The organism is Verrucomicrobiota bacterium (genome assembly GCA_016200005.1).
Taxonomy (GTDB): domain Bacteria; phylum Verrucomicrobiota; class Verrucomicrobiia; order Limisphaerales; family PALSA-1396; genus PALSA-1396.
In genome coordinates this window covers 1-57,671 of the sequence record JACQFP010000047.1, presented here as the reverse complement: position 1 = coordinate 57,671, position 57,671 = coordinate 1, and the positions used below count along the sequence as shown (strand labels likewise).

The 57,671-nt window shown below is 59.0% G+C and carries 38 protein-coding genes (1 of these 38 running past the window's edge); 26 read left to right on the top strand and 12 right to left on the bottom strand.

Going from position 1 to position 57,671, the window contains the following annotated elements; genetic code table 11:
• The 3 genes from HY298_16765 to HY298_16755 form a co-directional block, all read right to left on the bottom strand.
• Positions 1-481, bottom strand: partial view of a family 10 glycosylhydrolase gene (locus tag HY298_16765; GenBank protein ID MBI3851910.1) — the start only. Its footprint begins 2,135 nt before the window's first position; only the first 481 of its 2,616 coding nucleotides appear in the window; the start codon lies at positions 479-481; its stop codon lies beyond the left edge, outside the window.
• Positions 482-670: 189 nt separating this feature from the next.
• Positions 671-2,242 carry a hypothetical protein gene (locus HY298_16760; protein ID MBI3851909.1) on the bottom strand — a complete coding sequence of 524 codons (1,572 nt, stop codon included), beginning with the start codon at positions 2,240-2,242 and terminating at the stop codon, positions 671-673.
• Positions 2,243-2,590, bottom strand: a complete 348-nt coding sequence (locus HY298_16755) for a hypothetical protein (GenBank protein MBI3851908.1) — start codon at positions 2,588-2,590, stop codon at positions 2,243-2,245.
• A 371-nt stretch (positions 2,591-2,961) separates the two neighbouring features.
• Here HY298_16755 and HY298_16750 point away from each other — a divergent pair, with 371 nt between their 5' ends.
• From HY298_16750 to HY298_16735, 4 genes are all read left to right on the top strand, one after another.
• Positions 2,962-4,986 carry a DUF262 domain-containing protein gene (locus HY298_16750; GenBank protein MBI3851907.1) on the top strand — a complete coding sequence of 675 codons (2,025 nt, stop codon included), beginning with the start codon at positions 2,962-2,964 and terminating at the stop codon, positions 4,984-4,986.
• 432 nt (positions 4,987-5,418) lie between these two features.
• Positions 5,419-8,022 carry a hypothetical protein gene (locus tag HY298_16745; GenBank protein MBI3851906.1) on the top strand — a complete coding sequence of 868 codons (2,604 nt, stop codon included), beginning with the start codon at positions 5,419-5,421 and terminating at the stop codon, positions 8,020-8,022.
• A gap of 81 nt (positions 8,023-8,103) precedes the next feature.
• The gene (locus HY298_16740) at positions 8,104-8,472 is read left to right on the top strand and encodes a hypothetical protein (protein MBI3851905.1); all 369 of its coding nucleotides are present in this window, start codon (positions 8,104-8,106) and stop codon (positions 8,470-8,472) included.
• 16 nt (positions 8,473-8,488) lie between these two features.
• Positions 8,489-10,453 carry a DUF4838 domain-containing protein gene (locus HY298_16735; GenBank protein MBI3851904.1) on the top strand — a complete coding sequence of 655 codons (1,965 nt, stop codon included), beginning with the start codon at positions 8,489-8,491 and terminating at the stop codon, positions 10,451-10,453.
• Between the two features lie 183 nt (positions 10,454-10,636).
• Here the strand turns inward: HY298_16735 and HY298_16730 are convergent, their stop codons facing one another.
• From HY298_16730 to HY298_16700, 7 genes are all read right to left on the bottom strand, one after another.
• The gene (locus HY298_16730) at positions 10,637-13,240 is read right to left on the bottom strand and encodes a beta-galactosidase (GenBank protein ID MBI3851903.1); all 2,604 of its coding nucleotides are present in this window, start codon (positions 13,238-13,240) and stop codon (positions 10,637-10,639) included.
• Positions 13,194-14,903: a hypothetical protein gene (locus HY298_16725; GenBank protein MBI3851902.1), complete on the bottom strand. Its 1,710-nt coding sequence runs from the start codon at positions 14,901-14,903 to the stop codon at positions 13,194-13,196. The genes HY298_16730 and HY298_16725 overlap by 47 nt, the downstream gene beginning before the upstream one ends.
• Before the next feature lie 26 nt (positions 14,904-14,929).
• Complete coding sequence (locus HY298_16720) at positions 14,930-16,570, bottom strand: DUF2961 domain-containing protein (protein MBI3851901.1); 1,641 nt, start codon at positions 16,568-16,570, stop codon at positions 14,930-14,932.
• A gap of 47 nt (positions 16,571-16,617) precedes the next feature.
• The gene (locus HY298_16715; protein MBI3851900.1) at positions 16,618-17,487 is read right to left on the bottom strand and encodes a hypothetical protein; all 870 of its coding nucleotides are present in this window, start codon (positions 17,485-17,487) and stop codon (positions 16,618-16,620) included.
• 277 nt (positions 17,488-17,764) lie between these two features.
• Positions 17,765-19,918, bottom strand: coding sequence for a right-handed parallel beta-helix repeat-containing protein (locus HY298_16710; protein MBI3851899.1), 2,154 nt, complete (start codon positions 19,916-19,918; stop codon positions 17,765-17,767).
• Positions 19,919-20,133: 215 nt separating this feature from the next.
• Positions 20,134-23,304 (bottom strand): glycoside hydrolase family 92 protein, encoded by a 3,171-nt coding sequence (locus HY298_16705; protein ID MBI3851898.1) that lies wholly within the window; start codon positions 23,302-23,304, stop codon positions 20,134-20,136.
• A gap of 332 nt (positions 23,305-23,636) precedes the next feature.
• A complete protein-coding gene (locus tag HY298_16700) occupies positions 23,637-24,890 on the bottom strand; it encodes a glycoside hydrolase family 99-like domain-containing protein (protein ID MBI3851897.1) in 1,254 nt (417 codons plus the stop codon).
• A gap of 261 nt (positions 24,891-25,151) precedes the next feature.
• Here HY298_16700 and HY298_16695 point away from each other — a divergent pair, with 261 nt between their 5' ends.
• Positions 25,152-25,847: a DUF1080 domain-containing protein gene (locus HY298_16695; protein MBI3851896.1), complete on the top strand. Its 696-nt coding sequence runs from the start codon at positions 25,152-25,154 to the stop codon at positions 25,845-25,847.
• A 105-nt stretch (positions 25,848-25,952) separates the two neighbouring features.
• On the opposite strand, the gene HY298_16690 is transcribed toward HY298_16695, so the two are convergent.
• The gene (locus HY298_16690) at positions 25,953-26,741 is read right to left on the bottom strand and encodes a class II aldolase/adducin family protein (protein ID MBI3851895.1); all 789 of its coding nucleotides are present in this window, start codon (positions 26,739-26,741) and stop codon (positions 25,953-25,955) included.
• Between the two features lie 339 nt (positions 26,742-27,080).
• Here HY298_16690 and HY298_16685 point away from each other — a divergent pair, with 339 nt between their 5' ends.
• The 14 genes from HY298_16685 (at position 27,081) to HY298_16620 (ending at position 46,712) form a co-directional block, all read left to right on the top strand.
• Positions 27,081-28,136 carry a hypothetical protein gene (locus HY298_16685; GenBank protein ID MBI3851894.1) on the top strand — a complete coding sequence of 352 codons (1,056 nt, stop codon included), beginning with the start codon at positions 27,081-27,083 and terminating at the stop codon, positions 28,134-28,136.
• A gap of 52 nt (positions 28,137-28,188) precedes the next feature.
• Positions 28,189-29,592, top strand: a complete 1,404-nt coding sequence (locus HY298_16680) for a PQQ-like beta-propeller repeat protein (GenBank protein MBI3851893.1) — start codon at positions 28,189-28,191, stop codon at positions 29,590-29,592.
• A 220-nt stretch (positions 29,593-29,812) separates the two neighbouring features.
• On the top strand, positions 29,813-30,055 hold the full coding sequence (locus HY298_16675; protein MBI3851892.1) for a hypothetical protein: 243 nt from the start codon (positions 29,813-29,815) through the stop codon (positions 30,053-30,055).
• Positions 30,052-31,065: a hypothetical protein gene (locus tag HY298_16670; GenBank protein ID MBI3851891.1), complete on the top strand. Its 1,014-nt coding sequence runs from the start codon at positions 30,052-30,054 to the stop codon at positions 31,063-31,065. The genes HY298_16675 and HY298_16670 overlap by 4 nt, the downstream gene beginning before the upstream one ends.
• Positions 31,062-31,631, top strand: coding sequence for a ferredoxin (locus tag HY298_16665; GenBank protein MBI3851890.1), 570 nt, complete (start codon positions 31,062-31,064; stop codon positions 31,629-31,631). The genes HY298_16670 and HY298_16665 overlap by 4 nt, the downstream gene beginning before the upstream one ends.
• A gap of 2 nt (positions 31,632-31,633) precedes the next feature.
• Positions 31,634-33,103: a 4Fe-4S binding protein gene (locus tag HY298_16660; GenBank protein ID MBI3851889.1), complete on the top strand. Its 1,470-nt coding sequence runs from the start codon at positions 31,634-31,636 to the stop codon at positions 33,101-33,103.
• A gap of 12 nt (positions 33,104-33,115) precedes the next feature.
• Entirely contained in the window at positions 33,116-34,942 is a 1,827-nt protein-coding gene (locus HY298_16655; protein ID MBI3851888.1) for a PQQ-like beta-propeller repeat protein, read from the top strand.
• Positions 34,943-34,998: 56 nt separating this feature from the next.
• The gene (locus HY298_16650; GenBank protein MBI3851887.1) at positions 34,999-37,632 is read left to right on the top strand and encodes an NAD(P)H-dependent oxidoreductase subunit E; all 2,634 of its coding nucleotides are present in this window, start codon (positions 34,999-35,001) and stop codon (positions 37,630-37,632) included.
• Positions 37,633-37,777: 145 nt separating this feature from the next.
• The gene (locus HY298_16645; GenBank protein MBI3851886.1) at positions 37,778-38,569 is read left to right on the top strand and encodes a (2Fe-2S)-binding protein; all 792 of its coding nucleotides are present in this window, start codon (positions 37,778-37,780) and stop codon (positions 38,567-38,569) included.
• On the top strand, positions 38,533-39,276 hold the full coding sequence (locus HY298_16640) for a hypothetical protein (GenBank protein ID MBI3851885.1): 744 nt from the start codon (positions 38,533-38,535) through the stop codon (positions 39,274-39,276). The genes HY298_16645 and HY298_16640 overlap by 37 nt, the downstream gene beginning before the upstream one ends.
• 145 nt (positions 39,277-39,421) lie before the next feature.
• Positions 39,422-41,491, top strand: a complete 2,070-nt coding sequence (locus HY298_16635) for a hypothetical protein (protein ID MBI3851884.1) — start codon at positions 39,422-39,424, stop codon at positions 41,489-41,491.
• Positions 41,492-41,590: 99 nt separating this feature from the next.
• Positions 41,591-44,548, top strand: a complete 2,958-nt coding sequence (locus HY298_16630) for a glycoside hydrolase family 2 (GenBank protein MBI3851883.1) — start codon at positions 41,591-41,593, stop codon at positions 44,546-44,548.
• 174 nt (positions 44,549-44,722) lie between these two features.
• A complete protein-coding gene (locus HY298_16625; GenBank protein ID MBI3851882.1) occupies positions 44,723-45,199 on the top strand; it encodes a DUF2314 domain-containing protein in 477 nt (158 codons plus the stop codon).
• A 535-nt stretch (positions 45,200-45,734) separates the two neighbouring features.
• Positions 45,735-46,712, top strand: a complete 978-nt coding sequence (locus tag HY298_16620; protein ID MBI3851881.1) for an HNH endonuclease — start codon at positions 45,735-45,737, stop codon at positions 46,710-46,712.
• Position 46,713: 1 nt separating this feature from the next.
• Here HY298_16620 and HY298_16615 read toward each other — a convergent pair whose 3' ends face one another.
• A complete protein-coding gene (locus tag HY298_16615) occupies positions 46,714-49,407 on the bottom strand; it encodes a hypothetical protein (GenBank protein ID MBI3851880.1) in 2,694 nt (897 codons plus the stop codon).
• Positions 49,408-49,619: 212 nt separating this feature from the next.
• On the opposite strand from HY298_16615, the gene HY298_16610 reads away from it, so the two are divergent.
• The 7 genes from HY298_16610 to HY298_16580 form a co-directional block, all read left to right on the top strand.
• A complete protein-coding gene (locus HY298_16610) occupies positions 49,620-49,790 on the top strand; it encodes a hypothetical protein (protein MBI3851879.1) in 171 nt (56 codons plus the stop codon).
• A gap of 25 nt (positions 49,791-49,815) precedes the next feature.
• A complete protein-coding gene (locus HY298_16605) occupies positions 49,816-50,673 on the top strand; it encodes an amidohydrolase family protein (GenBank protein MBI3851878.1) in 858 nt (285 codons plus the stop codon).
• Between the two features lie 51 nt (positions 50,674-50,724).
• Positions 50,725-52,296, top strand: coding sequence for an alkaline phosphatase family protein (locus HY298_16600; GenBank protein MBI3851877.1), 1,572 nt, complete (start codon positions 50,725-50,727; stop codon positions 52,294-52,296).
• Between the two features lie 201 nt (positions 52,297-52,497).
• Positions 52,498-53,376, top strand: a complete 879-nt coding sequence (locus HY298_16595) for a hypothetical protein (GenBank protein ID MBI3851876.1) — start codon at positions 52,498-52,500, stop codon at positions 53,374-53,376.
• 140 nt (positions 53,377-53,516) lie between these two features.
• Positions 53,517-54,242 (top strand): GntR family transcriptional regulator, encoded by a 726-nt coding sequence (locus tag HY298_16590; GenBank protein ID MBI3851875.1) that lies wholly within the window; start codon positions 53,517-53,519, stop codon positions 54,240-54,242.
• 221 nt (positions 54,243-54,463) lie between these two features.
• Positions 54,464-57,376 carry a hypothetical protein gene (locus HY298_16585; GenBank protein MBI3851874.1) on the top strand — a complete coding sequence of 971 codons (2,913 nt, stop codon included), beginning with the start codon at positions 54,464-54,466 and terminating at the stop codon, positions 57,374-57,376.
• A 66-nt stretch (positions 57,377-57,442) separates the two neighbouring features.
• The coding region (locus HY298_16580; protein MBI3851873.1) for a prepilin-type N-terminal cleavage/methylation domain-containing protein at positions 57,443-57,671 on the top strand (229 nt) is incomplete at its 3' end.

Genomic DNA, 57,671 nt, shown 5'->3' with positions numbered 1-57,671 from the left:
CCTCGCCCCAGGTCAGAAACGAGATGCTGCAATCCTTCCAGCGCGGCCAAAAGACCTGGCGCAGTTCCAACATCCGCCCGCTGATCGGCTGCGCCCAGCCGGTGAAGACGCCGGTCGAAAGATCGTAGCACGTGCCATCCATGATGCACATGTAGCGGCGCTTGTCGTCGGGATAGCGAATCACGGCGACGTGCGGTCGGCCGATGTGTTCGATGGCAAACCGATAGCCGAAACGCGCGGAGTTCTTGTCGCCCGCCTCGCGATAACGTCCGGCGGAAGTCTCGACGACTCGCGTCAGGCCGTTGGCGAAGAACTTTTCCGGCGGGAAATCTTTCGTGCAGTCAATGCTCGCGATCAGCCGGCGGCGGCGTTCGCCCACGGCGTTTGCCGGACGCGGCGACCTGGACGTGGCGGCAACGCCCGTCGTGAGCGCGGCGCTGGTGGCCGCCATTTGAATCAAGAACGTTCGTCGTGTCGGCATAAAGAGGATGGTTGGAGAGAAGCCGGACGGCTTCAAGTACCGACTGGAACCTGTGTTTCTGCTTCAACGCAAAGCCGCCAAGGCGCAGGGAAAACTGGAGAGCTTCTTTGCGTCTCCGCGAGTTGTCGCCAAACCTTGTCGCGGATGGGCAAAAGTGATTTTGTGATTGTTGAAATGCGAGAGCGCATTTCAATCCTCGAAGAGCATCATTTCTCCAATGACGCTCTTGCCTTGGCCGAGTTTTGACCAAAGGTGTGTGCGCGTGTTGTAAATCCACCCGCGCTTTTCCAATTGGCCGATGAATTCATTACGGTCAAGGTTCAGGCAGCCGAGCGCCCGCCGCTCCCAGAGTTCCATCACCAGTTGATTGAACAAAGCTTCGTTGGTAAAACTGCTCGTGCCGTGATTCAGGCAGGCATCAAAGGCTTCGGAAAGCACCGCACTTGGATTTTCAATCTCGGGAGATTTTGTTTTGTGCCCAGACTTGGAAACCTTGGCCGGTTTGTAGAACGTCAAAATGAGTTCACCAGCCAGCACGCTCGCAGAATTTTTCTTTTTGTGCATGGACCAGATGACATCGCCGGTCTGCGTGATGGCGGCCTTGAGTTCGCCGCCGCACTCGCTGGCAGTTTCTAGAATCGTGGCGAAATAGCTGATGTCCCAATGTTGAAAGACGATGGAGAGCCAGCGGTCGGGTTTCAGCAGGTGGAACGCGGTTTCAATGCTGCGGGCGAGGCTTTGCTTGTAATGGTCTTCCGAATGTTTCTGTTCGCCACCGACGATGGTTTCCTGTTCGCGGGTTTCGTCGGTTACGGGAAAGCCGAGCCAGTGATTCCAGAGAATCGAAAGGTCGAGGTAACTGATGAAAGCTCCGTAGGGCGGGTCGGTGAAAATGTAATCCACGGAGCCAGGTCGGATAGCTTTGTCCAAAGTTGCGGCATCATGGGAAAGCACGCGAAAACTTTTATCGCTGTTCAGCTTGAGCTTGCCGTCGGATTGTTTCCGGTGGTAATCGCGCAGGTGTAGGACTTCTTTCTTGGCTGCAAGAATATTAGTAAACCGCCCTTGGAAAGTTTCCCAAATGGGAAGCTCCACAGATTGCGAGGCGAGTTTGTAGCGGTAGATGCTGAAGATGCTTGAACCGCCCCGGCTGGCCGCCCGGCCCTTGGCGGAAAGAAAAGTTTTGTTAAGTTTGGCAACGGAAGCCGACCATGCCAGCAACAATAAATCACGCACTGCACCTTCGGAGTGCTTTTCAATCTCCCGTTTAATCAAGGCCAGTCCAGCCAGTTGGCGTGGCGTGAACATTTCGTAAAAGAATTCAGCGTCGGAGTTTTTTGGCAGGGGGATGTTTTCCGGTAGCGGTAGTTCCTTCAAAAACTTCTGGGCAGCCGTCTCATCCTTCGCAATTTCCGCCAAATCATTGGCACAGGCTTTTTCAATCTTTTCAAAAGCCTGCTTGAGCGGGGCGGTCGAAGGCAAAGAAGTGTCGGCGATATTGCGGGCGATAAAATTGGCAAACGGATTCAGGTCGTTTTGAATGGCGTTGCGGCCCAGCAAAAACGCCTCAATGGCCGTCACACCCGTACCGCCGAACGGATCCAGCACGGTGTCGCCTGCTTGCGAATAGCGTTCGACATATTCGCGCACCACATTGGCGGGACGACGGGTAAAGTAGGGATGCACGCCGTAATGCCGGGCGTCTTCCTGCCGGGCGGCGGGAATGGCTTCAAGAATTGGCTGGATGCCGGCGCGGGTCATTTAATTGCGAAGATAGTTTGCGAGCGTCGAAAGTTCGATGCTGTCCACATGATCCGGTGGATTGCAAAAATCATGTTCGATGGCAAACCGGTAGCCGAAGCGCGCGGAGGTCTTGCCGTCCGCTTCGCGATAGCGTCCGGCGGAAGTCTCGACGACGCGCGTCACGCCGTTGGCGAAGTACTTTTCCGGCGGGAGATCTTGCGTGCAGTCAATGCTCGCTAGCAGCCGGCGGCGGCTTTCGCCCACGGCGTTGGCGGGACGCGGCGACTTGGACGTGGCGGCAACTCCCGTCGTGAGCGCGGCGCTTGTGGCCGCCACTTGGATCAAGAACGTTCGTCGTGTCGGCATGAAGCGGATGGTTGGAGAGAAGCCGAATGGCTTCAAGTACCGAGTGGAGACTGTGTTTCTGCTTCAAGGCAAAGGCGCAGGGAAAATTGGAAAGCGCTTTGCCTCTCCGCGCCGCTTGTCTCGCCGAAGTCGGACGGAGGCGGATGGCGACCTGGCGTTATCATTTGTCGCGGGCGGGGCGTGAAGCGAGCAGCGCCGTCGGTGCGAAATCTTTGTAGCTCGCGCAGCCAGTTTTCCAAAGCTCCGTCAGGAGCGACATATTGGCCGATGTCGCTCCTACCGAGCTTGTGATTTTGTTGTGGCCGGATGCAATGGTCGTGCTGCGTCATTTACGATTGCCATTGGAGACTCGCCTTGCGAAACTGCTTTGAATGAAAGCTGACAGCCTCAAAGTCTCCAGAGTTTTCAGTGGTGGCGGAGACATCCACTACGTTCTTCCTCACTTTCAGCGCGAGTACGTATGGGGCAAAGAAGAGTGGCAGACTTTGCTCGACGACTGTTTCGCAATTTACGACGAATACCAAGACGCCAACCCGCCGGAGCACTTCATGGGATCGCTGGTCGTAATTGAGGACGGGCTACGAAATGGGACGATCCCCGCACTCAAACTTGTAGATGGCCAGCAACGGCTGATCACGATCTCCCTGATGCTTTCGTCGTTGCAGCGGATAGTGCAGGGGGCGAATCCAGGACTCGCCAACAAAATCTCGAAAATGCTGTTGAATCCAGACGAGACAGGAGACCTGAGATACAAAGTACTCCCAACGACGAAATGCGAAGACCGGCAGTGCTTTGTCGCCGTCTTGGAAATGAAAGAGGATGAGATAGTAAACGCGCGGTCAAATATTCCAAAGGCTTTCATCTATCTTCACACCAAAATCAAATTGGAAGTCGAGGGTGAAAATATCGAACCGGAGCGATTTTTCAGCGTTCTTGTTAACTGTCTCCAAGTGGTGTTCATCAATCTCTTGAACGACGAAAAACCGTACAAAATATTTGAGAGCCTCAACGCGAAGGGCAAGGCGCTCACACAGCCTGACCTGATTCGGAATTACATCGCGATGAAGGTTTCCTCAACTGACCAAGAGGAGCTGTTCACGAAACACTGGACTCCGATCGAGTCGCTTCTCGACGAAAAAAGAAGCGTGGGACGTCTGGGCGAAATGACTTCGTTTCTGCGGAATTACCTCGCAATGCACACACGCGTGCTCTGCGATGTCCGCCACGTGTATGCGCGCTTCCGAGATCGAATGGAAACCACACATTCAAGTCGGACGGCTTTTTCCGCCGAAATGGAGAATCTGAGAAAATTCGCCCGGCATTACGATGGCATCTTAAGACCAAAGCCAGACTCAGGAATCGCTGAACAGCTTGTGCGACTGAACAAGATGGATAGTTCCTCGGCTTATCCGCTGCTGCTGGCCCTCCTAGATGCACACGAATCCAAAGAACTCAAGGAGCACGAACTCGCAGCGGCGCTCGAAGCGCTCGAGAATTACATGGTTCGGCGGTTCTTGACCGGAGAGCCCAGCAACTACCTCAATAAGATGTTCCCAACACTTTGGAAGGAAGTTGACCGTGTTCGCTTTGTTGATTCATTTCGGGAAATATTGGTCAACAGGAATTATCCTGATGATGACCGCATTCGCAGCGTCGCGATGACAGAGGAGCTGTACGGGAGCCCGGTTACCAACAGAAAAACTGCTCTGGTTTTGGGTTTAATTAACCGCCACCTTTCCTCGGGGTCTGGCGGGTTTACTCAACTTGACGGCTCGCCAACCATCGAACACATCCTGCCGCGCTCGCCCGATGACTGGTGGCAAAAGGAACTCGGACAAGAACTTGATTCAATGCAGCGGGGCCTTCTGCACACGCTCGGGAATTTGACTCTCGTTACGCAAGAGTGGAACTCGTCACTTTCAAATGGCGCATTTCCGACAAAGAAGGAAAAACTCGCTTCACACGCTCTCAGATTGAACGCGGATTATTTTTCCGCGGAAATACCCAAGTGGAACGAATCCGCAATCAAGGACAGGGCAAAGTATTTGACGGACAGAATTCTTGAAATCTGGCCTGCCCTTGGACAACCACCCGCATACCAACCAGGTGTGCGGCCAACGGCTCTAACCCTCTGCGGCACGTCCTTCGAAGTCAAAACCTGGGGTGAAGTTGCATATGAAACAGTGAAGTTTGTTTCTGAGAAAACGACCCAGTTTCCATCCATCAGCCGGCGCTTTCAGGCCCACCTTTCTTCAAAGGAATTCCCCCGCCGTTCAAGGCAGCTGCCAAACGGCTGGTGGGTGAACACGAACCTCTCCGCCGACAATATTCGCAACTTCTGCCGAAATGTCATGGTCGCGGCTGGCTTCAGTGAATCGGATTGGAAAGCCAAGTAAATTCTTCGTTTTCAGACTCAGAAAAGGGCGCGGACGGAAGCTTTCGCCTCCACCGCCGTTGTGAGTTCGCTTCACCAGCCTCGGCACTGTTTGCCAGTTTTGCCTGCTGCTTTAGCGGCATGACGCACGCTGGCCACGGTGGGTTTCAGGCGAAGTTGAGAGTTGAGGGTTGAGAGTTGAGAGAAAATCAGGCGTTGTCCGGCGCGGGGGATGACGCGCGGTATTTCCAGATCAGCGTGCCGGTGCAGCCGGACACGTTAGAGTCCAAGCTTTAGCTTGTCCGCGCGGAAGGGGACACGCTAAAGCGTGGACTCCAACTGAGCTCGCGGGCGGCACTGGCCGCGCTCCGCGTTCGGCCTTGACCTGGTTTGGGCGCGGGAAGAGCCTGCTTTTCGTGTCCGGAAACTAAACGCTTACGCTTTGGCAGACCAAATGATTGCCCAATACCACTCAGCCGACTCGTCGTCGGAAGTTGCCCAAGACAAAACCATTGGGTTTGCCGATGCGATGAACCGGCGGCATCCAAGCGGGGCAGGGAGCCGCTTGGGCAAAGATAACCGCCTGGCGAGGATTCTGGCCCACGGGCTGGCCCTGGTTTCACTCCTGGCAGCTTGGGTGGCCTCGGCAAACCCGGCGGCAGCAAGTTCGGCGGATCGAAATGGAAACGCGCGACAAATTGAATTCATTGACACTGCCGATCAGATCGGAATCGAGAGCGCGGAAATGCGGATCGTCTTCGATCGGCACAGCGGTTGCCTGTCTTCGTTGCGAAATCAGACGACCCAGGATGATTACCTGAAGGAACACGCAAATCGCGGGAACCCTTTCCGGTTGTATTCAGATTTCATCCGGCCTTTCGAGTTGGAAGATGACCCCGCCGACATTGCCGCCACCATCAGCGACCCGCGGTTCTGTCGCGTGGTGTCGGCGTCGCGCGTGGAACGCGGCATGGGTCGGGGAATCCGGCTGGTTTCGCGCGATGCCGCCAACCGTTGGGAGACCCGACTCGAGGTCGTGGCCACAAATGCCAGCAGCGCTGCATGGACGTTGGAAGTGGTCAATGTCGGGTCCGCGCCGGCGAAGGTCATGGTGGACTTTCCGTTTCTGAACCGGGTTTGGCCGGGAAAAAATCGGCGGAAGAATCTGGCCACGGTGCAGGATCAGGCGGGATACATTGGCCTGGCCCAAGATTACAAAGGCGGCGTTTATGGCAACTCGCATGAATGGTCCATGCAATGGCATGCCGTGTTTGATCCGGATTCGGGCGGCGCCCTCGGGCTGATCATCCAGGACCCGGACGTCCTCAATAAACGTTTCTGGGCCGGTTCGGCGTTGTTGCGGGTGACATCATTTCCAGCGCAAGAATTGCAGCCGGGACAGAGCCTGGTGCTGCCGCCGGCGTGGATCAAAATCTACCGGGGTGACTGGCGGCCCGTGGCGCGGGAATACCGGAGTTGGTTCGCTCAGGCTTTCGCCCCGCCGCCGCTCCCAGAATGGTTTCGCCATTCCGACGGTTGGACCGGCAAGTGGTTCGGCAAACGCGGCGGCGCCCTCATGCCGGGCGCGGTGCCCATGGACAGTTTTCGCGATTTGTGGGAGGCCTACTTGCGGGACCAGGTTGACAATCAGGAGTTCGCCTTTCATGACCGCGGCTGCCAGTTTCCGGTGTCCACCAACTCGCAGGGCGTGCTCAGTTATATTCACACCACTGGTGACAACGTGCTCCGCGAGGACTTGGGCGGAGCACCGGCCCTGCGTGAAGGCGTCGCCCGCGTGCATCAGCAGGGATTTCATTTCACGTTCTATGTCGAGGGATACATTGTCCATGAGACGAGCGATCTGGCCAAGGATGGTCGCGCCCGACGCTGGTCCATCATGAACAAAAATGGATCCCTCACGGGCAACTACACGGACCACGGTTTCTACCATATATGCCCGGCGAGCGTCGAATGGCAGGACCACCTGGCCGCCCGTTGCGGCCAATTGGTTCGCGAGACCGGTGCCGATGGTGTTCGGCTGGACTCGCTGGGTTTCTATTACCTGCCGTGTTACAACCCCGCCCACAAGCATCCGCATCCGTTTGTTTACAATGACGGCATGCGGCAGCTTCTGAGCAAGGTGAGCCGGGCCGTGCGGGAGGCGAACCCGGAGGCAGTGCTCACGACGGAAGCACCCGTGGATTTCTACGCGCCTTACACCCAGGGCGCGCTCCAGAGCTTTTGCCCGAGAGAGATTCCGCTCATGCGCGTGGCTCTACCCAACTACCGTCCGTTCCTGTATGGCCCGTTGGGTCCGGTGTGGGGATCGTTGAGCGGCCTAGCTGGTGGCACGGGCAAGGGGGAACGCCAGTGGCGGTGCGCGCGGTTTCCGGTGGAAGAGACCGTTCTTGAGGGTGAGGTCGAGGAGCACCCGACCGCAACTCCGCAACGCGTCGTCTGCCGGCTATTTCGCGGCTCGGACCACTGGGCCTTGGTGGGCGCGCGCGTTGACTCGGACAAGCCGTGGCTGTTCCCCAGCGGGCTGGATGGTGAGCCGGCCCTCGGCTTGGATGAACATCTGGGACCGGTGCAGGTGCGCATTCCGGGGCTGGCGCCGCTCGTGGAATCCGCCGTTGTGTTCGATGTCGAGACTCTGAAGGCGCAATCCATCGCGGTCAACCACACCCGTCCCTCTCGCGCCCCTTCGCTGGAGGTGGCGACTAACGATCTGCTGCTGACGCTGGACTCGCGATGGTTTGTGGCCGTCCTGCGAAAGAGCGGTTGTCATCCCGTAGTGACCTTCAACGAACCGCCCGCTGTGCGACCCGGGCAGAAACTGCGTTTGGATTTCCAGCTTGTGGCCGCGAGCAATAGTGCCGTGCGCGAGGCGACCGCCACTCTCCGTGCGCCCGGTCTGAATGTGAATCGTGAAGTGCGCATCCCGAGTGAGGTGATCCTGGACATCCCGGCGGATTGCAGGGCCGGCGTTTTTCCGGTGATCCTGGATGGCCCGGGTGTCCTTGGCTGCAAGCGATTCGTGGAGGTCGCGACTCCGTAACCAACCCTTGACACTTCAAAGAGCACATGAAACCGAGTCTCTTCTCTGTCAGTTACGCCGGCTTCTGGGGGCCAGGCAACCTTGAGCCTGCCTGATTTCATTGCGCGCGCCGGCCGGCTGGGCTTCCCCTCGGTCATGCTCGCCGGCAAGCGGCCACATCTCTCGCCGCTGGACGCGACGCCGGCTTTCTTGCAATCGCTGCGGGACGCGCTGGCCGCGGCGCGGGTGCGTTGCGACATCGTGGCCGGCTACACGCACCTCGCGCCGGGTGGCGCTGCCGAGGTGCCCGTCATGGAATTTCAAATCGCCTACGTCGAGTCGCTCGCGCGCCTCGCGGCGCAACTTGGCGCCTCCGTCATTCCGTGGAGAGTTGGAAGCATTCTTCTTGTCGCCAGGCTTCTGACCGAGTATCCAACCGTTCATGCGGGAAAAACAAACTCCCATCGGTAATCGGAGGAGACGCGACATGGCGAAGTCCGGGGTGCGTATCTCGTCGCGTCAGATTGTTGCGTGTGCGCTGCTCCTGTGCGGCGCGACTGTGTCGTCCGCCAACGCGGACGAGATCGAGATCGTCCGCGACGGACGCTCGCTCGCGGTCATCGTCCTGAAGCCCGGCGCACACGCCATGGAGCAGGAGGCGGCCGACGACCTCCGATGGGCGGTGCAAGAGGCGACCGGCGTGGCACTCGAGCTCGTGCCCGAAGCGCCGCCCGCCGGCGAACGCGCGCCAATCCGAATCGGATCAAAAGTGAGCCTTCTATCGGGCACACCGTATGACGCTGGTGACGTGCGCTCCGGCGGAGGTGGGATCGAGATCTTGGGGGCGACACCTGCCGGGGTGGCTAACGCTGTCGCGACGATCCTCCTGGAGGACTTCGGCGTCCGCATGTACTACCCCGAGGCGCAATTCACGATCGTGCCGAAGTCGAAGAGCCTGCGGATTCGGACACGAACCGTTGCCCCGCAATTCGCCTACCGGCTTTGGTCCGGCCTCGTCGGGCGCGACGCAGCCGCCTATGTCCGGCGAAATCGGCTCACCGACGCCCGAATTCCAATCCGCCACCACGGTTTCGGCCACAACCTCGCCTCGATCATCTCGGTCGCCAAGCACGGCCAGGAGCACCCCGAGTATTTCGCTCTCCGGAGCGGCGTTCGGCAGGTTCGCGGCAGCCACTCCGGCGACACTCCGCAGCCCTGCTTTACCAACCCTGACGTCGTCCGGTTGAGCATTGAGGCCGCACGCCGCTACTTCGACGAGAACCCGTCGTTGGACACGTTTTCGCTTTGCGTCAATGACAACTCGCGGTATTGCGAGTGCGACACGTGTGCCGCTCTGGACAAGCCCTACCGCAACTTGCCCGTCGGGCGGCAGTACTCCGAAAGCTACTTTGGCTATGTCGCGAAGGTCGCCGAGGCCGTCGCGCAGTCGCACCCCGGCCGCTACCTCGGCGTCTTTGCCTACTGGAACGTCGAGCAACCGCCGCGCAACCGCACGCGCCTGCCGGACAATGTGCTGGTCGCCCTGACACTCGACATCCTGCAACACTACGACCCGGCCTACCTCGACAAGGATCGCGCGCTGATCCGCGCCTGGAACGGCTCCACGAAGAACTTGCACACGTACGTTTACTATGGTCTCGGTTGGTACACGCCGCGGACGTCGCCGCACCTGGCCGCCGAGGATTTACGGTTCGCCGCCCGGAACGGCGTGCGGGCGATCTACTGTGAGTCGTTTCCGCTCTGGGCCTGGTGCGGGCCGATGCACTATGTGGCCGCGCGGCTTCAATGGGATGCCAGCACCGATGTTGATCGCGTCCTCGACGAGTTCCACCGCGACTGCTTCGGCGACGTGGCCGCCCCCATGCGGGCGTTTCACGACGCGTGCGAGCGCTACTGGACACGGCCCCGGAAGGGCAAGTGGTTCGAGGGCCTGGACCGCCTCACACCGGAGGAGTTCATGGCGGACACGGCGATCCTCCGCGAGGCGCGCGGCCACTTGGAGAAGGCGCTGGCCGAGACGCAGGACGCGCGTGTGCGCAGCCGCATCGTCTGGCTGAAGAAAGGCTTCGACTTCACGACGGCGGTTGCCGATGCGTTCGAGGCGAAGAAGACCGCGGCGGATTCCCCCGACGGCTTGAAGCGGCTGGTCTCAACTGCGGACGCGGTCGAGACTGCTTACGAATGGCTCGTGACTGAGCCGGCGTATGTTCACTCCTATTACGAGCGAGGATCGCGGTTCGACGGCAAGTGCTGGGGGTGGTTCAAAGTTCCGCTCCGAGTGGCAGCCGAGGCGCGTTGGACAGAACTGCACCACTCGCTTCCGGCTGCGGAAGCAGACGCCAAATGGAAGGCGGTTGCCAGCGAGTCCGGCCTGACCCGTTGGCTGGAGAGCCGCCGGTGGGAGTTTAACTTCGATTCCTCGGGACAATAGCAATAAACAGGATGGTTTTGTCCGGCGTGTTGATTCTCTGCAATTGAGCCTGTCGTCGCGGGCCGGTGACCTTGACTCCACTCCAGCGGAGCGCCGGCCTCCGCGCCCGGCGCGTTTCAAGATCGCCGCTGGCAAGGCGCCGTGTCTGGAGGCCAGCGTTCCCTTCTTCAGGTATTCCTGCAGTTAATACCGCAACACGCGCACCTCGCCGGTTTCCATCGGCAGCGTGAGGCACGGGCCGCGACCCAGCTTTGCGCCGGTGAGGGCGTCCGACACCGCGCTTGTGCGCCCGGTTTGAATCACGAGCGGACCGGTCTTGTGCGCCTGAATCGAAAGGAATTCCTCCGCCGCCCAGACGGCGGCGTTTTCTTCAGTGAAGAGATGCACGTCCGACATACGGGCGAAGGCGCGCACCAGTTCGGGCGTTAGCGCGGGCACACCGAGAAAGATGTCCAAACCGCGCAGGCGGCGGCGCATGGCAACGGCGGGCGAACCGTCCTTGTAAACGGCCAGCGTCTCGGCGGAATCGGCCTCGACGGTGAACAGCGGTAGGATTGGTTCCTTCGGTCCCCACGGTTTCGTCAATCCCACTTTTCGTCCCGCTTCGGTTGGCGTGGCTTCCGCCGAGCCGGGTGAAACTGCGCGATGTTTGAATCCAGTGACTTCGTTCATGGCGGCAATGTCAGCGCGGTCGGGCAGCAGGTAGCCGGGCGCGTAGCACCAGACGCGCGTCGTGTTCGGCGGACGGTGGGCGGTGAGCGCACACCTCTCATCCGATGTGAGCGACCAAACGGCGAGAAAGATTTGGAGTTTCGCGGGCACTTTGCCGGCCAGCGCGTCCGTCAGTGTGAACTGCCCGTAAGGTGCGCCGCAGCGTCCCAAGGCAGCGCGGGCATCGTAGATCAGCGGTTTCGCGGCAATGCTCGAACCGCCCGTCAGGTGACAAAAGCTGTCCTCGCCCACAATCGCCGCAATCTCCGGCGTGAACGGACGGGCGCGCTTGAGCAACGCTCGCTCGACGGGCATCAGGTGTTTCTGTTCCTCCCAAATTGCGGCATCGTTGAACCAGCCTGCACCGGGCAGGTCCATCCACCACGTTCCGAAGCCGCGCAGAGCCGCCTGTGCCGTGTTCCGCAGCATCACTTGTTGAGTCTGTCGCAGGTTGACCAAGCCGCCTTCCTGCGCGTGTTCAACAGTGCGCTTGTCGAGGTGCGTGCGCGAGTCGTCTTCGTTGAGCCAGAGGATACCGGCGTTGCGGACGCTCTCGGCGGGGCTCATGCACGGCGCGGTGCCGAGCCACTCGCGGTCGAAATAGGAAATTGGCGAGCAGAGGATATCAATGTCCTTGGACTTCAGCACTGGCGCGAGGGCGTAGTGCCCGCTGGTAGGTGCACCGTTGGCGAGCGGCGGGAATTCAAATTGATAGCCGTAAAAGAAAACGACCAGCTTCTTTCCGTCGCTGCCGCGTCGGGCGGCGGCGGCGAGGGTTAGCACCATGTCGGCCATCTCGCGTTGTTGAAAGCGCGCGAACTCAATCAGCCGCCGCTCGCGGGCCGGATCGCGCAGGAAGCCGTTGGGATGGGCGCGGCGCTCGTCGGCGGTCGGCGGTTCGGCGGTGGCGAAGTCCGCGTCGCCGCCCGCCTTCAGCCAGGCGCGGAATGCTTCGCGCGTGGCCGGGTCGTAGCCGCTCAACGGTCGTTCCCACGAGCCTTCATAGAACCACTCGCCCGTGTTTTGACCGCACGGGTGAACGCCCGCGAAGTGATCGGGAAAAGTTATCGTGAGATGCCGGCACAATTTTTCCAAGTGCGCCGCGGCGTCGGTCCGATAACCGCGATGGGAAACTGAAGCGAAGTGGCCGGGCTGGTTGGTGTCGTAAATCATCAGCGCCTCGGGATGCTGCCGCAGCCACCAATCCGGGGCGTAGGCGCTGACGCGCGGCACGAGCAGGACCTTGGGATTGACCGCAATAATTTGCCGGCAGAGATCATCGAGCGCCCGCCAATCCTGGGGTTGCTCCGGCGGCGCCCAGCAATTGGGCGCACTGAAGGAAACCAGATTCACGCCCGCATCCCGCGCCAGCGCCACTTGCGCGAGCAACGGTCCGGGCGGTCCGCCGATGTTAAGGTATTCGCCGTTGCTGACCTGATAGACTGCTGGATGGAGCTGCCGCTTCGGCGTCGCCTTGGCGCGGAACGTGACGCGGTATTTCCGGTTGGCGGAGAAACTCAGACCCAGATGGCTGTTAAGGTGGAAGTCGGGCCAGGTGCCGTTCGGTGGGTTGGTCAATTTAACGTGGAGCATCCGATTGGTCGCCGCCACCTGACCCACGGTGTTTTTTTCTCCCGGCGGCCACAAGTTCCAAACCTCGTTGAACGCTTGCGCGGCAGCAAAAATGCCTGGCGACATCACGTCCTTGCCAGTTTCCGCGTCCGTGATGCGCACGTCGGCCAGCCAAACTTCACCCGCAAGTTGACCGAAGCGAAAGTGGAGCGTGCCGGCGGCTTTGACATCCGCGCTCGGCGTGAACTCAAATGCGTGGTCCGACCACTGTTCATCAATCGTGATGCTGCCGGCGCTCGGCACGCCAAAAAAGAATCGTGGCGGGACCGGTTTGCCGTTGATGTGGATCTGCGGTCCGCCCCGCGTCGGTTGGACGCGCACAGTGACCGCGTCAGTGGCATCGGCGTCGGCGACCAACGTCCAAAGCAACAAGGCCAGCGACAGTTCGAGTTTGATTTTAATCCAGCCGAAACCGCACGTCCTGGAAGGGGATGTTTTTTTCATCGGTGATCCTCAGGGAAAATACCCAGCCGCCGTGCGAGTTGAGGTCCGTAACGGACAATTGCGACCGGCCTTTGGGCAGCGTGAACGGGACGCGCTTCTCGAACTGGTGTTTGTCGAGGTAAAGCATTCCTTTGCCGCGCGGCGGGTAATCGCTCGCGTCCAAAACAATCCGATCGCCGAGCTTGATCAAAATGCCGTCGTCCCAGCCCGTGTGCAGAAACGCGCGCCGCTCGGACGGACTATGCACAAATGAAACGAAGTGCGCGGCGGAGTTGTCCGTGTTCCGGTAATCGAAGACGCCAACACATGAGGTGACGCCGCGCGGGTCGAGATTGTCGTAAGCGAACCAACGGATCGCGCCGTCCCTCCCATTGTAGGCCGTGCGCGGGTTGATCGGTGCTTGGAACGCTTCCATCACTGCAAATTGCGGCTGCGTGTGCGGGTTGCCGACCAGACCCAGCACCCACCATCGGCCGGGCGTGCCGAAGGCATCGCAAAGTTCCTCGCCAGAAACTCGCCCGCGATCAAACCGTCGGACTTGGTTTAACAGCGGTTGGAGCGGCGAGGATTTGAGTTCGGGTTTAACCGTCAGGAGTTGATGCCAGTCGCGCAAGTCAATGTCCGGCCGCTTCAAGTCCTGTCTCGTCAGCCCGTACTTCTTCTCCAACTCGGGCGTGTGAACATACCAGGACGGTAGGCCGGAGAACGACCAGACATACTTCTTGGAAGTCGCGCGCAGAATGGCCATCTGCTCGCGCAACTCGGCGATCTCCTGTTTCCACGGCTGCGGCGGATAATCCTTCCCGCCGGTTTCGATCATGTGCGTCGGCCATACGCCGGGGGCAATGGTGCAACGTCGTCGCCAATAGTCAGCGGTCCTGGCATCGGTCAGATTGGGTATGCCGGGGTCTTCAAACCGGGTCGTCGCCAGCGCGGTGACCGGGTCGTGCAGACAGTAGGTGTATTCCGTGCCGAGATGGAAACCACCCGGAGCATCGCGATCGGCCATCGCTTGGAGCATGCCCAGCATGTAGGCGCGTCCGATGGGCCGGCCCCGCAGGTAACCTGGCAGAATGATGACTGGCGCGGCGGGAAAGGCATCCAGCAACGCGGCGGCGCATTCGTAACCCTGCCGGCGGGCGGCGGCCAACAAGTCGCCGACTGTGTAATTGGTGTAGGTGTAAATCTTGTGGTCAATCGAGTAACGAGGAAAGGGATACTCGACATCCACGCAGACGCCGCGAAAGCCCAATTGCCGGGCCACCGTGCCGATGGCGGAAAACTCGGCCGCCATTTTCCGCGTATAGGCTTCGGTAAGCAGAGTGGTCGGGGAAGGCCATTCCCCACTGTCCGAGAAGTAAACCGTCAGAAAGTTCTCCGTAACGCCGGCTTGGCGCAGCGCCCCCAGATTCGCCCGCGCCGTCTCCAGCCACGATTTGGCCTTCGGCTCTTTTCCCCCGGCTCCGATAAACCGCTCGGCGCAATCCTCCCAACTTCCGACCGTGAAGAAAAAGCCGTCGTAGATTTTTTTGATCTCGGCGGCGTGGTCGTTGAAATACGCGTTCGGTTGCGCGGAGTAACAGATCGTGGCCGGGCCGGTTCTGCCGTGAGCCGATGCGGCGAGCAGCGAACCGACAACGAGGAGCGGAAGAGATTTCTGCAAAGACAATTCAAATTGCGGGTTGCCTTTCATTTGTATCCCGCCATGTCTTCGAGGCGAAGCAGGACCAGCGAGTTGAGGCCGAAGGCGAAACGCGGCGGAGCTTTGGTTCGCCGATTTGGCGAGGCGCCGCGGCCGGCGAACTTGAGCGTGTGTTTGCCCGGCGTCAGGTCGTGCAGGTCGAAGCTGAACCAGGTCCAATCATCGCCCGCATTGCACAGGTCAAGTTCCGGACCGGTGGCCTCGCCGTCGAGGTAGGGCTGATAACGCGCGCTGAAAAGCGATAAGATCATGACCGCCGCAACCTGATAGCGACCCGGTTCCTTTACCTCGAAATCAAACTCGATCTCCGCGTCCGGCTGGCCCGGCGCGTAGATCAAACCTTCTTCTTCCTGGGTCACGAGCGCCGACGGGTTGGCGCGGAAGGTCAGGACTTTGGCCGGCAGCACGCGATACGGGGCCATGCGGTTCGTGGCCGGTGGCAATGGTTCTTCGCCCGCCACCGGCGGCGTTTGATACCAGAAGGCTACGGAACTCACCCAGTCCGGTCGTTCGTTGGATGACGACGTCTGCACGCCCGCGTCCGTGACCGAGCTGCCTTTGTGTTCGATGGAAACCTTGAGCGCGGTGCGGAAGCGCACGGGATCGGACAAGTGCCAGCGATACGCGCTGACCCGGTCGCCGGCGAAAACGCCTTCATACAAGGTCACGCCATGCGCAGGCGCGGCGAACGGACGGAAGCCCCAGGCGTCGTTGAAATAATCCTCGGTGCCGGTGCCGCACAACGATGGCCGCGACTCGCCATCAATGTAGAAATGATCGTCGCCTTCGCCGAACCAGCCGGTTTTCATCTGGTGGACCGAATAGACCGTGCCCACGTAGTTCCCGCGGCCTTTCGTGTCGAGGATGGTGTATTCGCCGGGCGTCGCGGGAAAGGCCTGGTGATACCGCGCGTGGAAATAGAGCGACTCGTCCGGTAGACTCGGCAGCTTTTCCCAGTCCACGTAGTAGTACACCTCCACGTCACCGTACCCGCTCCCCTCGTTGCTCAGGGTGATCTTGGCGCTCTTGCGAAACGGCATCCGCCAGAAACAAGTCCGCGAACGCCCGTACGAAGAGACGCTCACCGGCAGCGAATGGAAGTTGGCAATCGCGCCGTGGCCGACGCCGAAGAAATCCCCCAGCGGCGTTTCAACGCTCGGCTTCGTCATGCCGTCCCAGTAAATCCGCAGGACGAGTGAACGGCCGGAGAACGGGTTCTGCGAGGCGACCGTATTCCAGAGGTGCGTGATCGCGCCCGGCCCGGTCAATTCGGCGAGCACGAGCGATTCTCCTTCCTTGATGACACGGGAATCGCCGTTGCTGTTTATGTCAGGATTCGTGCTGGAGACGCGCCGGGTTTGGGCATCAGTCAATTGCGTCAGCGCTCGCAGCGGGTTTTCGCCCGGATTTGGGACGTTCGGGCCAGTCGCGACAGATTGTGCGCGCCCACCGACAAGCGTGAGCAGCGTGACTGCGAGCACCGTCGGCCAGCGTGCTCCACGCCATCCTGGCTCGCGATTTGCACCACGCGAACCCCGTTGCCAAAGTTCCAAAGGAACAGGACCGACCGGAGCCTGAGTAGGATTTACTGCCGGAACCGCACGGGTTGGAGGGGGTTTCGTTTTCATCTCTGGTTTATTGATCAGGGACGAGCCGCGCGGCTGCGGTAGGCGATTCATACCCCTGCCTCTTTCGCAAAATCAAAGTCCGCCAGCTTGCCTTCGAAGAAAAAGATTGTCCCATGAATGACCACCGCTTCGCCCGGCTCCAAATCCTTGAACTTTGGATCGGCGTGCATGCACGGGTGATTTTGATTGCCGATCAGTGAGAGCGTGTCTTTGTGCCAGGTCATGCCGACCCAACGCTCAACTTTGTTGGAGCGCGTGACCATGACGGGCCAGTCTGCCACCGGCTTGCCACTGGTGCGCCAGCCGACCCGGTAAGGACTCGACCCGCCTTTCAGTGTCACCGCCTGACTCAACGGAATCCAGCCCGTCTCCGGCACATGCACAAACTTGTTGTCGCGCGTGTAGTCGGAAAATTCCCGGATGCCGCGCAGAAACGCGCAAGTCTGCAACGAAATGTTTCTTAGGGGCCGGGCGCTGCCGTTCTTGAGATGCAACTCGAGCGCAACGCGCGTGTCGTTTTGCTTCGTCACGCTTCCGCCGAAACTTACGCCGTTGGGCAGTTGCCGATCGAACGCGATTCCATTCGGCACTTCTCGCCACGGCACTTTCGGCAAATCCGGGAACACGGCATCGATCCCCGGATTCACGTGGCTCAAATAAAGGAGTCCCTGGCTGGTGAAGATCGCTTCGGGAAAATCCAACCAGATGTAATCCTGGCTGGGCCACGCCGGGCTGATCCACGCAATCTGCTCCCAGGGATAATGGGGCCGCCATTGTCCGGGCAAAATGCGAATGCCCTTGGCTTGGGTTTCGTATGTGTCGCCTGGCTTGCTTGGACTGCCGGTTGCCGGAGACGGTAAAATCGTCGTGGGCTGGGCTTCTGCGGAGAAAGCGCCAGCGGCAGAGATGATTGCCACCGTTGCTCCGCTCGCTCTCAGGAACCCGCGTCTGGAGATTCTCCCGAAGGCGGAATGACGTTGGATGACTGGTTTCATTTGATGGAAGTTGCGTTTCGTTCAATGCTATAGATGTCGCCGTAACAAGTGGAGTCAGTTGTTTACGCTGGCCGATTCCCATTTGCAAAGCCGTTTACAAATTTGAGTCGATACCAATGCCGAGGGGAAGAGCGAAAAGGCATTGCAACCTCCGAGAGTGTTCCGGTCGCTCGGTAGGTTATGCAGCGGCCTCATAAACTCATGGCGAGACCGCACCAGATAAGCGCTGCAGTCCGCGACGCAATTCATCCTCGCGCAGGCCGATCTGCTCGACGGGAATGCGCCGGAACCCCAACGCCCAGGCTGGTGAATCCTTCTTCAACTCGAAGTCCGGCGCGCGCGACTGCTCGTTGGGTGACACAATCAGACTCGACGCCGCGTTCGTGAGATTGTTTTCGAGTCGCAACATCCCCGCCGTTGCGTGCCAGCCGGCTTCGAGCCATTTGCCGACGCAGACGTTGCGCACGACCACGTTGTCGTCCGGCGGTACGCCCTTGAACGCTTCGCCGGTAATCGCCGGGCCTTCGGGCGGGCCGTAATAGCGGTCGAGTGACTTCATTTCCGGATAGCGCTGGCGATAGAGCGCCAGCGGCACTTCGGCGAGCCGCTTGCGCATCGTGTCGTCCACCATGCCATGCCACACGGGCGATTTGTCGAGGCCGCGGCCATCGGCGCGCACCGCCGGATCGCAATCCACAAACAAATTATTCTCCACGCGGTGATCGCGCCCGCCGCCAATGAACATGGCCCAGTGGACTTTGTAGAACACGTTTCCGAAAACTTCCGTGCCGCTGACGCAATCGTCCATGTAAACACCCATAGAACCCATCCCCACCCCGCCGGTGTGGTGAATGAAATTGTAGCGGACCTTGTTCCCCCGAAACGTGTAGTCGCGGCCGGTGTAGATCGCGCCCACGTCGCCGGTCTCCAGCGCGATGTGATGAATCTCGTTGAACTCCATCACGTGATCATTGCCCCAGTACAGGATTGCGCAGTGCGGATGGTCGTGGATGAGGTTGTGCGACGCGCGCAGGCCGACGCCGGTCATCGCCACCGCCGGCACATAGCATTTGGACCAGCGGCCCAGGCGCTGGAAGTGGCAGTTCTCGACGAAGTGTCCGCCAGGTGTGAGCGTCTGGCGGTCGCCACCCGTCAACGACACGCCTCCGTCGCCCGTGTCAAACACGTCGCAACTCACCACACCGTGACCCGTGCCGCCGGCCATCACCACGCCGCTGTCGCCGACATTGCGGATGAGACAACCCGCAATTCGGTTACTCGTCCCGCCGTGAATCTCGACGGCGTTGCCGCGCGTCGCTTCGAGTGCGAAACCTTGGAAATTGACATGCGAAACGTCCGTGAGCCTGAGCAGCGGCTGGTCGAGCAGAGAGAGGACGGTTTCACGCGCGGCGGCAGCGGTTCGCTTGCCCATTTGCGCCGCGTCGGTTTTTGGCGGCCAGAAATAAAGCACGCCTGTTTTGCGATCGAGAAACCACTCGCCCGGCTGATCAAGTTCTTCCAGCACATTGAGGAAATAGAACCGCTGGTCCTTACGAAAACCGTAATTCCCGTGCGGCGGCGCAGTCTTGACGAGTCGTTGCTCGACATCGAGAGAAGCGACCTTCTCGTGGGAGTTCGCCCAGTCGTAGGCCCAATAACCGTGAACCCACAGATCGCTCGTGTCCCGCCAACGGCGCGGACGATCCCCGGAATAGAGAAAACCGCCCGGCAATTCGCCGAGTTTGCCGCCGTGTTCATCCTTGCGGTCAGAAGCCGCGGGGTAACCCGCGATCTTGGCGAACTCACCCTCGTTCGGCCAGCGGGCGAGCGTCATTGGCCGGTGGTCGAAGAACAGCTCGCAATGCGCCGGCACCGCGGGCCGGCCAAAGCCGCGCGATTTCATTTCGCCGAAATTCGTGATCCCGAGCGCGCGGAGGTCGAGTTGGACCACCTGACCGCGCGCCTGCTGGTCAAGTCGCGCGAGCACCTTCGCATCAGCGACGGGCGCAAAGCCCGTCAAGGTGCGCCCACCGAGCAGGCGAACGCGTTCATTCTTGTAAGCGCACCAACTAATTGGGGCGTCGGTGGTGCCGGAGTCCGCGGTCGTGAGTTCAAATGCATTGGTGCGAAAGTAGTCGCCGCCGCGCACCCAGATGGTGGTCTTTTCCGGAAATGCGCTTTGGGAGACCTTGCGCACGCGCACCGCATCCCGGGCGCGTTCGAGCGTGGCAAACGGTTTTGATCTTGTGCCGGGGTTTGCATCGGTGCCGGCCGGCGCGACGTAGAAATCGCCGCGGGCCGGGCCTGGCTTTGCGACAAGCAACGCGACGATGAAGATCAGCCGGATCAGCATGGCGGGAGATTAACGGTTTGGGATTGAGAAAGCATCTGGAAAATTCAACTCAGGCAATTCGAGCGGTGTTTCCGAAGCCCGCGAGTTCGAGCGTAAAGGGATGATCCACGAACTAGTCGCGTCCGCGCGTATAAGCGACTGAGCCTACGAGCAAGCTTGCAAGTTCAACCCACTCACGGCCTTGCTCTTCCCAAGCACACTTCGCTACTTGCCGATCAGTCCGGCAAGGGACACCCTTTCGCCCATTCCCTGTTTGGCGCCGGACCCAGTTCAAGTTCCAGGCGCCCGCCTTGCAGAATTTCTTTCTGCCGAAGCCACCACTGGTTCAGTGGTTTGCCGTTGAGCCGGGCGGATTGGATGAAGCGGTTTTGTTTCGAAGCATTCCTGGCAGTGATGGTGAAGGTCTTCCCGCCGTAGTGTTCCTTGGAGAGATGGAGAACGACCTTTGGATAAAGCGGGCTGCCGATTTCGTAAATCGGATTCACGCGACAACCGCCATCGGTCTGGAACAATCCGAGCGAAGACATTACAAACCAGGAGCTCATCTGCCCCTGGTCTTCGTCACCGAGGTAGGCGTCGGCGGGATTGTGGCCGTAATAGGCGCCGAGGATTGCCCGCGCCCACTTCTGGCTCATCCAGGGTTGTCCGGCCCAGTTGAACAGCCAGGCGACGTGCATCGTGGTTTGGTTGCCCTGATTGATTGGGAAGTCGGCGAAGCGCTCGCCCGCGGCGTTGAAGCGCGTCGGAGCTGATTTTTCAAACGCCTCGTTCAGCCGGCTAACAAAACGGTCGCGGCCCATGACGTTCACCAAACCCGGCACGTCCTGCGGCACGAACCAGGTGTATTGCCAGGCGTTGCCTTCTACAAAACCCGGCGTGTGATAGGGATCAAAGGGCGTCACCCATTCGCCGTTCGCCTTGCGCGGTCGCGCAAAACCGGTTTCCACATCGAAACTATTGCGCCAGCTCCGCGAGCGTTTCAGGAACTGCTCGGCGAGGTCTTTGCGTCCGAGCGCCAGAGCGAGTTGCGCCACGCACCAGTCGTCGTAGGAATACTCGTAGGTGTTGGAACCCCACGCCATTCGCCATTCCCCTTTGGTCTTGCCTTGCACCACAGGCCCGTCGCTCGCCACGTAACCATGCTTCAGGTAATTCTCCAGGTTCTCGTTGCCGACCGCACCACCACCCGGATACAATTGTGGCAACGTCGTCTGCATTTTGACCGCCGCCTCCAGCACTTTTTGGCGATCCACGCCTTTGACGCCGTGCTGATATGCGGCAACCATCAGCGGGATTTCGTGCTCGGCCACCATGACGCTGATGTATTCCAAGCCGCCGGGGCCTTTCGATAACCAGCCGCACTTGTCATAAAGCTGAAGCTCGGACTTCACCCAGCGGGCGGACCATTCGGGCGCGAGCAGGTTCATCACCTGGTTCATATTCCAGAACGTGGTCCAAAAGGCGTCGCAGCCCAGCATGACTGTGTCCGGGTCCGTGAGCTTCTGAGTGCGTTCGTCGGGATCTGTCCACTCGCCGTTCACGTCGCTCCAGGTGTTCCGGCCCGACAACGCGCGATAAAGGTTCGAATAGAAGCGGCATTTTTCGCGCGCGTCGGGCGTCTGGATTTCCACGTGGTCGAAAATCTGGTTCCAAACGCGCCGCTGATTCTGAACCACGGCCGCGAAGTCCCAACCGAACGGCTTGGCCAGTTCCTGCTCCAGGTTCAAGCGCGCGTTGGCCACGCTGACGAGGGAGATGCCCGTGCGCGCCAGCACCTTTTCCGCGCCGCGCGTTTTGAATTCCACAAATGCGCCGCAGTCGCCCACGAGCTTGAGCGACGGGGCGTTGGAAAAGACCTCCTCCTCTTGCCATCCTCCAAGGCTGTCGAAAGGCCGGCTGAATTGGGTGACGAAGTGAAGGTCATAGCGCTGATCGCCGTTGTAATGAACTTCCGGAACATCGGTCTGAATCGTGCCCTCAATCTCCGCCGGCCCGGTGCGGCGCACCTTGGCGTCGAGCACATGGATTTTGTATTCGGTCGGAATGTCGAAATCGAAAATCACCCGCGCCTGATCGCTGGCCGGGAAGGTGTACTCCTGCAAGCTGGCGCGCGTAGAGGCGGTCAACGCGACGCGAATGCCCGTGTCTTTGAGCAGCACCTCGTAAAAGCCGATGCCGCCGCGCTCCGTCACCTTGTTGAAACGTGAGCTGTACCCGGTACCGTCAAGGCCCGGTTTAGTGCGTAGCGGGCCGAGGGTCGGCATCATGCCCAACCCGGCCATCGTCCATTCGTGGATGTGGCTGAAGCAATCAATCTGCTCGATTGAATACTCGTAGCCCGAACACCAACCGGCGGTCTGGTTGTCGGGAGAGATTTTGACCATGCTGAACGGAAGCGATGGGCCGGGGCCAATCATCCAGCGCGAATGGGCCGTGCCTTTGAACACGTCCACGTAATCGGCCGGTGCGGCGGGCGGTGATGCGCGCAAGTTCAATTGCGATTCGTGCAGCAATTGGCCGTCGGCGCTCACGTGGAAATGCGTGCCCTTCCCTGGCGCCGAGGTCGGTGCCGGAATTTCAAAAACCTGCAGGCCGGGTTGTGTATCCAATTCCTGCGAACCTCCGCTTTCAACTTCAACCTTTAGCCTGCCCGGTGAACTGGCCCGGAAGACTTCCAAGCGGATGGTCGCGGGCATATTCTTTTTAGCGGATACCGCATACGCAGTCGTTGTCACAGACCGGATAACAGTGTTCGCTGGCGAAGCGAGCCTGACCTCTGATGGGACTTCCAATCGCAGCGCATCAAACACCAGCCAACTCCCGCCGGTGCTGCGCAGTGCGATTTCGTTGTAGCCCGGCCTGAGGAGCGTGGCGGGAAACTCCACCTCCACAACCTGCGGCTTCGCCGACCCCAAGTGGCCGCGCAATGAATCTTCGCTGCCTCCCGGACTCAGCTCGCGATTAAAAACCGTTCCGTTGATCGTGATGCGCAGCCGTGGTGGACGTTCGGGGCGCGTGTCGGCGATGTTGAGGACGAGCTTGCAGTGGTCCGCGGTCGCCGCCTGGGCCAGAACGAAGCCGATCGGCAGCGTGTTCATCTGATCCCAGCGCCCGCCACCGCTGCTGCCACCCCAGCCGTCCGACGGCCCGGGCAAAACGTAAGGCCAGTCGCTTTCCGGTTTGGAAACCCCGACGTAATAGGCGTGATCCGGACTGCCGAATTGTTGCAGGAACGCAGGGTAGTTGCTGGGCGACAGGGCGAACTCGGCGGCGCGTTGATCGGCCTGGCCAATTTGCCAAAGCGGGTGAAGCGATTCCGCGGCGTGGCAGGCCAGAGAGGCGGCCAGCAGATAACCGAGGGTGAAGCTGATGGCTTTCGTTTTCATAGAGGTTTGGTTGCTGACAATCTGGTCAACAGCGTGTCGCGCCCACCGGTGGTGAAGCTGCCTTCGGGTCGGTTCATGCGGCGAACCGCGCGGGTTGTTGCGAGCCACCGAACTATGATGGTCAGGGAAGGGCGGGCGCAAGCGGAATCTCGGAAGCCGTGGCCCAAATTCCTGGGTTGAGGCAGAAATCGAACAGAAGGTGAAGCTGCGCGTCATCGTAAAGCAAAGACACCTTCGACCTTTGACCACGAAAGATGAGGAATAGACCAAACCGGCGCGGAGAAGTCTGGGATAAAGTAATAGCGGACGAGAGCTTTACCGCGCGGCCAGAGTCAACGACCAGGCTTTACAGGAATCGACTGGTTCGTGCCGAAGACCGCCTGGACGGCATCGAGGTATTTCATCCCGTTCACCGTGTCGGGTTCGAGGTAACTGCCTTCGGTCCATTCATTCCACGAATTGATCGTCACGACTTTTGGGGCCGTGGACGCGGCCAGCAGACGGTCCTTTGTGATTTGCAAAGCCGCACGGAACTGTTCCGGTGTGTTGCCGACGAGGATCGGCGTGAATGGATAAGGATGGTCATTTGTGAACGGTTCGCTCTGGTCCGTGCGCGGGCTGGAGTCCCAGCCCATGGACACGTTTGGGAAATAGGGCTGCGGGAAGTCGTGCAGCATTTTCTCCCAGTGCTGGAAGTACCGGTCGCGGCCTTCGACGTATTGCGACACGGGAAACTCCCGCAGCGCCCCGTGATGCGTCCACACGTAGGAGGTCAGGCTGTCGAAGCCGAGTTCGGTCACCAGTTTCTTCCAATCGGCGGGCGCGGACTCACCCGGAAGGATGGGTGTTCCCCACACCACCGCGTTGAGATGCAGGCCGGGGAAACCAGCCGCGCGGGTCTTGGCGCGGAAACGGTCGAGCGCGACCCGCGTGTTGCCAACGGAGCCGAAGCTGCCGATCAACATGCCCACGTCGTAGATCGAGAAATACGGCCGACCCTCAATGAGCCAGTGCGCCGGGTGTTTGAAGTAAGTGGCGATGATGTAATCCGTCATCCGGTCAAAGGTCTCGGGCGTGACCTTGCCGGGGTACAGCAGCGGGGCTTTCCCCAGTTTCGGTTTGAACGGAAAAATTTCTGTGTAATCGTGGTTGGCCCACATGAGGCAGAACTTGAGACGATTCCGATTCGTCGCGCCGAAGAAACCCTTCTCCAGACCGCGTTCGAGGAACAAACCGTCGTTGTAGTAATACCAGTCGTAGATGAACACGTCGATGCCGTGGTCGGCGGCAGCGGCGATCTTTTGCGCCATGACCTTCGGATCGGATTCGTCGGTGTAACCCCAGAGAGGAATCTTGGGCTGTTGATGGCCGGGGAAGCGCGGCCGAGCGGCCTTGACGATTTCCCACTCACTCCAGCCCTGGCCATGCGCCTTGGCGTTGCGCGGGTCGGTGGGATGATAATTTGGAAAGTAGTACGCGGCGACGGTGATGTCGGTGGCAGGTGTCGCGGCCCGCACAGAAATCGCGCCCGCGCTGAACGCAGTAACGAGCGCGAGGCCCAAGGGACACGCCAGGACTATCTTCATGACAAACGCATACAATCAATGCTCGCGACCGGCAAACTTAAAGCAGTTCGTTTGAAGAAGGCCCACGGTGTCCGCAGACAACCCGTTTCCCACAGAGCAAATCTGATTCCTCCAAGTCCGCCTGATGCAATGCTTGGCAGAGCGCATCAAACTCCGGTTCCGTCACCGCTCAAAGCTCGTCGTCGGCAAGGTTGTCTGAGGTCGGTTGCCCAGCCGGCTTTCGGCTGTTGCTTTTCAGAAATCGATTGCCTAGCTTCATCCATGCTCAACAAACTGCGCAAAGCCTTCCAAGTAATCACCACCACCTTCGTAGTGGCGGCGAATCTTCTCTGCGTCGTTCCGGCCCAAGGTGCGGAAACCAAGAGCAAGCTGGAAAGCGACCCGCAGGGTTGGTTGGACATTCTTCCGCGTGCTGGCCTCAAAGGCTGGTTTCGCGTGCCCGTACCGCCCACTGGCCAACTGGGACGAGAACAGTGGCATGTGGATGGCGACAATAAGGCTTTGATCTGCGACGGAGACGGCGGTCATGACATGCTCCTGTTCGACCGCGAAATCGGCGACGCCATTTTTCATTTCGAGTTTCGCTACACCAAGATCGATGGCAAGTCGGGTTACAACAGCGGTGCTTACGTCCGCAATTCCAAGGACGGCGCGATCTGGCATCAGGCTCAATTCGGCGATGCCAAAGACGGCTTCCTGTTTGGCCAGACGCCGGGCACGAACGACCAAAAGAAATCGTTCAACTTGAGCAAGCAGGTTACGGACATGCGTGTGAAACCTGCCGGCGAATGGAACACGCTGGAATTGACCGCGCGGGGCAAGGTTTTGACTCTTTGGATCAACGGTGCGGTCACTTGTCAGTTTGAGGATTGTGGCCGCGAGAAAGGCTACCTCGGCTTGGAAGGGGAAGGCTACCACATTGAGTTCCGTAATTTGAAAGTGAAAGAGCTGCGCTGAGTCAACTGCTGCTGCGGGCGAAGCTGCCGGTTTATGCGGCATCCATCTATTGATGGATTGAGTCGAACCCGTCGCGAACGCCAGCGGTAAGGTCAGTTGCTTCGCTCAGGCCAGCAGGTCGGGATGCTTGCGGGTGATGAATTGATACAACGGCTGAAAACTAGCCCACGCCGCCAGGTCGGAGGCGATGAAATCGCGGGTCTTGATCGCCACCTCATGGGGAATGTGTGACGGTTTGCCAACCATCTCCGCCAGTAGCTGCGATTGGCAACAGCGATCCATCGAAATGAAAAACCACGCGGCGATGTCCACGGATTTGCCCACGGTCAGCAAGCCGTGGTTTTTCAGAATCGCCGCCTTTTTGCCGCCCAGAGCGCTGGCGATCTGCTCGCCGTCGGAAGTTTCATTGACCACGCCGCTGTAGTGATCGAACACCGCATGATCTTCATAAAAGGCGCAGGCGTCCTGGGTGATGGGGTCGAGCAGACGTCCGAACGTTGACCAAGTTTTCCCGTGAATGGAGTGGGCGTGGGCGGCGGCAATCACATCAGATCGCGCCTTGTGAATGGATGAATGGATGGCGAAGGCGGCGGCATTGACCGGTTGATCGCCCTCCATCACTTTCCCCTCGTGGCTGACGAGCACCAACTCAGCCGAGGTCATGTGCGCAAAATGAACTCCGAGCGGGTTGACCCAGAACCGGTCGGTGTGTTCGGGGTCTCTGACGGTGATGTGTCCCGCCAACCCCTCGTCATAACCGAAATGTGCAAACAACCGAAAGGCCGCCGCCAGCCGCTGTTTGCGATGTTTCCGTTCCGCCTCCACGGTGTCAAATTGCGGAGGCGTCAAGGCCGAGGATGCCTTGGTGTTCCCCAACGGGTTACCTTTAGTCATAGTGTCCATAGTGGTGTTCGACTTGTTTCGGGTTCGCACCCGAAGCTCACGCCGCCTCGCTCTGAGATCAGATTATATTTCCATTCACGCCTACCCGCGTTGGCTCAATGCCTGGATATCTCAATGCGCATCGTACGGATTAAGAATGACCTTTTCCAATCAGAAAATTAATCCTGGAAAACTTTTCCTGACCACCCCGAGGAAAAGGGCCATGCTCACGAGCCACGAAGAAGGCTTTTGCTTGACGTCGTTTTTGGTTGATGTCCTAGATTGGCTTTGCAAAAAGTTTCAAGGCTCTATGCTGGCAACTGGACGTAACTGACAAATAGAACAAGTTTTATGGCTGACATAATCTTCGACTGCCCCTCCTGCAAACAACCTGTGCAAGCGGATGATGCGTGGGGCGGCCAGCAAATCGAGTGTCCCCTTTGCAAAGCGCCAATGATCGTGCCCGAAGCCCAAGGCACCGCCCCCCAGGTCGGCGCGAAATCTTTGGGTAAACAACTGGTGAGTGTGCCCGGTGGCACCAATCTTTCCGCGGGTGCCATTCAGGTACCCCGCCCCTCAAGTGGCAGGGGAATTCCCATAAGAAACCTCCAACAGCCACAGGCCAAGCGACAAAACCCCGTCGTTCGGTATGCGATCATCGGAGTGGTCATCGTGGCGGCGCTGGCGTCCGGCTGGGTGGCCTGGCCTTATCTTCGTCCACACATCCCCTTCTTGAACAAAGCCGCGGATGAGTCGGCCGCCGCGGCACCGCCCGCGACGGACAAAAGCGCAGCGGCCGCCCCGCCGGAGGCGGCTCCCCCGCCCCCACCGAAAGAGGTGCCAATGACCGCGCCGGTTTATACTCTCGATGTCGCTCAAGCCAAAATCTCGGAAGGGAAAGTGAATGGCAGCATTGCGGGAACGAATTTTGTGCCGGATATGGTGCGGCTTGACCAGGTGGCGGGCGGTTATGTGTTGAGCATGCGGCAGGGCGCCGGACAGACACCGGATCGCGGGTTGCGCGTGAATTTGCAACTGAAGCCGACGGACAGCCCCACTGGCCAGACTTGGACAGTGTCCCAGGATATGAGAGGGACGCCGATCAGCCGGGTCACCAAGATTTGGAAAACAAATCCAAAATATGCGGCACAGGAGAAAGTGTTCTTCACCGGGTTCGCCCTCAAACTCGAGTTCGGCCAGTTGACCGTGTCGAACACCCTCCCGGGCAAGATTTACGTGGCCTTGCCGGACAAAGAAGAAACCGTCGTGGGAGGGGTCTTCAACGCCGCGACGACGCTGGTCGGGGCTCAGGAAACGGGCGTGCAACAGCCGGCGATTCAAAATCCGCAAACCGACGCGCAAAGAGCAGAATTCCAAAAGCGGTACGGGCTCCGGCCCAAACCATGAACCTGAGAAATCAGCTCGGTTCGTCATTTGCGCCAGCGTTGTTGCGTGATTGATGAAGGGCAATTACAAGAGATTCATCGCCCTCTTGCCCGTGCTGGCCGCCTTGACCGGGTTGATGGCGCTGGCGCTTTGGTGGAACTCGCACACGGGCGCGGCGCTCAAGCTGCGCATTCCGGGCACGGATGCCGCACCCGGAGGCGAACGCGGCGGAGCCAACCCCGTTCTCGCGGGCAAACTCATTCCCGGTGCCGGCCAATCCTCTGATCAACCGGGCACCTGGCCGCAGTTTCGCGGGCCGAATCGCGACGGCATCTCTCCCGACTTCGCCAATCTCTCCCGCGACTGGACCGGTGCTCCGCCGCGCGAACTCTGGGCGCTGGACGTAGGCGAAGGCTATGCCGGAGTCGCTATTCGCAAGGGCCGCCTTTATCTCCTCGACTACGATCGCGAGGCGAAACAGAGCGCGCTGCGTTGTCTCTCGTTAAACGATGGCAAGGAAATCTGGCGCTTCGCTTATCCTCTCACCATCAAACGCAACCACGGCATGACGCGCACCGTGCCCGTCGTCACGGACAAATTCGTCGTCGCGCTCGACTCCAAGTGCAACGGGCTGTGCCTCGATGCCGCGACCGGCGAACTGCGCTGGAGCGCCAGCCTCGTCAACGATTACGGCGCGACCGTGCCCGAATGGTACGCCGGCCAATGCCCGCTCGTGGACGGCGAGCAAGTCATCCTGGCGCCGGGTGGCAAAGACGCGCTCCTGCTCGCGCTGGACATCGCAACCGGCCAGCCGTTGTGGCGAACGCCGAATACGCGGCTTTGGAAAATGACGCACTCGTCCGTGATGCCAATGGAATTCGCGAGGCGAAAACTCTACGTCTATTGCGCCAGCGGCGGCGTGGTCGGCATCGATGCCAAGGATGGTTCGAAGCTGTTTGAGACCAGCGATTGGAAAATCAGCATCGCCACGGTGCCCTCGCCCTTGCCGTTGCCTGACGGCAAAATCTTTTTCACCGGCGGCTACAACGCCGGCAGCCTGATGCTTCAGTTGGTCGAGGAAAGCGGGAAGGTCGCGACGCGGACACTTTTCAAACTCACACCCGACGTTTTCGGTGCGACACAGCACACACCACTTTTCAAGGACGGCCATCTTTACGGAGTTCGCGCGGATGGCCGATTCGTCTGTCTCGGCCTGGATGGAAAAGTCGTGTGGGCGAGCGGTCCGGGAGAAACTTTCGGCCTGGGTTCTTTCCTCATGGTCGGAGATTTGATCTTCGCACTTAATGGGGACGGCAAGTTGAGTTTGATCGAAGCCACTTCCGCGCGCTTCAACCTGCTGGGCCAGGCGCAAGTCCTGAAGGGCCGCGAGTCCTGGGCACCAATGGCGCTGGCCGGCGACCGTCTGCTGCTTCGCGACCTCACCCGCCTGGTTTGCCTCAACGTGGCGACAAAATAGAGCGAGGGTCTTTCTCTGGCCTTTTTCACCCCACCCCTAGCCGATTTCGACCTCGGCGTTGACCAAAGTCAAATCCCCGATGGCAAAAAAGGGTCAGACTTTGCCAAAACCGCACAAGCAGTTCGTTCTGGCCGGACGCAAAGTCTTGGGGAAGTCTGGGCCAACGCTCCTCGCGTGGTGAGAGGCGTGATTGCTTTGGGCTGTAAGACCGTCACCGGCAATGAAGACAAAACGGTCCGACAACGTGACCAACCGGCGGGAGTTCCTGCGGGGCGGATTCCGCTACGCACTGCTCGGGGGCGTGGCAACGGTGTCGGCAACTCTCATCCAGCGCAGCGGCGGAAAGCTCTTAGGACAGACCTGTATCAATCAGGGCATCTGCCGCGGTTGCGGGGCGTTTGAGGATTGTGGTTTGCCGCAAGCACTCTCGGCCAAACAGGCCACTCGCGAAGATCAAATATGAAACGCGAATTCCATCTTTCCTCCCGCCGCGAATTCTTCGGTCAAAGCGTCGGCACCATTACGATCCTTAGCGCCATCGCCTCGCAGCGCGGTCAAGCGGCGGAAAAAACTTCCAGCAATCCTTTCGCCTACGACCTTTCGCGACTAGAGAAAACTGATCCCAAGCTGATTGTTTATGAGGAAGCCACGCGCTGGAAGTCTCCTCATCCGGAAGCGAAGCGGCTCGGCATCGGATCTGACGACACGCTTTATGTTTGCTCCGGCAATTATGTCACCCTTATGAGCAGTTCAGGTGAGCGCGGACGTGAGCTTGCGCTTTCCGACCCGCCGCGCTGCGTCGCGCCGGCGAACGACAGAACGATTTTCATCGGCCTGCGCGACCATATCGAAGTGTTCGACGCGAAGGGCACACGCAAAGCCACTTGGGATTCGCCCGGAAAGAAACCGTGGTTTACCGGTCTCGGGGTGACGGAGAATGAAGTGTTCGTAGCGGACGCCGGCAATCGCGTGATCTTGCGCTACGACAGGTCCGGCAAGCTCATCCGCCGCATCGGCGAGAAGGACAAGGAGCGCAACACCCCCGGCTTCATCATTCCCAGTCCATTCTTTGATGTGGAAATGTCGCGCGACGGATTGTTGCGCGTTAACAATCCGGGCCGCCACCGCATCGAGACTTACACGACGGACGGCGATTTCGAAGGCGCATGGGGCACGGTTTCCATGGGCATTACCGGATTCTGCGGCTGTTGCAACCCCATCAACCTCGCGCTGCTGCCGGATGGCAAGTTCCTCACCTGCGAGAAAGGTTTGCCACGCGTCAAGATTTACAGCGCCGATGGCCAGTTTGAATCCGTCGTCGCAGGCGTGGAATCGTTCGCCGAGAATGGCAAAGCTTGCGGTCCTTCCGATTGCACGGCGGGGGGACTGGACGCCGTCGTGGATTCGCAAGGGCGGATTTACATTTTGGATTTCGTTACCGGCGACATCCGAGTGATGAAACGCAAGGCATGAGCGAGAAACCAACAACCGAGCCGACGGCGACGCGACGCGCGTTCCTGCGCAACGGCGCGCGCATCGCGGCGATGACCGGGCTGGGCGCCCTCGGTGGAGTGCTGGCCAATCGCAGTCAAGCGAAGAGTTGGGTGTGGCAGATCGATCCCGCGAAGTGCGTCCACTGCAGCAATTGCGCCACCCAGTGCGTGCTCGAACAATCCGCCGTGAAGTGCGTTCACGCGTTCGCGATGTGCGGCCATTGCAATCTTTGCACCGGCTACTTCGAGCCGGAGCCGAATTCGCTGACCACCGCCGCCGAAAATCAGCTTTGCCCCACCGCCGCCATCAAGCGCACGTTTATTGAAGACCCGTATTACGAATACACCATTGACGAAAAACTCTGCATCGGCTGCGCGAAATGCGTCGAGGGCTGCAATCGTTTTGGCAACGGCTCGCTGTTCCTGCAAATCCGCCACGACCGCTGCGTTCATTGTAACGAATGCGCCATCGCCCGCACCTGCCCCGGCGACGCATTCCGTCGCGTGCTCGTCAGTCAACCCTATCTCCTCAAAACGACGCATTGAACATGAGCCGCCTTCTCCATCGTATCAGCCGACGTGTGGAGGAAATGTCTCATTTGCGATTTACGATTTACGATTTACGCGTCTTTCGCCAGTTCGCTCGTAAATGGTACATCATAAATCGCAAATTACTTTGGCTGCTCCAAATTGTTGTCACGCTTGTCGCCGTTCAGCTTACCAGCATATCCGCCATCGCTGAACAACGTTTCCCACCGCCTGACTTCACCGAGACGAACCACCAACTGCCGATCACCACGACGCCCGCCGCTCGTGCCGAATGGCTGCAATACCTCGATGTCGCCGTGTTGTTCGCGTGCCTCGGCGTGGCGGTTTGGTTGATCTACCGCAAACGCTCGCGACGTGGAGTCTGGGCGCTGTCGGTTTTTTCGCTGATCTATTTCGGGTTTTGGCGACAAGGCTGCATCTGCGCCATCGGTGCGCCGCAGAACATAATTCTTGGCCTGTTCGAACCCAGCTACACCGTGCCGCTGACGGTCATCGCGTTTTTCGCCGCGCCGCTCATCGTCGCGCTGTTTGCTGGTCGGGCATTCTGCGCGGGCGTTTGTCCGCACGGTGCGTTGCAGGATTTGCTGCTGATCAAACCCATCAAAGTTCCTCTCTGGCTTGAGCACGCGCTGGGCGTCTTGCCGTTCATCTTTCTTGGCTTCGGTCTGACCTTCGCCGCTACCGGCACGGGCTTTCCCATCTGCCGCTACGATCCCATCGTGCCGATCTTCCGGCTCAACGGGCCTGGCCTGCTGATTTTTCTCGCCGCACTGACGCTCGTACTCGGCATGTTCGTTGGCCGACCCTATTGCCGTTTCCTGTGTCCCTATGGCGCGTTGTTGAAACTCACGTCGCTCGCCTCCAAGTGGCGTGTGCGCGTCACCCCCGACATCTGCACGCAATGCCAGCTCTGCGAAAACTCCTGTCCCTTCGGTGCGATGCGTGAACCTTCGTCCGGCACAGTCGAACCCAAATTTCTTAAAGCGGATCGCCGCAACCTTGGTTGGTTGCTGTTGTGCGTGCCGGTGCTCATCGCCGGTGGCGCGTGGGTTGGTGGCGAACTTTCCGTGTCCGTCGCCAGACTCAATCCAACGGTTGAACTCGCCGAGCGCTACATCAACCAACAGAAATCACCCGCGAACTACGGGGTGATGACGCCCGAAGCGCTCTCGCTCCAACGCGCCGAGCGCGACCCGGAGGCGTTATTGAAAGCCGCAACCGACTTGCGTCATCGCTTCTGGCTCGCGTGTGTGGTGTTCGGCGGCTGGGTTGGATTGGTCATCGGCGTCAAGCTGGTGAGCCTCTCGTTGCGGACGTTACGGACAGACTTCGAACCAGATCGCGGTGCGTGCTTCGCCTGCGCGCGTTGCTTCCGCTCGTGTCCACAGGAGTTGGTCCGCATTGGCCAGATGCCGGCCAGCGAACTGCCTGCGCGAAATGCCGCGCAGCTCGCTGCTGCCGCGAAATGACGTATGGTCTCGATGCAGAAACCAACGAGCGCCGGCGATTTGGAGTGCCGCCATCAGGAGGTCGGACGTTCGCCAGCGGTCACCGAACCGGCTAAAGCCGAAACTCCAAACTCTGCCGTTGTTCGCCCCATTGTTGGCACAATCTGGATCGCGGCGGTATTCTGTCTATTCGTTTGCGGTTACCTGCTCTATCAACACTCCGTCGCGGCCGAGCGTGATCCGTGGAAATCACCACAACTACTTGCGCTGAAGGAAAAACTCCGCGCCGCACCAGCCGATGAAACGATTAAAACGGATATTCGCCGGCTCGATCTGGAATTCCGCCAGCGTTACGTGCGCCGGCTTTCGCTCAATCGCACCGGTGGCTGGTTGCTGGTGGGCGGCATGGCAGTGATGTTGCTGGCGGCCAAACAAACCGCAAAACTCCAGGCACTGGCGCCGATGCCGAGGTTGAAAATCGACGCCGCGACACAAGCGCGGCAAGTATCCACCCGCTCGCGCTGGTCGGTGACGGTCTTAAGTGCGGTGGTGGTGGCCGGACTGGCAACACTTGCATTCACGACGAGTTCGCCGTTGCCGGAATCAAAGCTTGAACTGGACAAATTGCTAGGGCGCGGCTCACCCGATGAAGCTGTTGGGGGCGGTGTTTCACTCGCAGAATTCAAAGCCAACTGGCCGCGATTCAGAGGAGCTGCCGCAGGCGGTGTCTCCGACCAGACCAACCTGCCCGTGAGCTGGGACGAAAAACTCGGCGCCGGCATTGCATGGAAATCATCCGTCCCCGCCCGCGGCCACGGATCGCCCATTGTATGGGGCAATCGCGTTTTTCTTTCGGGTGGTGACGAGGTTGCGCGCTTTGTTTTGTGTTACAATGCGCAAAGCGGGCAGATGCTTTGGCAGCGCGGCGTCACGAATGTGCCCGGCACACCGGCGAAGCAACCGGAAATTTCCGAGATGACCGGCTACGCCTCACCCACGATGGCCTGCGACGGTCGCCGCGTGTTCGCCATCTTTGCCAACGGCGACCTCGCTGCGTTCACGCTCGAGGGCGCATCCGTCTGGTCAAAAAACATCGGCGTGCCCAAAAACATGTACGGCCACGCCACCTCACTAGCCATCTGGCCGGGCCACCTTATTGTGCAACTAGATCAGGACGAAGGCGCGCCCGGCGGCTCGAAACTGTTCGCGTTCGATGGCACCACTGGACGTCCGCTTTGGGAACGGAGCAAACCGACGCATGGCTCGTGGGCGACACCCATCATCATTGAGGCGGCGGGAAAAACGCAGATCATCACCCTCGCGCTGCCGCACGTCATCAGCTATTCGCTGACAGACGGCAACGAACTCTGGCGTGCGGATTTGCTGGAAGGCGAAGTCACGCCTTCGCCGATCTTCGCGGGCGGACTCGTCATCGTCGTCAACCCGTCGGTGAAGCTCGTCGCCCTTCGCCCCGACGGCGCGGGCGACGTTACGAAGTCGCACATTGTCTGGACCGCTGAGGACAACATTCCCGATGTCACGAGTCCGGCGAGCAATGGCGAATTGGTTTTCACCGTGACCAGCAGTGGCGTGTTGATGTGCTTCAACGCGAAGGATGGCAAAAAAGTTTGGGAGAAGGACCTCGAAATGGAAGTGCAATCCTCGCCGAGTATCGTGGGAGATCGGTTGCTGGTGCTTGGCACAAAAGGCGTCTCGGTGGTGGTCGAAGCCGGGCGCCAGTTCAAGGAGGTCGCACGCAGCACGCTGGCAGATGAATTCCTGGCCAGCCCGGCGTTTGCAAAGGGACGCATCTTCTTGCGCGGAAAAACAAACCTGTGGTGCCTGGGAGAAAAGAAATGAGGATAAATCCTGATGCCGATTTAGGATTTTGAACTTCGGATTTCGGATTTTGATTCATGCCTGTTGAACTGACATTTACGGACGAGGTGGTGACGCGCGTGGGACGAACGCCAGAGGCGGTGATACCGATTCTGCAGGCGTTGCAGGAGCATTACGGCTATCTGCCGGAGGAGGCCCTGCGCCGCGTTTGTGCGGCGACCGAGATCACTCCCGCTGCCATTGCCGGCGTCGCTTCGTTCTACGACATGTTCCGGATGCAGCCCGCCGGTAAACACATCGTGCGCGTCTGCCGCGGCACGGCGTGTCACGTCTCAGGCGCGGAACGCGTCGAAGACGCGCTGCGCCGGCATCTGCGCATTCCCGACGGCGCAGACACGGACAACGATCGTGAATTTACAATCGAACAGGTAGCTTGTCTCGGCACCTGCACCCTTGCGCCCGTGGTGAAAGTGGGCGGGACGACGTTGGGTCACACCAGCGCCGAGAGCGTGGCCGAAGCCATGCGTGAATTCCTGGCGCTGCAGGCCGGGTCGAACGCAACCCCGTCCACGGAGGCAGTTCCCCATCGCGAACGCAATGGCAGTGTGGCGGAGATTCACGTCGGGCTGGGTTCGTGTTGCATGGCGAAAGGCAGCGACAAGTTGTTTCATGCCCTGAACGAAAGCACGTCAGCTTGCGGTGGCAAGGTGGTGGTCAAGCGCGTCGGTTGCGTGGGCATGTGCCATCGCACACCCATGATCGAAGTGGCTGAGTCGGGGAAACCCGGCACATTTTACGCGGACCTCACTGCGGCGCAAGCGCGCGCGCTGGTGCAACGGCATTTCAAACCGCGCGGATTCCTGCGCCGCGCGTCCCGTGTCTGGATTCGCGCGCTCGACAGTTTGTTGCTCGACGATTCGCGTGAACAGCGCGGCGTCCAGCGTTTCTCGATGAGCAAACGTGACCCGAACGTGCGCGCGTTTCTCGACAAGCAGGTTCACATCGCCACGGAGCATTTCGGAAAACTTGATCCACTGGATCTTGACGAGTACCTCGCGCACGACGGATTTGCGGCGCTGGCAAAGTGTTTGGGTAAAGTGCCAACTCCCGGCTTCCAACACCGGGACAAGTTTATGTTGCATATGCAACATGAAACTGTCCCGGCTTTTTCACAGGATGAAATCATCTCAACGATCGAACGATCCGGCTTGCGCGGGCGCGGCGGGGCGGGATTCCCTAGCGGGCAAAAGTGGCGCGTGGTCGCACAGCAACCGGGCGAATCGAAATACGTCATTTGCAATGGCGACGAGGGCGACCCGGGCGCGTTCATGGACCGGATGATTCTCGAATCGTTTCCGTTCCGCGTCATCGAAGGGCTGGCGATTGCGGCGGTGGCGGTCGGGGCGCACGAAGGTATTTTCTACATTCGTCACGAGTATCCACTCGCGGTCAAACGGGTGCGCGCGGCGATTGCGGAATTGGAAAAGCGCGGATGGCTCAGGAATGAGGAACATCCAACATCCAACATCCAACATTCAACTCCGAATGATCCCCTCACCCCGGCCCTCTCCCCTGCTGAAGGGGAGAGGGAGAATCTTCCTCTGTCTTCCCGCGCAACTGTGACCGACGACGGCCAGACGACTGAGGAGAAACCACAAGCCGGGCAACGGCTGTCTCCTCTCCCCCGCCGAGGGGGAGAGGGTCAAGGTGAGCGGGACTTCCCCGACTTTCCCTTGAAGCTCTCCGTCTTTGAAGGCGCTGGCGCGTTCGTTTGCGGCGAGGAGACGGCCCTGATTGCGTCGGTCGAGGGTCAACGCGGGATGCCGAAGTTGCGACCGCCGTTTCCCGCGGAGAAAGGTTTGTGGAGCAAACCCACACTCATCAACAACGTTGAGACGCTGGCGCTCGTGCCTTGGATTATTCGCAACGGCGCGGAGAAGTTCGCGGCGATCGGCACGGCAAAGAGCAAAGGCACAAAGGTATTTGCGTTGGCGGGAAAGATTCGTCGCGGCGGACTCATCGAAGTTCCGATGGGCACGACCATCCGCGAGATCGTCGAGGAGATTGGCGGCGGTGCCGGCGAGGGACATCGCTTCAAAGCGGTGCAAATCGGCGGGCCGAGTGGCGGTTGTGTGCCCGCGCGACTAGCGGACACGCCGGTGGATTATGAATCGTTGCGGGATGTGGGCGCCATCATGGGCAGCGGCGGTCTGGTGGTGCTCGACGACACGAACTGCATGGTGGACATCGCGAGGTATTTCCTCCAGTTCACCCAGGACCAGTCGTGCGGCAAGTGCACGTTCTGCCGCATTGGCACGAAGCGGATGCTCGATATCCTCGATCGTCTGTGCACCGGCAAAGCAACACGGCAACATCTCGAAGAACTGGAGCGCCTGGCCGTCCAGGTCGGTGCGGGCAGCCTGTGCGGCCTCGGAAAAACCGCGCCCAATCCCGTGTTGACGACCCTCCGCTATTTCCGCGACGAATACGAAGCGCACATCGCGGGGCGCTGTCCAGCGCGCAAATGCACCGCGCTCATTCATTACATGATCAACACCGACTGCACGGGCTGCACTATCTGCGCTCAGAATTGTCCGGTGAACGCGATTCCGATGACACCGTATGCCCAGCACGTGATTGATGACGCGAAATGCACGCGGTGCGACACCTGCCGACAGGTCTGTCCGCACAACGCGGTGGAGGTGAGATGAAAAATCCGAAGAACCGAAATCCGAAATCCGAAAGAAATCAGATGGCCGAAATCCGACGGACATGGCTGCGGGATTGCAAGTTTCGGGCTTCGGATTTCGCGCTTCTTTCGGATTTCGGATTTCGGATTTCGGATTTCACGCCACCATGAACCGATTCTCCATCACGATAGACGGTTGCACAGTCGCGGTTTCACCCGGCGAAAGCGTCCTCTCGGCAGCGCGCAAGCTGGCCATCGACATCCCGACCCTGTGCTTTCTCGAAAAATGCGGACCGCTGAACACCTGTCAGGTTTGCCTCGTGAAGTTGAATGGCAAGCTCGTGCCATCGTGTGGCACCAAGGTCGCACCGGGCATGGTGGTTGAGAGTGAGACGGAAGAAGTCCATGAAGCGCGGCGCACGGCGCTGGAACTTTTGTTCAGCGATCATGTGGGGGATTGCCTCTCACCGTGTCATCGGCTGTGTCCGCTCATGTTGAACATTCCGGTGATGCTCCGGCAAATCGAGGCAGGTCAACTGGACGATGCCATTGCTACGGTGCGGCAAGCTCTGCCGCTGGCGGGTGTGCTGGGGCGGATTTGTCATCATCCTTGCGAGCAGGGCTGCCGTCGCGGCAACTGGGACGATCCGGCGGCCATTCGTGACATGGAAAAGTTCGCGACGGATCAGGATTCCAAGCAACCCGAACCGCACGTGCCCCCGCGCAAACCGACCACGGGAAAATCGATTGCCATCATTGGTGCCGGGCCGACGGGTTTGGCGGCGGCCTATTACCTTGCCTGCTCGACGCAGAGCTCACTCTGCTCGCGCGGCTTGGAGTCGCTTTCAAGCTGGGCGTTGAGTTGGGAAATCACGTCACGCTGGAAGGATTGTCGCGCGGGTTCGATGCCATACTCCTCACCGTGGGTGAGGTTACCAAGGACGACGCGAGCAAACTGAATTTGCCGATGGCCGGCACATCGCTCAAGGCCGACCCGAATTCTTGTCTGACGCCTATTCCGAATGTTTTCGCCGCGGGCGGCGCTGTGCGCGCGCAGAAGCAACTGGTGAAAGCGATGGCCGAAGGCCGCGCCGCAGCCGCGTGCGTGGATCGCTTTTTGAGCGGCCAATCCGCACGCCGACCGGAAAAGCCATTCTCAAGCATCATGGGCCGGCTCGACCCGGGCGAGATGAAGGCGTTTATCCTGTCGGCAAAAGGAAGTGCGAGCGTGTCACCATGCGATCGCTGCGCCGGACACACGAAACAGGAAGCGGCGATGGAATCCTCGCGTTGTTTGCATTGCGACTGTCGATCGAGCGGCAACTGCGTGCTGCAACATTACGCGCAAGTCTATGGCGCGGACGCGAGTCGTTTCCGCGCGGAGCGGAAGAAGTTCGAACAACACACCCAGCCCGGCGGCATCATCTTCGAACCGGGCAAGTGCATCCTGTGCGGGATTTGTGTGAAGTTGACGGAGCTGGCGGCTGAACCTTTGGGGCTGACGTTTATCGGGCGCGGCTTTGATGTAAAGGTAAGCGCGCCTTTCAATGGCGAGATTCAGGCCGGTCTTCAAAAGGTCGCCGCAGAGTGTGTGGAACAATGTCCGACGGGGGCGCTCACGTTCCAAAGTGATCATCCTCCTCATGGCGTCTCGTTGGTTGGCTGAACTGCGAGTGCCGAGTCTTATTGTTGGTTTGCGTGAGGAATCGTGATCACAAAAAGGGCTTGACCAGTGGGAGCGTAATTCAAAGCATCGCAACATTCTGACTACGCAGTGGCAATCCTCAATCGACGCATTCGTCCGCCAGTTCTTGCTGGCGCGATTCGTTCCCGCCCTGTTGGTCGCCACGCTCGGGTGGTTTGGTTCGACGCGAGCTGCGGAAATCGCGCCGGGGTCGTCTCAAACCAACCGACTGGGGCGCACCTTTTACGTCTCCAAGCTCGGCGACAACTCCGACGGCAGCAGTTGGCAAAAAGGCTTTCACACCATTCAAGCTGCGCTCCTCGCTTTACCGGATGACCGGGGCGGCCATCGCATTCTCATCCGACCCGACATTTACGCGGAAGCCAATCTCTACCCCGCGCACAAAGGAGCGCCGAACGCCTACAACATTCTGGAGGGTGACTGGGACGGACGCTTCGGCTCCGACACCAACGGCTGGGTGGTGGTGGACTCCGGCGCGCCGCTGGCGGTGGTGCGCACGAATCCAAAGGCAGGTACGGGCAATCCAACTTTCATGATCCTCGACTCGGGCGATCCGCAGAAGGAAACCGGGCTCAAGTCCGTGGATTGGTGGAGCACGTTCCGCGCGTCGCCGGATTTCTCCGGCGTGGGTTGGGACCGCTGGATTGTCCGCCGCATTTATGCGACCGGCAGTGACGCCGGTTTGTTTTGGGACCTGCCGCCGAAGATCGAACCGTTCACCGTCATCGTCGAAGACAGCGTCGGCATTGGACGCGCGTTTGGCGGCGGTGTGGCGCACTTCGCAGCACGCGCCGAGGAGCCGATCGTCTTCCGTCGATGCAAACTGTGGTGTCTGGACTGGTGGGGCGACGCCGCCGGAGCCTACATTCGCGCGGAGAATCCCGCCCTGCCCTCTCTACCCGATGTCACGTTCGAAGATTGCACGCTGGTGGGTGTAGACAATGCGTTGCAAGCGGGCAATCCCGGCTTCAGCGGTTACACGCGCGTCAAGCTCGCGAGTTGCCGGCTGATCTCGCTAAACTTTTCACAACCTCAAGGTACGCCTTCCTCCGGGATCATTTACAGCACCATCGATGGCAAACTGCTGCACACCGATCTGGTGGATTGCACCTTGATGGGTTACAAGGTTTTTGGCGCCGGCAAGGGCGAGGTCGGTTTCTCGGTGAAGGGCAACGTGCGCGCCTACGTGCAATATCGTCAGCCCGTGCCCGCCGGATTCGAGCGATTGCGCTTCTGGCCCTTGGAAATGTTTAATGAAATTGTCCCGGAAAGATTTCCGGCAGCGCCACCGTTCGCTTCCGGCCGGCCCAAACTGACGAAGCTGCCCTTCGCCATGGGCCAAGCGATGGAGAATTCGCCCGTCATTTTTAATTCCCGCCCGTTGCTGGTGCTCAACCACCGAGACGATACCAAGGTCAACACCGACGCCTACAAGCGTAGCATGTATCTTTACATTCAAGACCTCGTGACCGGCCGGGAAGTGGCGCGGTTCGGGGAAGGACATTCGTTTGCCAATGCGTTCGTGAACGGCGCGGAACTGAATGTCTTTGCCAGCGAAGGCACGGACCGAGATTGGTTCCAAAGTCTCTATCGTTTCCATTCGGCGAACCTGACGAACTGGCAACGCGAGTTGGCGATTCCGCAGGAGGGAAAGGAACATCTGTTTAATGCCTCCGTCTGCCGCGATGACCGGGGCTATCTCATCGCCTACGAGTCGGACAAACCGGTGCAGTTTTGTTTCAAGTTCGCGCGCTCCGGCGACCTCTCGCGCTGGGAGAAAATTCCAGGTCTGGTTTTCACCGGGGTGAACAATGAATACAGCGCTTGTCCGGTGATTCGTTACTTCGCGCCGTATTATTACGTGATCTATCTGCACGCGGCCATCCCTGGCCACACCGGGTGGGTTTCATTTCTGGCGCGCTCCAAGGACCTTGCCACTTGGGAACTCAGCCCGTTCAATCCGATCCTCGAAGCGGGTGACGGCGAAGGCATCAATAACTCAGACGTGGATCTCCTGGAGTACGAGGGCAACACTTATCTCTATTACGCTACTGGCGATCAAGCGACCTGGGGCGCATTGCGTGTGGCGCAATATGCCGGCCCAATGAAAGAATTTTTCGCCAATCACTTCCCAGAGGGCGTGCCGTTGATCAAGGCGACTGCGGTCAGGAAGTGACTTGACCGCTGGTCCCTCATGAAGTGGACTCAAACCTTCGAACGCACCGCACCAATGAAGCCGCTACTTGTCTTAGTCGCCGTCGCAGTTCAGGGCCTTATGGCCTGCCTATCAATAAATTCCGCAGGCGCCCAAGCCCAGCCTGCGTCCGCTCTCGTCGAGTCGCTGAATGGTGAATGGCGACTGGCAACGGACCCAAAAAACGAGGGCCGGGATCAGCAATGGTTCAAGGCTCCGCGGCCTGAAGCTGTGTCGTTCAAAGTGCCATGGATAATCCAGGACGCCTTTCCTGGCTACCACGGCGTCGCATGGTACTGGCGCGAGTTCAACGCGCCACGTAATCCCAACGTCGGCGGACGTTACCTGTTGCGCTGTTGGGCTGTGGATTACAAAGCCGATGTCTGGCTCAACGGCATCCCTGTCGGCGGACACGAAGGCGGCGAAACGCCCTTCGTCTTGGATGTGACGGACGCCATTAAGACCAACACCACGAACCTGCTGGCCGTGCGGGTCCTGAATCCGACCAGCGAACCGATTGACGGCATCGTGTTGAACCAAACCCCGCACCGCAACAAAGCGACGAACTTTTTCGCCGGCGCCTCCTACAACCACGGCGGCATCATGGACTCCGTCGAACTGCTCGCGGTGCCCGCCGTGCGCGTCGAAGACCTCTGCCTTCGGCCCGACGCGAAGACCGGCGTGATCCGGTTGCGGGCCATCGTCCGCAACGCCACGGCCAAATCACTTCGTGGCCAACTGACCTTCACGGTCGCTCCCGCGGCCAGCGGCGAAACGCTGGACGTCGTTCCCGTGGAGCGCGCCTTGCCGTCCGGCGCCACGGTCATCGAGGCGAGCTTGCGCGTGGCTCAGCCGCGTCTCTGGGAACTGAACGATCCTTACCTTTACCGCGTCACCGCGCAGGTGCGCGTGAAGAAATCCACCGCGTTCGATGAACAGTCGGTGCGCTGTGGCTTCCGCGATTTCCGGTTTGCCGATGGCTATTTTCGCCTTAACGGGCGGCGGGTCTTCCTGCGCGGCTCGCACACCGGCAATCATTACCCCATTGGCCTCCAGTTGCCGCATGACCCCGACCTCTTGCGGCGCGACCTCCTCAACGTGAAAGTGATGGGGTTCAATCTGATTCGGTTCATTGCGGGCATGGCGACCCGCGACCAACTCGATTTGTGCGACGAAATCGGCTTGCTGGTTTACGAGGAATCCTACGCCGCCTGGCTGCTCGAAGATTCGCCCAAGATGGCCGAATGGTTCGATCGCTCGACGACCGAGATGATCCGGCGCGATCGCAATCATCCGAGCCTGGTGATCTGGGGGTTGCTCAATGAAACCAGCGACGGGCCGGTCTTTCGGCATGCCGTCGCCAGCCTCCCGCTGGTGCGCTCGCTGGACGATAGCCGCACGATTCTTTTGAACAGCGGTCGCTGGGACGGCCAACTCGCCATCGGCTCCGTCTGCAATCCCGGGTCAACAACGTGGGAACATTTGCTCGGCGACGAACAACCCGGCGCGGCGCCGTCCAGAATGAGTTCCCCGGGCGGCTACTGCAAACGGATGGGCGACGTGCATGGCTATCCGCGCGTGCCGCACACCGCGCAGACCATCCAGTTCTTGCGCACGCTGGGCCAGGGCACGAAGCCGGTGTTTCTATCGGAGTATGGCATCGGCAGCGCAGTGGACCTGTGGCGGGTGGTTCGCCACTACGAGTCCCTCGGCAAGGAATCGACGGAAGACGCGCAGTTCTATCGCGCCAAACTCAATGCCTTCCTCGCCGACTGGGAACGCTGGCGACTCGCTGAATGTTTTGGCCGCCCGGAAGATTACTTTGCACAGTGCGTTCGCAAGATGGCCGGCCAACGGCTGCTGGGCCTCAATGCGATTCGCTCCAACCCGAACCTGGTGGGTCACAACCTGACTGGCACGGTGGATCAAGGCATGACCGGCGAAGGTCTGTTCACGACGTGGCGCGAACTCAAACCTGGCACGACCGACGCGCTGTTCGACGGCCTCGCGTCGCTCCGCTGGTGTTTGTTCGTCGAACCGCTCAACCTCTATCGCGGCAATCCGGTCAAACTGGAGGCCGTCCTCGCCAACGAAGACGCGCTGTTGCCCGGCGACTACCCGGTGCGGCTGCAAGTCTTCGATCCGAACAACCAACTCGTCTGGTCGGGCCAGACCAACGTCGTCATCCAAGATCGGAAAACCAAAAGCGAACCGCCGTTGGCCCTGCCGGTTTTTGCCGACGACGTGGTGATCAACGGGCCGGCGGGCAAGTATCGTTTTGTGGCCGCGCTGGAGCGCGGTGGCGCCCCGGCGGGCGGGGAAGCGGAATTCTACGTTGCCGACCCGGCGACGATGCCCCGGGTGGATGCCGAAATTGTGCTCTGGGGGTCGGGCGCGGAATTAAGCCACTGGCTGGAGACGCACGGCATCCGCACGCGCGCATTTTCTTCCGCCGAGCCGACGGCGCGCGAGGTGATCCTGACTGTTAAAGAACCCCAGGTCGCCGGCGACTCCGCCGCGTGGAGTGAACTGGCCCGCCGCGTGGCGAGAGGTGCGACGGCCGTTTTTCTGTCACCGGAAGTTTTCAAGAAAGACCGCGACAAAGCCGCCTGGTTGCCCCTGGCGAACAAGGGTTCTCTCAACTCAATTCAAGGCTGGCTCTACTTGAAGGATGAATGGGCCAGGCGGCACGCCATCTTCGATGGCCTGCCAGCGGGTGGTTTGATGGACTACACCTTTTACCGCGAACTCATCCCGGATGCCGTTTGGTCGGGACAGGACCCGCCGGACGAAGCCGTCGCCGGGGCGATCCGGACGTCGCAGGATTATTCCGCCGGTTTGATGGTGGCGGTTTACAAGTTGGGGGCGGGCCGGTTCATTTTGAATACGCTCCGCATCCGGGAAAACCTGGGCAGCCACCCGGCCGCCGACCGCCTGCTGAACAACCTGCTCCGGTTCGCCGCGCGCGACGCGAACCAACCGCTGGCGGACCTGCCCGCGGATTTCGAGGCGCAACTGAAATCCATCGGCTACAAATAGCCCAGCAACGCAACTGATTTTCGAGAACGCTTCGTGTCAAAATAAACCGCTTGCCGCACGTCCGAAGCCGGCCTTAAATGCCGCCATGCAAGACCGAACTTGGCCAAACCGGTCCACGCTTCACCAAACCCAAGTTTGGTTGACTCCCTTTAGCCCGTTCGAACACACCACACCATGAATCGAGCATCCCAAACCGCACTGGTGTTAATCGGAGTCCTGCTGACACTGCTCACCGCCTGCGCGACGCGCGACAAAGGCTACGTGGAGGATTCAGACCCAGAGATGGCGACAGCCATTGCCAAGGCGAGACAAACGCTTCCGCAGTTCTGGCAGGTGTTCGACAAGCGGGAGCACGGTGAGAGTAATTTTGTGCTCGTGGTCAGGATTACAGACAAAGGACGTATTGAGCACTTTCACACTACCGACTTCGAGCGTCGCGACGGCAAGACGATGGTCACCATCAAGAACCACCCGAAAATCGTGGCGAGCGTGAAGTTAGGCGACCGGATTGAGATTCCAGAGACGGGCATCACAGACTGGAGCTACATGCGCGCCGGGAAGTATGTCGGTATGGCTACAATGAAGCCTCGGTTTAAGTATATGCCGGCAGACGTCGTTGAACGATTCAAACAAGTCATGACTGACCCATGAGTGAACGGCCTAAAATCACTGCAGCCAACGCCGGATGGCGCACGCAGTTCCGCTTTCGCGGGTCACGTCATCGGCGTTGCATGGCTGGACGTTGGATATAACTACATCCTTAACCACAGCCGGGCGGCTGGATGCGAAGACCGGCGCTCCGCTTGCCGCACGGTGACTTTACCTGGCGGAGCAAACCTTGTTCAATCGCTAAGGATTCAAATCCGACAACACCATTGACCCATGCGCATTGATGCCCACCACCACTTCTGGAAACTCAGCCGCTACGATTATCCGTGAACGGGTCTGTCCGGAGGATTGACACAAAACTCTATGGTGTGCGAGACGTTTGCGCGCGCGAGAAATGAAGCGGCATCAATGCCGCGCGCGACGCGAACCAACCGCTGGCGGATCTGCCCGCGGACGTCGAGGCGCAACTGAAATCCATCGGCTACAAATAGAAACTCATCCCAAGCTTTGGGATAGTGCTTGATGTCGTTTTTGATTTCGCCTCGCTTCGGTCGAAGATCGTGTGTAGAGATTCAGCATGGCCAGACGCAAAACAAAGAACCGGACGGGACTAGCCCGAATCGAAGGAATTCTATTCCACAATGTTTGGGTTGGCTTTGTCTGCTTGAAATGCCGTGAACTGACGACGATTGACATCGGAACGAAGATGATTGACCCGCAAACTGCCTTTGAAACCGTCAGTTGGCCTTGCCAGAAATGCAGCTACGTTCACACCAAAGATTCTGATCTGCCGTTCCAGGATTGGCCGTCCGAATTCTCCGATCACGAATCTGGAAGGGCGAAAAGATTCTGGCTTGGCTTTTTTCGGATCGCGACAGAGCACCCCGAATCTTACTGGAAACAATGCAATACCTGTGGCCGTGTCTTACCGTTCAATGCATTTAGCAAACACTCGGGTTGGGGAGCGTTGGAGCGCCAGATGGAATGTCGCAGTTGCAAAGGAGCAATCAACGCCGTCCTGAATCCGCGTCGGACCAAACAGCAGTTGCATGAAGCATCGGCGAAACGCCGCGTTGCCGACCTTTTGCTTGAAGGAGAGAACAAGCCGCTTGATTTGAAAGATTTGTTCCGCCGATTCGAGTCGAAATGCTTCAAGTGCGTAAAAGTTCTTGGCTTTGGGAAGCGTGGCACTTGGGCCGTGGATCATATCCTGCCGTCAAAATATCTTTATCCGTTGACTCGAGAAAACGCCGCCTTGCTCTGCACCGACTGCAACAACGGCAAGCATGACCGCTGGCCGAGTCGGTATTATTCAAACAACGAGCTGATCGGATTGAGTCGCATTACGGGTGCGGACTTGAGCTTACTCGCGAACTCCACACCCATCGTGAACGCGAGCATTGATGTGAATGCCTGCGTCTCTCGCTTCCTGAAGGTTCGGGAACACTCCAATTTGAAAAAGCGACTGTTGGAACTCAAAAAGTTGCTGGCTGATTACGGTCTGGCGGGAAAACTTTCAGCCCGCAACAGGAGGATGCTCGGCTTCCAAAAGTAGCCTACCGCAAAATCAAGAACTGGTGCGCCGTCACTGTTCCTTTGTCGCGGATGCCATGCGATTCACAGTGCTCCACTGTTTCGGTAAAAATATCGGCGACACGAAACCACCTGACCGCCACTTTCACCAACTCCCGCGCCATATCGCATTTCCGGCTCTTGCCCAGGTGAAGCACAACCACCCCGTCAGCCTTGAGCCGCTCGCGCGCCTGACGGAAGATAGGTTCGTAAATCTCGAATCCCCGTTTCTGTCGTTCATCCACATAGGCCAAAGGCTGCACGCGAAAGTCGTTCGCTTCCCAGCCGCAGAACCATAGCCGCATCCAGTTCGCGAGATAGAAGCGGGTGCTGTCGAAGAATGGCGGTGAAGTGATAATGGCATCCAGGTCGCAGACTTCTCGCGGCCACCAGGATGTCGCGTCTTGAATAAAGACTTTGCCGGCGCGGAATTGTCCGGTGCGGGCAGTTTCCAGACTGCGCGCCACTTTCTCGCGCAACCGGGGCATCAAGGCGCGAAACTCCGCCGGGCCAGTCGGCGCAAAAGGTGTGATCGGATGCGAACGGCGGCTCAACGCATAGGGACGATTGCCGTGCAAGATGTGCAGCAGACTGGCAAATATCAGCGACTCGGACGCCGAACGCGGAGGCCGCTGTGAGAAGAATCGCCGAGCGAGCAGGATTTCTTTGAAGGTCTTGGGAGAAAAATAATCCGGCAGCGGGCCGTTGAAATGAATTTTGCGGGCAGCAGCCAACTCCGAACTCTCGACAGTTCCCGCTTCGATGAACGACTCTAACTCCCGCTCGGCGCGCGCGCATTCCGCCGCTTGAGGCAATCCAACTTTGGCCGTCGCAATCTGATAACCCGCCGGACTGATGTCAAACGACCAGCTTTGGATGCCCTCCAACGCCGCCTCGAACGGAATTGTTCCGACGCCCCCGAACGGATCAAGCATCCGCCCGCCACCGGGAACGAATGTTTTTACCAGATGATGAGCCAGCGACGGCTTCATCTTGCCTTGATACGAGCAAAGCGAATGCAGCGGATGTCCCCAATTGCGCTTGGTAAAACCTTGCGCTTGGTGAGGCAGGTCTCGTTTGAACACGTTCCACGACTTCTCCCAGCGTGGCGACGGCAAATCCGCTCGGTCATGCATCGGTTGCACTCGCGCCTTGGTCAGATCAAAAACCAGCAAGACCTGGCGCAGCCCAAAGCCACCGCGAGACATCCGCTTGCGGAGAATGACCTCCCGTCGCAGCGAGAAGCCCAAATCTGAAAAAATCTCCGTCAGCAATTTGTCCGTCGGAACGTGAATGTTTCCGTAAGCGGAATCGCCGATGTCAAGCATCAGCGTCGCCTGTGCCGTCAGATGTTTCTTCAGCGCGGCGAACACCGTCCGCATGTCGTTGAAGTAACTGGCGACCATGCGCGGGATGCGAACGTCGTAGGCCGAATCCTCCAATTGCGCCACCAGCGCGCGGGCTTGCTTCGGAAAGTCGTCATTCAACTTGGCATTAGTGACATCGTTGATGCCCGCCGTAACAGTTCTCAGTCGAAAATCCGCCAGGTCATCGGCCGTCCGCAGGCAGCGCAAGAACCACAACTCAACCTTGGTGTTCCGAAAATAGTTTGTGCCGTTCAGATACGGCGGGCTGGTCACAACGGCATCTATGTCCAGCGGCAGCAGATGTTGCAACCGCCTTGCGTCGTCGCAAACCAGCTTGGGTGTTTGTAGAAGTGGTTGGAGCAGCTTCAAGTCATACACCATCAACCGAAGTTGCTTTCTTATGCCGTCAGTGAGGCCGGTTCTGAATCGCTTCATTTCCGCGCCGGTTTTGAAACGAACGTCTCCACGCCGAATCAGCCGGGAAGCCGGAATTAGACTGGCCAACACCGCAATGGTGAAAAACTTCGCCGCCAGCGGGCTTTCGCACGCCAGCAAATCAATCGCCGCTCTCGTTCGTAACACCGCATCGTAAACACTGTCGTCAAAGAACAGACTGTCGCCAAAAGTCGCAGCGTAGGCGGCTTTCAATTCCGTGTCAGGCCGGCACGCGGCAATGCGTTCGCTTAAACCGTCGGCCAACTCCAAGAGCCTTCCGGCAATATCTTCCCGCTGCTTCTCGCCGAGGTTGGAGGCGTGGGTTTTTGCCTCGACGAGAAATTGCAGTAAAGGATTCAGTTCGCAAAAGAACGCTTCGCGCCCCAGCTTGGCCGCTGTCAAAGGGGTTGTCCCTGTCCCGCCAAAAGGATCGAGAATTCTTTCGGCATGAGGTGCGAACTCGTGCAATACCTGCTCTACGAACCGGGGAGAATAACCTTCAAGGTAAGGATACCAGCCGTGCAACGGCTCGGCTTGTCCGCCACGGAAAGTCGCTTGGATTGGGTCTATTAGTGGACGTGCCGCGCCGTTTTGCCTAAACAGTTCGCCATCTGTTTTGGGAAGCGGCTGGGCTCGTGCATCGCGCAGGAGGCGCAAGCAATATGTGTTTAGTGGCAGACTCTCGCGTTGGGCGGCTTCGGTGAGCGAACGATGATTAGCGTGACCAAGACGTTCTCGAATCTCGTGGCTGGTGAGAGATTTAATTCCCTCGTAAAGAACACCGTCCTTGTCACCGAAGGCGAGTGTCAGATTTCGCTCGCGCGCAGACTCGGCGGGATAATCGGCGAAATAAATATTTTTGAATTGTTGACCCATGCGCCACCGAAGTAACTACCATTTTATGGTAGTTACTTGCAACAACGTTTTTGCAATTTTTGCCAACAAGTTTAGTTCTTGCCCGCTGCTAACCCCCTGGAAGTTCGTGTGTTCGTGTGCGGCTTTCTTGCGCCGCCCGAATCGGTAGTATTACATCCTTAACCGCGACCGAGCTGCCGGATACGAAGGCCGGCCAACTGAAAGACGCTTACATGCAACAGATCAAGCAATCCATCGGGTCTCGAAAAGAGGCGTGCCTGTGCCGGGCAATGAGTTTCCTGTCTGCGCTGCTGGTGGCGGGCGCCACTGCTTGCGCTGACGAGGCCGACATCCGGCAGCGTGGGAATCAGTGGACGCTTGAACGGGGCAGTCCGGAGTTTTGACACAAAACCGTCTGGCGGATAACCCATGCGCATTGATGCCCATCACCACTTCTGGAAACTTGGCCGCTACGATTATCCGTGGCTCGGCCCGCAGTTGAACGCCATCTACCGCGACTTCGTCCCCGACGATTTGCCGCCGCTGCTGGCCCGGCATCGCATTGACCGCACCGTGCTCGTGCAGACCATCAGTTCGCTCGACGAGACAAAGTGGTTTCTCTCCCTCGCGCGTCAACATTCGTTCATCGCCGGCGTGGTGGGCTGGGTGGACTTGATAGACCCACGCTTGGGCGACACGTTGGATGAATTGCTCGCTTCACCCGGCCTCATGGGCATCCGGCATCAAGTGCATGACGAGCCGGACGTGAACTGGCTGCTCCGCCCGGACGTGCGACGCGGCTTGGGCGAGTTGGCGCGGCGCGGTCTGCCTTACGATCTGCTCATCCGCCCACCGCACCTGCCCGTCGCGCTTCAACTCGCGCAGAAATATCCAAACCTGCCACTCGTGGTCGATCACCTTGCCAAGCCGCGCATCGCGCAACGGGGCTGGGAAGATTGGGCGAATGGCACTGCCGAACTTGCGAAATGCCCAAACGTCTGGTGCAAGCTCTCCGGCATGATCACTGAGGGCGACTGGACTTCATGGACGCCGGGCGATTTGAAACCGTATATCGACCACGTGCTTGGCGCTTTCGGATCTGAGCGAGTCATGTTCGGCAGCGACTGGCCCGTGTGTCTGTTGGCGGGGTCCTACGAGCAGGTTGTGGAAGCCTTGGAAGCCAACCTTGCCCAGCTCACCGCGGAGGAGCGGGAGTGCGTTTTCGGGTCGAACGCGGCAAAATTCTATCGACTGAAATCGCCCACGGAAAACTCGCCGTCTCCATAACTGAGCGCTTTTGGTTTGACCGCCGGCTGCCCTGCCTCAAGACTAAGACGCATGCGTGTCATGATTCTTTGCCTCGGTTTGCTCGGCAACTTTTTTTCTCCCATTCTCTTTGCGGCCGGAAGGGCGGAACACGTGGTCGTCGTGGTCTGGGACGGATTGCGGTCTGATTTTGTCACGGAACAATTCACCCCCACGCTTTATCAACTCGGCCGGGAAGGTGTCGTTTTTCAAAATCATCATGCCGTTTATCTCAGCATCACCGAGGTCAACGGCACGGCGCTGGCCACCGGCGCTTATCCCGCCCACAGTGGCATCGTGGCCAACAACGAATTCCGCCCGCAGATCGATCCGCTGAAGGCCATTGGGACGGAAGCGCGTGCGGCGATGCAAAGGGGTGATCAATTGACCCGCGGCCATTATCTCCGGAGGCCCACGCTGGCTGAGGTTCTGCAAAGCCATGCCCGCAAAACCGTCATCGCCGGCGCCAAACCAGTCGTCCTCCTTCATGATCGCAGCGAAAGAACGGACAACGATTACAGCGGCATCAATTTGTTTGCGGGCAACACGCTTCCCAGAGGCTGGCTTGACCGCATTGGAAAATTGCTTGGGCCATTTCCCGCATTGGAGAAGACGAAAGCAAAACGGGACGATTGGACCACGCGCGCGTTGATCGGCCCACTCTGGGAAGACGGCGTCCCGCCGTTCTCGCTGCTCTGGCTGAGCGAACCCGATTATTCGCAGCACGAAACCGGACCGGGCTCGGCAACCTCAGTGGCGATGCTCAAAAACTCAGATAACAACTTGGCTCTCGTTCTGCAGGAGTTGGAGACAAAAGGGTTGCGCGCCAAGACCGACGTGTTCGTCGTTTCCGATCATGGGTTCTCCACCATTTCCGGCATCGTGGATGTGGCCGGAGCGCTCACCAACGCAGGTTTCAAAGCAACGAGAGAATTCAAATCGCCCCCGGCCAAGGGCGACATACTGGTCGTTGGCAATGGCGGCTCGGTTGTTTTGTATATCACCGGGCACGATTCCAAACTTACGCGAAAGGTTGTGGACTTTCTGCAAGGTCAATCATTCTCCGGCGTGCTGTTCACCCGCAAGTCTTTGCCCGGTACGTTCGCGCTCGAAACGGTCGGGCTGAACAGCCCGGATGCTCCCGATGTGGTCATTGCGCTGCGTTGGTCGCCGGACAAGAACGCGGCGGGCACGCCCGGTTTGGAGTTGTGCGACGAAGCCGGCCGCCAACCGGAGCAGGGCATCCATGGCACGCTCAGTCGTTTTGACATGCACAACACACTCATCGCGTCCGGTCCTGATTTCCGCCGCGGGTTCGTAAGCTCGTTGCCCTCCGGCAACGTGGACGTGGCGCCGACGGTACTTTGGATTTTCGGCATCAAATCCCCCCTGCCGATGGATGGCCGGGTGTTGACTGAAGCATTGATGTCGAGTGCTCCAGAAGTTGGAGCGAGCAAGACCGCCCGGCTGGAGGCCAAAAAAGTTCACGACAAGTTTGTCTGGCAGCAGTACCTGAAAACCACGAAGGTCAACGGCGTTACTTACATCGACGAAGGCAACGGCGGTGCGACGGAAATCCACGCTGGCGGTGGGGGGAACAACTAGCTACACGACATAACCCACACCGTGAGCATGAAAGAGCACGGACGAATCTGCCGGCGAAATGAGGGAATGGATTTCCAAGGGCGTTGAACCTGGTGGAAATTCACGCTTGACGACCACGCGCAATCAAAGCAATTTGCGACCATGCTTAACGCACTAAGATTGTCTTGCTCTGGACCATTCGCCAGCCTGTTCATAATTGTCATGATTTCAGTTGCTTCAGCTAAAGCCGATCCAGAATCGCCGGTCGAAGGACTGCTCAACGCGAGCCGCCCATTGGTCATCGCTCACCGCGGCTATCCACAGTTCGCGCCCGAAAATACCCTGCCCTCCTTCAAGCTGGCCAAGGCCGCCGGCGCCGATCTGGTCGAACTGGACTATCACCCGGCGAAAGATGGAAAGCTGGTCGTCATCCATGACCCGGAGCTTGATCGCACGACGGACGCGGTGGCGAAATGGGGCGGAAAGAATATCCACGTCGCAAGCAAAACGCTGGAAGAATTGCTCACGCTCGATGCGGGCAAATGGTTCGGTGAAAAAAGCGCGGGCGCGCACATGCCATCGTACGCTGGCACACGCCTGCCAACGCTGGTGGAGGCCCTCGACCTGATCCAGGACGGCAATGTGACGCTCATCCACCACGAGGCGGGCGACGCGGCCGCGTGCCTGAAACTGTTGCGCGAGCGCAACCTCGTGAATAAAGTGGTCGTGCAGTCTTTCGATTGGAATTACCTGAAAGACTTTCATCAACAGGAACCGCGACAAGTGCTGGGGGCTCTGGGACCGCTTGCGTGGCGGGCGGGCAAGGAATTGAACGAGGCGGAGAAGACGTTGGACAAATCCTGGGTGGATGAGGTTCAGAAAACCGGTGCGCGCGTGGTGGTCTGGAACCACCAAGTCACGCGCGCGGCCGTGGACCACGCCCACCAGCAAGGAATGAAAGTCTGGGTTTACACCATCGACGATCCGGACATCGCGAACCAAATGCTCGACGAAGGCGTCGATGGCATCATCACCAACCAGACCTCACTGATTTGGCGAACCATCGCCCTGCGGCAAACGAAAGCGTTTTCACCGCGCTAAACCGGCCTTTTTTGAGACTTCTCAATGTGCCGTGCGCCTTTTCGAGCCGGCCAGATCAACCAGTTCTCCCGGCGAGGCTTCCCACGGCCTGCTCAGGTATTGGCTTGCCGGACACCACTGACATAATTTATAACTCAGCCATGACGGAGCCACAATTTAGTCCCCCAAAATATTTCCAGATCAGCCGCGAGATCATCGAAAAAATTCAGCATGGCGAACTCGTGGTGGGCGCCCCGGTGCCATCCGAAACTGAAATCATCGCGCATTACAAGGTCAGCAACACCACCGCGCGCAAAGCGCTCCACGAATTGGAAAAGGCGGGTTGGGTTACGCGCGTGAAAGGCAAAGGAACCTTCGTGCGCAACTTCGCCGTCGAGCGCGCCATCACACGCATTTTCGGATTCACCAAGAACATGATCGAAGCGGGCCGCAATCCCAGCACCAAGCTGATCGGGATGCATTTGCGAAAACTCAGCCACTCGCAAACGCTCAACGGTCGCGAATACACGATGAAAGGTCCGATCTGCGAGATTGAGCGCCTGCGCCTGGCGGACGGCATTCCGATGATGAAGGAAACCCGTTACCTTTCCCTGCATCTTTGTCCCGACATCCAGCGGCACAACCTGGAGCAATCCCTTTACACCGTATTCGAAAAGAACTACGGCATCCAGCTTACGGAGATCAACCAGATGCTGAGCGCGGTCATGCTGGAAGGCGAAGCGTTGGAAGTGTTCGAATTGCAAAAGCCCATCCCGGCGTTTCGAGTCGAGGGCGTCTCTTTCTGCGGCAAAGATTTGATCGTGGAGATGGAAGATTCGATCTACCGAGGCGACATGTATCGCTTTGCAGCCAAGGCGGTTCGTTGAGTCATTCAAGGAGCTAAAGATTTTTTCAAAAAAAGTATTGACAGCTTCGGGCGTTTTTCATTACTTAGTGCGTTAACGCTATGACCAATCCGGCATCTCATGTTTTCGTGTCGTGGACGCGGCTCGTTTGGGAGTCGTTTTGGCAGGGCAGCAACCAACGAAATAGTATCAATAACGGCAAAAGTTTTGACCCGTATGAACCATAAAACCCAAGCAATTCTATGAAAGCAAAAACAGCACAATTGATCGGACAGACGAAGACTCCCTGGCGCAAGACTCCAGCACGGCAGCAACTTTGGCAGTTGGTTCTTGCCTGTTTGATAGCGGGGAATTTGTCGGCCGCCACACTCACGCTCGTCAATGAGAACTTCGACTCGTACAGCGGAGCCGCGACGAGCCTCAACGACACAACGGTCGCCATACCAAACACCGATTACATAAGAGTGGAAGACGGCTTGGCACAAGGCGACTCGCCGGGCGGCCTGGGGTATAACGGAGTCCAGTTGATCAACTGGGACTACGCTCCCGGTTCCGCTCCGAACTGCATGTTGCTCCGGCCAAACACCGCCTTCCGTCACAATCTCGATCCGCGCGGCGGAGCATATTACACTTGGGATTTCTGGATGTTGAGTTTCAAGAGCGGCACGGCTGACCGCGGCTTCCGCATTTCCTTGCTTCAGGAGGGTGCTGATCAAAACGCGCACGACTTCTTGATCTTTCGCTCCGGACAGGGAACAACCGCCACTGTTACGGGAACCGACGGAGTCGATATCATTCAAGCGTTCAACGGCTTCAGCGCCGCAAGTGGCACGGTGGGTCCAAACAGTTGGGTTACAATCAGCAATACCGCCGCCGGCACGCCGGCTTTTGTGACAAACAACGTATGGACTCACTACAAAATTGAGGCTGACGCGGTCGCCCGGACCTTCAAGTATTATGTCAACGACATGGTGACGCCGGTGAGTGTGGGGAATTCCTTGTCCCGTCCCCAGAATTTGTCGGTGTGTGGAATTCGGTTTGCCAATGAAGGCAACTCGGCAGACGACGGCTATACGTTGATTGATAATGTCAAGTTGACCGTGGATGGCGAATTCATTGACCTCGCCAGCGGCTCTTTCACAGAAGGCTTTGAAGGTTATACTGCCTCGAACTCGGGGAACACCAACAGTGCCGACAATAATCCAGGAGGCGCCTGGGTTACGGCGGAAGTAGATGGCGTGGAGAACAATCACTTCTTTGCCCCGACGAAGGTGCAGGTGGTGAATAGCACTGTCACCGCGCCGCATTCCGGCAGCAAGTGTCTCATGGTTTCGCAGGGCCAAACCGCTGGCACTACCATCTCTTGGGGACAAGCCACGAATGAAGACGTCAAGATTACCTGGTGGGCGAAGGTGCCGGCGGCAGACGCTACCCCCGGGGTGTTCAGCTTGTACTTACGGGTGTCCGTGTATGCTTGGGAGGCTGACTATAGTTCCGCTTCCGACACCATCTTGTTCGGCTACGGGCACCGTGGTAACGCCCCCGAGGGCAGCGCGACTTCCATCATGACTTTTAGCCGCTGGTTCAATGAATGGTTTAATAATGGCAGTTGGGGAGACACCTTGCGACCTTTCACTCCGGACACGTGGGAAGAGTATCAACTGACGACGGACGTCCGGCATAATTCCTACACACTCATCAAGAACCCGAGCAGCACGCCAGTAGTCGTCGTGAAAGACGGTCAATACATCTCGTCGTGGGGCAATAACAAGAAATTCCACACCGTGGCGTTCAGCACTTCGAACAACTCCGTCCCTGGTGCCAATCCGCCAGCCTACGTTGACGATATTACGATCGAACCCTACACCAACACTCAGACTCCGGAGCCGCGGCCTTATACGATCTTGGGCACGGGGCCGGCCGCCCGGTTCACCAACTACACGGTTCTGACGGTTCCGGGAAAAACGGTCGGCGGCGTGGCGGTCGATCCGCGGGACACCAATACCATCCTCTTTACGATTGATGAGGAGCGAATCGGTGAAATCCGGAAAGCCACCAAAGTGGCCAGCGGTAACTGGGTGATTGACCCTACGCCCGTCGTCTCCGGCCTTTATAATCCCAACGGCCTCACGGTCGAAACCAACGGGACCATCTGGTTCGTGATGGACGGCGTCAAAGGTGGACAAGCCTCTGGCCTCCGTCGCTTGAAAGCGCCGTGGAACTTGAACACGGTGGAAGAAGTCATCACGGACTTTGGCTTTGCGCCGACCAACCGGTCGGATCAGCCGTGCGATCTGGTCTTCTACGTTACAAACGGCGTTACGAAATTGGCGGTGCTGGATCGGGGCGTGGATCTGAACAACAACCCGAACGCCATCTGGGTGGTGGATCCGGCCACGACGACGTTGAATCAATACAATTACGACACCGCTTTGGTCGCCCCCGATACCAGCGTCTTTGGCGCAGGAGCTGGTGGCAATGCCAACGGGATTGCCTTGTTGCGGGCGACAGGTGAATTGGTGACGATCTGGGAAGGTGATGGGGCCACTGACAACGGCGTCATCGTCGCTTTCGACACCACCACCGGAGCCGCGCGCAATATCTTTCTAGCCGGGTCGGGTGTCACTTGGGGTGCTGGAATCGACGTGGATCCCACAACGGGTCGCATCTGGGTGTCGGATCGCAAGCGCACCACCTTCCCGCTGTCCGAATTTGCGGTGCCGCAGATCGTTTCGTTCGATCCCACGAGCGGCGCTTTCATCCAGGAGTTGTCGTTCACGAACAGCAATGCGACTGCCGATCGTCCTGATCGCAACGTCAACTTCAAAGACCCGGGTATGCGGTTCTCGCAGGATGGCAAATTTCTCGTGGTTAGCGATCAAGGCCTCTTCTCGGGTGGCGGACGCTTGTTAGTCTTCCACAGCGAGCCGTTTGTAATTGCTCCGATCACCATCACCAGCACGGTGCGAACCGGTTCGAGCGTGGCTCTGACTTGGACCTCGGGTGGTGCGGTGAATTACGTGGTTCAACGCAGCACCGATGTAGTCGGACCTTATACGACCATTTCACCGACGCTGGCGACCACGCAATACACCGATACCAGTTCGCCCGCGGGTCAAGCCTTCTACCGGGTGCAGGCTTTCCAGCAGAATTGATGGGGATGGGGTAGCAGCGGGAGCCCGTCAGGTGAGTGACGGGCTCCCGATTCAATGAACCAAAAAATGAAACGTTACAAAATCACTCGTGCGGGATTCACCCTCATCGAACTGTTGGTCGTCATCGCCATCATCGCCATTCTCGCGGGGCTGTTGCTGCCGGCGTTGGCCCAGGCAAAAATCAAGGCTCAAGCCATCATGTGCATGAACAACACCCGGCAGATCATGCTGGCCTGGCAGATGTACCTCGGCGACAACAGCGACCGCATCGTCATGAGTTATCATGGCGGCGCAG

What these genes read in the sequence shown, in the direction of transcription:
- HY298_16760 (MBI3851909.1), bottom strand. Translation starts at nt 2,242, where the DNA reads ATGACCCGCGCCGGCATCCAGCCAATTCTTGAAGCCATTCCCGCCGCC.
- HY298_16755 (MBI3851908.1), bottom strand. Translation starts at nt 2,590, where the DNA reads ATGCCGACACGACGAACGTTCTTGATCCAAGTGGCGGCCACAAGCGCC.
- HY298_16750 (MBI3851907.1), top strand. Translation starts at nt 2,962, where the DNA reads ATGAAAGCTGACAGCCTCAAAGTCTCCAGAGTTTTCAGTGGTGGCGGA.
- HY298_16745 (MBI3851906.1), top strand. Translation starts at nt 5,419, where the DNA reads ATGATTGCCCAATACCACTCAGCCGACTCGTCGTCGGAAGTTGCCCAA.
- HY298_16735 (MBI3851904.1), top strand. Translation starts at nt 8,489, where the DNA reads ATGGCGAAGTCCGGGGTGCGTATCTCGTCGCGTCAGATTGTTGCGTGT.
- HY298_16730 (MBI3851903.1), bottom strand. Translation starts at nt 13,240, where the DNA reads ATGAAAAAAACATCCCCTTCCAGGACGTGCGGTTTCGGCTGGATTAAA.
- HY298_16720 (MBI3851901.1), bottom strand. Translation starts at nt 16,570, where the DNA reads ATGAAAACGAAACCCCCTCCAACCCGTGCGGTTCCGGCAGTAAATCCT.
- HY298_16710 (MBI3851899.1), bottom strand. Translation starts at nt 19,918, where the DNA reads ATGCTGATCCGGCTGATCTTCATCGTCGCGTTGCTTGTCGCAAAGCCA.
- HY298_16705 (MBI3851898.1), bottom strand. Translation starts at nt 23,304, where the DNA reads ATGAAAACGAAAGCCATCAGCTTCACCCTCGGTTATCTGCTGGCCGCC.
- HY298_16700 (MBI3851897.1), bottom strand. Translation starts at nt 24,890, where the DNA reads ATGAAGATAGTCCTGGCGTGTCCCTTGGGCCTCGCGCTCGTTACTGCG.
- HY298_16695 (MBI3851896.1), top strand. Translation starts at nt 25,152, where the DNA reads ATGCTCAACAAACTGCGCAAAGCCTTCCAAGTAATCACCACCACCTTC.
- HY298_16690 (MBI3851895.1), bottom strand. Translation starts at nt 26,741, where the DNA reads ATGACTAAAGGTAACCCGTTGGGGAACACCAAGGCATCCTCGGCCTTG.
- HY298_16685 (MBI3851894.1), top strand. Translation starts at nt 27,081, where the DNA reads ATGGCTGACATAATCTTCGACTGCCCCTCCTGCAAACAACCTGTGCAA.
- HY298_16680 (MBI3851893.1), top strand. Translation starts at nt 28,189, where the DNA reads ATGAAGGGCAATTACAAGAGATTCATCGCCCTCTTGCCCGTGCTGGCC.
- HY298_16675 (MBI3851892.1), top strand. Translation starts at nt 29,813, where the DNA reads ATGAAGACAAAACGGTCCGACAACGTGACCAACCGGCGGGAGTTCCTG.
- HY298_16670 (MBI3851891.1), top strand. Translation starts at nt 30,052, where the DNA reads ATGAAACGCGAATTCCATCTTTCCTCCCGCCGCGAATTCTTCGGTCAA.
- HY298_16665 (MBI3851890.1), top strand. Translation starts at nt 31,062, where the DNA reads ATGAGCGAGAAACCAACAACCGAGCCGACGGCGACGCGACGCGCGTTC.
- HY298_16660 (MBI3851889.1), top strand. Translation starts at nt 31,634, where the DNA reads ATGAGCCGCCTTCTCCATCGTATCAGCCGACGTGTGGAGGAAATGTCT.
- HY298_16655 (MBI3851888.1), top strand. Translation starts at nt 33,116, where the DNA reads ATGCAGAAACCAACGAGCGCCGGCGATTTGGAGTGCCGCCATCAGGAG.
- HY298_16650 (MBI3851887.1), top strand. Translation starts at nt 34,999, where the DNA reads ATGCCTGTTGAACTGACATTTACGGACGAGGTGGTGACGCGCGTGGGA.
- HY298_16645 (MBI3851886.1), top strand. Translation starts at nt 37,778, where the DNA reads ATGAACCGATTCTCCATCACGATAGACGGTTGCACAGTCGCGGTTTCA.
- HY298_16630 (MBI3851883.1), top strand. Translation starts at nt 41,591, where the DNA reads ATGGCCTGCCTATCAATAAATTCCGCAGGCGCCCAAGCCCAGCCTGCG.
- HY298_16625 (MBI3851882.1), top strand. Translation starts at nt 44,723, where the DNA reads ATGAATCGAGCATCCCAAACCGCACTGGTGTTAATCGGAGTCCTGCTG.
- HY298_16620 (MBI3851881.1), top strand. Translation starts at nt 45,735, where the DNA reads ATGGCCAGACGCAAAACAAAGAACCGGACGGGACTAGCCCGAATCGAA.
- HY298_16615 (MBI3851880.1), bottom strand. Translation starts at nt 49,407, where the DNA reads ATGGGTCAACAATTCAAAAATATTTATTTCGCCGATTATCCCGCCGAG.
- HY298_16610 (MBI3851879.1), top strand. Translation starts at nt 49,620, where the DNA reads ATGCAACAGATCAAGCAATCCATCGGGTCTCGAAAAGAGGCGTGCCTG.
- HY298_16605 (MBI3851878.1), top strand. Translation starts at nt 49,816, where the DNA reads ATGCGCATTGATGCCCATCACCACTTCTGGAAACTTGGCCGCTACGAT.
- HY298_16600 (MBI3851877.1), top strand. Translation starts at nt 50,725, where the DNA reads ATGCGTGTCATGATTCTTTGCCTCGGTTTGCTCGGCAACTTTTTTTCT.
- HY298_16595 (MBI3851876.1), top strand. Translation starts at nt 52,498, where the DNA reads ATGATTTCAGTTGCTTCAGCTAAAGCCGATCCAGAATCGCCGGTCGAA.
- HY298_16590 (MBI3851875.1), top strand. Translation starts at nt 53,517, where the DNA reads ATGACGGAGCCACAATTTAGTCCCCCAAAATATTTCCAGATCAGCCGC.
- HY298_16585 (MBI3851874.1), top strand. Translation starts at nt 54,464, where the DNA reads ATGAAAGCAAAAACAGCACAATTGATCGGACAGACGAAGACTCCCTGG.